This window comes from Marinobacter sp., from assembly GCF_048266785.1.
Lineage (GTDB): Bacteria > Pseudomonadota > Gammaproteobacteria > Pseudomonadales > Oleiphilaceae > Marinobacter.
Map to the genome: position 1 here is coordinate 114,279 of NZ_JBLWYX010000009.1, position 41,917 is coordinate 156,195.

The 41,917-nt window shown below is 53.2% G+C and carries 32 protein-coding genes (1 of these 32 running past the window's edge); 18 read left to right on the top strand and 14 right to left on the bottom strand.

The features are described 5' to 3' along the window. The 9 genes from ACN0V1_RS13730 to ACN0V1_RS13770 form a co-directional block, all read left to right on the top strand. Positions 1 to 96 carry the end of a nuclear transport factor 2 family protein gene (locus tag ACN0V1_RS13730; RefSeq protein WP_417545524.1) on the top strand. It extends 372 nt beyond the left edge of the window, so 96 of the gene's 468 nt are visible here — the last part of the coding sequence; its start codon lies off the left edge, out of view; its stop codon occupies positions 94 to 96. After that, a complete protein-coding gene (locus ACN0V1_RS13735; protein WP_417545525.1) occupies positions 93 to 893 on the top strand; it encodes an SDR family NAD(P)-dependent oxidoreductase in 801 nt (266 codons plus the stop codon). Before ACN0V1_RS13730 ends, ACN0V1_RS13735 begins: the two co-directional genes overlap by 4 nt. Then, positions 890 to 2,155 carry an NAD(P)/FAD-dependent oxidoreductase gene (locus ACN0V1_RS13740; protein ID WP_417545526.1) on the top strand — a complete coding sequence of 422 codons (1,266 nt, stop codon included), beginning with the start codon at positions 890 to 892 and terminating at the stop codon, positions 2,153 to 2,155. The genes ACN0V1_RS13735 and ACN0V1_RS13740 overlap by 4 nt, the downstream gene beginning before the upstream one ends. Before the next feature lie 2 nt (positions 2,156 to 2,157). After that, a complete protein-coding gene (locus ACN0V1_RS13745) occupies positions 2,158 to 3,042 on the top strand; it encodes a DUF1365 domain-containing protein (protein WP_417545527.1) in 885 nt (294 codons plus the stop codon). Beyond that, positions 3,030 to 4,301 carry a class I SAM-dependent methyltransferase gene (locus ACN0V1_RS13750; protein ID WP_417545528.1) on the top strand — a complete coding sequence of 424 codons (1,272 nt, stop codon included), beginning with the start codon at positions 3,030 to 3,032 and terminating at the stop codon, positions 4,299 to 4,301. The genes ACN0V1_RS13745 and ACN0V1_RS13750 overlap by 13 nt, the downstream gene beginning before the upstream one ends. Then, positions 4,298 to 4,819, top strand: a complete 522-nt coding sequence (locus ACN0V1_RS13755) for a DUF2878 domain-containing protein (RefSeq protein WP_417545529.1) — start codon at positions 4,298 to 4,300, stop codon at positions 4,817 to 4,819. Before ACN0V1_RS13750 ends, ACN0V1_RS13755 begins: the two co-directional genes overlap by 4 nt. Beyond that, positions 4,816 to 5,574 (top strand): hypothetical protein, encoded by a 759-nt coding sequence (locus tag ACN0V1_RS13760; RefSeq protein ID WP_417545530.1) that lies wholly within the window; start codon positions 4,816 to 4,818, stop codon positions 5,572 to 5,574. Before ACN0V1_RS13755 ends, ACN0V1_RS13760 begins: the two co-directional genes overlap by 4 nt. 80 nt (positions 5,575 to 5,654) lie before the next feature. Beyond that, complete coding sequence (gene xthA / locus ACN0V1_RS13765) at positions 5,655 to 6,467, top strand: exodeoxyribonuclease III (protein WP_417545531.1); 813 nt, start codon at positions 5,655 to 5,657, stop codon at positions 6,465 to 6,467. 18 nt (positions 6,468 to 6,485) lie between these two features. After that, on the top strand, positions 6,486 to 7,115 hold the full coding sequence (locus ACN0V1_RS13770; RefSeq protein ID WP_417545532.1) for a TetR/AcrR family transcriptional regulator: 630 nt from the start codon (positions 6,486 to 6,488) through the stop codon (positions 7,113 to 7,115). Positions 7,116 to 7,145: 30 nt separating this feature from the next. On the opposite strand, the gene ACN0V1_RS13775 is transcribed toward ACN0V1_RS13770, so the two are convergent. Further along, complete coding sequence (locus ACN0V1_RS13775; RefSeq protein ID WP_417545533.1) at positions 7,146 to 7,562, bottom strand: phasin family protein; 417 nt, start codon at positions 7,560 to 7,562, stop codon at positions 7,146 to 7,148. A 435-nt stretch (positions 7,563 to 7,997) separates the two neighbouring features. Here ACN0V1_RS13775 and ACN0V1_RS13780 point away from each other — a divergent pair, with 435 nt between their 5' ends. Continuing rightward, positions 7,998 to 8,429: a TIGR01244 family sulfur transferase gene (locus ACN0V1_RS13780; RefSeq protein ID WP_417545534.1), complete on the top strand. Its 432-nt coding sequence runs from the start codon at positions 7,998 to 8,000 to the stop codon at positions 8,427 to 8,429. 35 nt (positions 8,430 to 8,464) lie between these two features. Beyond that, on the top strand, positions 8,465 to 9,574 hold the full coding sequence (gene hemH / locus ACN0V1_RS13785) for a ferrochelatase (protein ID WP_417545535.1): 1,110 nt from the start codon (positions 8,465 to 8,467) through the stop codon (positions 9,572 to 9,574). Between the two features lie 282 nt (positions 9,575 to 9,856). Here the strand turns inward: hemH and ACN0V1_RS13790 are convergent, their stop codons facing one another. The 3 genes from ACN0V1_RS13790 to ACN0V1_RS13800 all read right to left on the bottom strand — a co-directional run bounded on the left by ACN0V1_RS13790 (position 9,857) and on the right by ACN0V1_RS13800 (position 14,235). Continuing rightward, positions 9,857 to 10,825 carry a carbohydrate kinase family protein gene (locus tag ACN0V1_RS13790; RefSeq protein WP_417545536.1) on the bottom strand — a complete coding sequence of 323 codons (969 nt, stop codon included), beginning with the start codon at positions 10,823 to 10,825 and terminating at the stop codon, positions 9,857 to 9,859. 249 nt (positions 10,826 to 11,074) lie between these two features. Continuing rightward, entirely contained in the window at positions 11,075 to 12,838 is a 1,764-nt protein-coding gene (locus ACN0V1_RS13795; protein WP_417545537.1) for a purine-cytosine permease family protein, read from the bottom strand. A 77-nt stretch (positions 12,839 to 12,915) separates the two neighbouring features. Then, positions 12,916 to 14,235: an ABC transporter substrate-binding protein gene (locus tag ACN0V1_RS13800; protein WP_417545538.1), complete on the bottom strand. Its 1,320-nt coding sequence runs from the start codon at positions 14,233 to 14,235 to the stop codon at positions 12,916 to 12,918. Positions 14,236 to 14,449: 214 nt separating this feature from the next. Here ACN0V1_RS13800 and ACN0V1_RS13805 point away from each other — a divergent pair, with 214 nt between their 5' ends. Beyond that, entirely contained in the window at positions 14,450 to 15,946 is a 1,497-nt protein-coding gene (locus tag ACN0V1_RS13805; RefSeq protein ID WP_417545539.1) for a mannitol dehydrogenase family protein, read from the top strand. Positions 15,947 to 15,971: 25 nt separating this feature from the next. On the opposite strand, the gene gap is transcribed toward ACN0V1_RS13805, so the two are convergent. The 10 genes from gap to pgi all read right to left on the bottom strand — a co-directional run bounded on the left by gap (position 15,972) and on the right by pgi (position 33,315). Further along, on the bottom strand, positions 15,972 to 16,976 hold the full coding sequence (gene gap / locus ACN0V1_RS13810; RefSeq protein ID WP_417545540.1) for a type I glyceraldehyde-3-phosphate dehydrogenase: 1,005 nt from the start codon (positions 16,974 to 16,976) through the stop codon (positions 15,972 to 15,974). Beyond that, complete coding sequence (locus ACN0V1_RS13815) at positions 16,973 to 17,998, bottom strand: glyceraldehyde 3-phosphate dehydrogenase NAD-binding domain-containing protein (protein WP_417545541.1); 1,026 nt, start codon at positions 17,996 to 17,998, stop codon at positions 16,973 to 16,975. The genes gap and ACN0V1_RS13815 overlap by 4 nt, the downstream gene beginning before the upstream one ends. Positions 17,999 to 18,038: 40 nt before the next feature. After that, the gene (locus ACN0V1_RS13820; protein WP_417545542.1) at positions 18,039 to 19,640 is read right to left on the bottom strand and encodes a glycogen synthase; all 1,602 of its coding nucleotides are present in this window, start codon (positions 19,638 to 19,640) and stop codon (positions 18,039 to 18,041) included. A 15-nt stretch (positions 19,641 to 19,655) separates the two neighbouring features. Beyond that, positions 19,656 to 21,290 carry an alpha-D-glucose phosphate-specific phosphoglucomutase gene (locus ACN0V1_RS13825; protein WP_417545543.1) on the bottom strand — a complete coding sequence of 545 codons (1,635 nt, stop codon included), beginning with the start codon at positions 21,288 to 21,290 and terminating at the stop codon, positions 19,656 to 19,658. A gap of 17 nt (positions 21,291 to 21,307) precedes the next feature. Further along, positions 21,308 to 22,600 (bottom strand): glucose-1-phosphate adenylyltransferase, encoded by a 1,293-nt coding sequence (glgC, locus tag ACN0V1_RS13830; protein WP_417545544.1) that lies wholly within the window; start codon positions 22,598 to 22,600, stop codon positions 21,308 to 21,310. A 48-nt stretch (positions 22,601 to 22,648) separates the two neighbouring features. Further along, a complete protein-coding gene (locus ACN0V1_RS13835) occupies positions 22,649 to 25,114 on the bottom strand; it encodes a glycogen/starch/alpha-glucan phosphorylase (protein ID WP_417545545.1) in 2,466 nt (821 codons plus the stop codon). Next, positions 25,107 to 27,251: a glycogen debranching protein GlgX gene (gene glgX, locus ACN0V1_RS13840; RefSeq protein WP_417545546.1), complete on the bottom strand. Its 2,145-nt coding sequence runs from the start codon at positions 27,249 to 27,251 to the stop codon at positions 25,107 to 25,109. The genes ACN0V1_RS13835 and glgX overlap by 8 nt, the downstream gene beginning before the upstream one ends. A gap of 2 nt (positions 27,252 to 27,253) precedes the next feature. Continuing rightward, complete coding sequence (gene glgB, locus ACN0V1_RS13845) at positions 27,254 to 29,476, bottom strand: 1,4-alpha-glucan branching protein GlgB (RefSeq protein WP_417545547.1); 2,223 nt, start codon at positions 29,474 to 29,476, stop codon at positions 27,254 to 27,256. Further along, positions 29,473 to 31,581: a 4-alpha-glucanotransferase gene (gene malQ / locus ACN0V1_RS13850; protein ID WP_417545548.1), complete on the bottom strand. Its 2,109-nt coding sequence runs from the start codon at positions 31,579 to 31,581 to the stop codon at positions 29,473 to 29,475. The genes glgB and malQ overlap by 4 nt, the downstream gene beginning before the upstream one ends. A 135-nt stretch (positions 31,582 to 31,716) precedes the next feature. After that, a complete protein-coding gene (gene pgi, locus ACN0V1_RS13855; RefSeq protein ID WP_417545549.1) occupies positions 31,717 to 33,315 on the bottom strand; it encodes a glucose-6-phosphate isomerase in 1,599 nt (532 codons plus the stop codon). Between the two features lie 1,476 nt (positions 33,316 to 34,791). On the opposite strand from pgi, the gene ACN0V1_RS13860 reads away from it, so the two are divergent. The 6 genes from ACN0V1_RS13860 to ACN0V1_RS13885 all read left to right on the top strand — a co-directional run bounded on the left by ACN0V1_RS13860 (position 34,792) and on the right by ACN0V1_RS13885 (position 40,981). Continuing rightward, complete coding sequence (locus ACN0V1_RS13860; RefSeq protein WP_417545550.1) at positions 34,792 to 35,895, top strand: hypothetical protein; 1,104 nt, start codon at positions 34,792 to 34,794, stop codon at positions 35,893 to 35,895. After that, on the top strand, positions 35,895 to 37,409 hold the full coding sequence (locus ACN0V1_RS13865; RefSeq protein ID WP_417545551.1) for an AMP-binding protein: 1,515 nt from the start codon (positions 35,895 to 35,897) through the stop codon (positions 37,407 to 37,409). The genes ACN0V1_RS13860 and ACN0V1_RS13865 overlap by 1 nt, the downstream gene beginning before the upstream one ends. A 36-nt stretch (positions 37,410 to 37,445) precedes the next feature. Then, complete coding sequence (locus tag ACN0V1_RS13870) at positions 37,446 to 37,961, top strand: TRAP transporter small permease subunit (protein WP_417545552.1); 516 nt, start codon at positions 37,446 to 37,448, stop codon at positions 37,959 to 37,961. After that, a complete protein-coding gene (locus ACN0V1_RS13875) occupies positions 37,958 to 39,247 on the top strand; it encodes a TRAP transporter large permease (RefSeq protein ID WP_417545553.1) in 1,290 nt (429 codons plus the stop codon). Before ACN0V1_RS13870 ends, ACN0V1_RS13875 begins: the two co-directional genes overlap by 4 nt. 34 nt (positions 39,248 to 39,281) lie before the next feature. After that, positions 39,282 to 40,268, top strand: a complete 987-nt coding sequence (locus ACN0V1_RS13880; RefSeq protein WP_417545554.1) for a TRAP transporter substrate-binding protein — start codon at positions 39,282 to 39,284, stop codon at positions 40,266 to 40,268. Between the two features lie 68 nt (positions 40,269 to 40,336). After that, positions 40,337 to 40,981, top strand: a complete 645-nt coding sequence (locus ACN0V1_RS13885) for a GntR family transcriptional regulator (protein ID WP_417545555.1) — start codon at positions 40,337 to 40,339, stop codon at positions 40,979 to 40,981. Positions 40,982 to 41,917 lie beyond the last annotated feature (936 nt).

Here is a 41,917-nt window from a genome sequence, read left to right on the forward strand (position 1 = left end):
TATCACCGGGATTATTTTGATGCCGGCGAACTGCTGTATGAAAATTTGCCGGTTGTTGGCGGTGTTATTCGCTGGGTTAAGGGTTACGCAGGATGAACGATCGCCTCGATACCGTATCCAATATCTGGATTACCGGTGCCAGTTCCGGCATTGGTGAATCTGTCACCCGCGCGCTGATTCGTGGTGGCCACCGACTGGTGGTTACCGGGCGCCGGCCCGAGCCGCTGGAGAAGCTAAAGGCTCTCGCACCGGAGCGCGTTACGCCCGCCGTCGCGGACACAACGAGCAAGGACAACCTGCAATCAATTGCGGCAACGCTGGAATCCCATGGTGACCTGAATATGGCCATCCTCAACGCCGGCACCTGCGAATACCTCGATATTGCGGATTACAGCAGCGATATGATCGAGAAGAACATACAAACCAATGTAATTGGCACTGCACGTTGCGTTGAAATCGCCTTGCCTGCGTTGCGCCGCACCCGCTCCAAAGGGTTACCCGCCGCGCTGGTGATTGTGGGTTCGTCTGCCTGGTGGTTCCCGTTCGCCCGGGCCGAGGGCTACGGTGCGTCGAAAGCCGCACTGGCCTATTTTGCCCAAAGCTTGCGAGCGGATCTGGCTGTCGAAGGCATTGATGTGGTTCTGGTTTCTCCGGGCTTTGTTAAAACGCCCCTGACCGACCGCAACGATTTTCCGATGCCGTTTCTGGTGACCGCCGAAGATGCCGCCGAGCGGATCGTCAGCGGTCTTGCCAAAGGCCATAACGAAATAGCCTTTCCGAAACGCTTCACCTGGGTTCTGAAATGTCTGGGCGCCCTGCCGCAGCCTCTGATTGATCGAATGGCCGCCTCGATGGCGCGCAAAAGCTCCAGCGAACAGGAAACCAAGGAATGACCAACGAACGTCAACGTGTTGCTGTTATCGGAGCGGGTGTCTCCGGCCTTACGGCAGCATGGCTTCTCGCTGAAAAGCACGATGTACAACTCTTTGAAGCCGGCGATTACGCCGGTGGCCATACCAACACCGAGTACGTGGAATCCGGCGGGCGTATCTGGCCGGTAAACACCGGCTTTATCGTATTCAACGACTGGACATATCCACACTTCATGCGCCTCATGGACCGCCTGGGTGTGCCCTCAGAAGTCAGCGATATGAGCTTCAGCGTGGATAGCAACACCACGGGCCTCCAGTACAACGGAACCAGCCTGAATACGCTGTTCGCCCAACGCAAAAACCTGCTTAACCTGTCGTTCCTCAATATGGTTCGGGAGATTTTGAGGTTCAATAAAGAAACCCGAGCGGACTTGGCGGCCGGCACTATTCGACGCACGGAAACCCTTGGCGAGTACCTGAACCGCAACGGTTATTCCCGGTATTTCCGAAACAACTACATTGTCCCCATGGGCGCGGCTATATGGTCGGCGCCGGAAATTGTACTTGAACAGTTTCCGATACGTTTTTTCCTCCAGTTCTTCAATAACCACGGCATGCTGTCGGTAGACGATCGCCCAACCTGGCGCGTTATTTCCGATGGTTCCGCGCAGTACGTCAAGGCCATGATGGAGCGGCTCGGGGATCGCATCCATTTGAACTCGCCCGTGCAAGCCGTAAGCCGGGGTGAAAGCAGCGTTACAGTGACTGCTGAAGGCCAATCACATGAGTTCGATCAGGTTATATTTGGCTGCCACAGTGACCAGGCCTTAGCGATGCTCACCGATCCCAGCGACCAGGAACGCGACATTCTGGGTGCCATCCCCTATCAGAAAAACGATGTGGTACTGCACACAGACAGCAGCGTGCTGCCAGACAACCGCCGAGCCTGGGCCGCTTGGAACTATTTTATTCCGAAACACAGCACCGAGCCGGTTTCTGTTACCTACAACATGAACATACTGCAGAATTTCCACAACGCACCGGAAATTTTCTGTGTAACCCTGAATCGAAGTCATGACATTGCTCCGGACAAGGTAATCAAGCGATTCAACTACTCTCACCCGGTGTTTACCCTGGAGGCAGTCCAGGCTCAGGAACGTTACATAGAAATTGGAAACAAGAACCGTACCCACTTCTGTGGCGCTTATTGGTTCAACGGCTTCCATGAAGATGGCGTGCGCAGTGCACTGCGCGTCACCCACGATTTTGGAGTGGAGCTCTGATAATGAGCAGCCAATGGTTACAAGGCTCAATCCGGCACCGGCGCCTGTATCCCGTTCGGCATGAGTTTGAATACCACACGGGTATGTTGGCGCTGGACACCGACGAGTGGAATACGGTTACCCGCGTGAGCCCATTTTTTTCGCTGGAACGCTTCAACTGGCTATCCCTGAAGCGAAAAGACTATTTTCGGCCCGAGGCGGGGGAGCTTTCGGAAGCGGTGCGGGCACAGGTTGAAACAGCAACCGGCTGGCGCCCGGACGGCGTAGTAGAGCTGATCACCCATCCTCGCTACGCAGGCTATGTATTCAATCCGGTGAGCTTCTACTTCTGCTACCGCATGGGCGAGAGCGGCGCTGATGGTGACGTTCCTGCTGTGATTGTGGCGCAGATCACCAATACCCCCTGGAATGAGCGCCACACCTACTGCCTGGAAACCACGGGCAGCGAGCCCAATGCTGCAGGCTGGCGCACCGAGCAGTTCGGGTTCTCCAAACGCTTCCATGTTTCTCCCTTCAACACCATGGCGCAGCACTACGAGTGGACGTTCAGCATTCGCGGGCCAGAACTGAGAATTCATATGAACGTGCTGGAAGAAGGAAAAAAACATTTTGACGCCACGCTTGTAGTCCGAAGAGCACCACTTACACGTAAGACTCTTCATAAAAGTCTGCGCCAGTTCCCTGTGGAAGCGCTCAAGGTGGCCACCGGCATTTACTGGCACGCCCTGAAACTGAAGTTTAAGGGCGCGCCGTTTTACACCCACCCGGACAAGCTTGGCGAAAGCGACCCGTCCCACAGCCTGGGTAGCGGCGATCATGGCGTAGATGTAACCAGTGCAGACGACTCAAGCAAGATTCGAGGAAAGGTAAGCTCATGGAGAACATGAACACGTCGGCGAATTCCATTGCCAGCTCGCGAAAGGGCAGTTTGCTGAGCCAGGTTGCTAAAAGTCTGGTAATTCAGCAACTTGGTCAGTTACGTGAAGGCATGCTGACCATCAGGCAGTCCGGCATGGACGATCTGGTTTTCGGAGATGGCAATACAAAGCATTGGCCAGCAGAGCTGATAGTTCATGATCAGAGTACATGGCGGGATTTGCTGACCGGAGGTAGCGTAGGCGCTGCCGAAGCGTATGTGGCCGGTGACTGGTCCTCCCCCGACCTGACTGCACTGCTCCGGTTCTTTACCCGCAATATCGATCGTATGAATGAATTTGAAGATAAATTCAGCTGGGTAACCAAACCAGCACTCAAGGGTTTGCACTGGCTTAACCGCAACACTAAAGACGGCTCCCGAAAGAACATAAGCGCACACTATGATCTGGGCAACGACCTGTTTGAGACGTTCCTCGATCCAACCATGATGTATTCCTCCGCGATTTATCCCAGCGAGGAGTCGACGCTTGAAGAAGCCGCCGTTCACAAGTTGGATACCATTTGCCAGAAGCTGGATTTGCAGCCAAACGACCGGGTTATCGAGATAGGAACTGGCTGGGGCGGTTTTGCCATACACGCGGCCAAACACTATGGCTGCCACGTAACCACCACGACGATTTCAAAAGAACAGCTGGAACTTGCACAGGATCGGGTTTGCAGTGAGGGCCTCGAAGACAGAATCACCCTGCTGTTTGATGACTATCGGGATCTTGCAGGCCAGTTCGACAAGCTGGTTTCCATTGAAATGATCGAAGCGGTGGGGCCACAGTTTCTGGACAGCTATTTCAGCCAGATTAGCGCGCTTCTGAAGCCGGACGGCCTGGCCCTTGTTCAGGCCATTAACATGCCTGAACAACGCTATCTTCGCGCCCTCAAAAATGTGGATTTCATCCAGCGCTTTATTTTCCCCGGAAGTTTTATTCCATCCTTCGGCGCCATTCTGGAATCAGTGCGAAATGAGTCAAACCTAGTGCTGACCCATTCCGAAGACACCGGCTTTCATTACGCTCGTACGCTCCGCGACTGGTGTGAGCGTTTCATGGCCAACCGCGAACAGCTCGAATCCAAGGGGTATGACCAAGCCTTCCGCAGGCTCTGGAACTTCTACTTTGCTTATTGCGAAGCAGGGTTCAGTGAGCGTGCCATCGGCGTATCACAGCTTGTTTTCGCCAAGCCAGGTAACAAGCGGCGGAACATATTGAGTGTATGATCACTTCAGAAACTGTTCGTAATATACTGAATTTCTTGCTGTTTCAGATTGGCTGGTTCGCCTGCGTGGCATACCCCAATCTGCTTGGCCCGGTTCTGGTTCTGTTTTTTTTGGTCATACACTTTGTTTTGGTGAGCCAGAACCGGTTTACAGAGCTTCAGTTTATCGGACTGGGAACGGTTACAGGTGCGGTGCTCGACGGGCTCTGGTTCCGGTTTGGCATATTGGATGACGGCAGCGGAGCGGTGCTGATTACTCCACTCTGGCTTGTCGCCATCTGGGCTATTTTTATGACCACTCTCAGCCACTCGCTCAACTGGATCAGCCGCAAAGTCTGGCTGGCGTTCCTGTTTGCACCTGTTGCAGGGCCGTTCGCCTATTGGTCGGCAAGCAAAATAGGAACCGTTGAACTGCCTGATCTGGTGCCTTCACTCATCGCACTGGCTCTGGGCTGGCTGCTGGTATTCCCGTTATTGCTGTTTGCCCGAAAATCACTCTATCCGGAGCTTTCGTCATGAACCGCAGTGCATGCTCATGCTTCGCCCCTTTTGCGGTTGTTCTCGTTGCACTTTCCGGGCAGGTGTCTGCTGACGTGCTTCAGTTCACCGGATTCGCCCAGAGCCGAGAGGGGGAAACACTGTATGAGGAGCGGCATCAAGTCGATGGCGCCTGTGAAAACGGGGTGTACCGACCAATTGAGCATCGGGTTGCGTATATGCGGCAGGGCGAAGGCAGCAGTGAGACTTTCGCTGAAAAGACACTCGATTACAGCGCGTCGGCTATTCGCCCAACAGTGAATTACCGGCAGCCCGATTTTGACGAGTCGCTGAAGATCACTTACCCGGCTTCAGGTTCTGTAGCGATTGCGTGGCAGCAGCCTGAGGGTGCCACAAAGCGCTCGATCACAGAAATATCCGACAAGTTGGTGGTCGATGCAGGCTTTGACAACCTGATACGACAGCACTGGGACAACATTGTCAGCGGCGAATCCGTGAAATTCCGTTTCCTGGCACCAACCCGGGGTACGGATTACGCCTTTATTCTGGAGCCCGCCGAAAGCGCAGATGTGAAGGCTGATCACGTGGTGCAAATTCGCCCGGACAGTCTCTTGCTCAAATTCCTGGTGGATCCCATCGTTCTCGGCTACAACGAAAAAGGCGCACTTACCGCTTACGCCGGCCTGACCAATGTGCGCGAGAATGCAGATCAGAACTACACCGCCATTATCCGCTATGCCATCAGCAACTACCCGGAATGTAAACTGACACCCTGATGCTGCCCCATAGGGAAGGCAATACACCGGTTTCAATGTGTTAAACTTCTGCGGCAACCAACGCCGGAGAGTTTTTAGCCATGATGTTTGTGTCTTTTAACGTCAACAGTATCCGTACTCGCCTGCATCAGCTTGAAGCGCTGATTGAAAGCCACAATCCCGATTTCATAGGCCTGCAGGAAACCAAGGTAAGAGACGAAGAGTTTCCAGTAGAAGCCATTCGCGAACTTGGCTATCACGTATACTTCCACGGCCAGAAAACGCACTACGGTGTTGCGCTGCTTTCCCGTATCGAGCCCGATCAAGTGGTTAAAGGCTATCCCGGCGATGCTGAAGAGGCCCAGTGCCGTTTGATTACGGGGCAATTCACCGTTAATGGCCAGAAGCTCACCGTAATTAATGGCTACTTTCCGCAGGGCGAGAGCCGCAGTCACCCGATCAAGTTTCCTGCTAAAGAAAAATTCTACGCCGACCTGATGGCCTACCTGGACGAGCTTAACGAACAGGATGGCCATGTGGTCATCATGGGCGATATGAATATCTCACCAACGGATAAAGACATAGGTATAGGCCCGGAAAACGCCAAGCGCTGGCTGCGTACCGGGAAATGTTCGTTCCTCCCGGAAGAACGGGAGTGGCTGGGCCAGGTTGAACGCCGCGGCTATACTGATGTGTTCCGCTACCTTCATCCGGACGATGCGCAAACATTCAGCTGGTTCGATTACCGCAGCAAAGGCTTCGAGCGTGAGCCCAAGCGTGGCCTGCGCATTGATCTGATCATGGCGAGCGACGGCCTGTTACCCAAAGCCCGCGAAGCCGGCGTTTCTTATGATTTCCGTGGGATGGAGCGGCCATCTGATCACTGCCCGGTGTGGGCAACCTTTGAACTCTGAGAATTGGCCGGGCGCACTATGACCAAAGTAAAAACCCGCGACCGCATCCTCAACACCAGCCTGTCGCTGTTCAACAGCCTGGGCGAGCCAAACGTGACGACCCTGCTCATTTCAGATGAACTGGATATCAGCCCGGGTAATCTGTATTACCATTTCAGAAGCAAAGGCGACATTGTCGAAGAGCTGTTTATAGCCTTCGAGGCGGAAATGCAGGACCTGCTGGCGGTTCCTGAGGACGTGGATATCAGCCTGGATCAACAGAGCTTTTTCTTGCATCTGTTGTTTGAAGCGGTGGCCCGCTATCGCTTTCTGTATCAGGACCTGGTGAACGTGCTATCGCGTTACGAGCGTTTACAGGCTCGTTTCAAACGGGTTCTGAAAAAGAAAACCAGGGCTTTCAGAAGCATTTGCGAAAGCCTGCGGCGCCAGAACATGATGCAAATCGAGCAGGACGAGCTGGATTCACTATGTGAACAGCTAACCCTCACCGCATGTTACTGGAGCGCGTTTGATACGCTCTCGCATCTTGACGATCGAGAATCTGTGGATCCCGGCCGAGGTGTCTATCAGATGATGCACCTGATGGTGCCTTATTTCGCAACAGATGTTCAGGAAGACGCGAAACTGATCAGCAGGGACTATCTGTAGAGATCCGTCTTGTCAGCTGCTGGCACCAGCCTACTCTTCTTCATCTCTGTTATTACTGTTACGGAGTGCGGACAATTCGGCCTCCAGAGCTTCTATTCTGTGCTCAAGAGCTTCGAAGTCTTCCCTTCGATGAATGCCCAAGCGACGCAAAGCTCCAGACACCCGTTCGTCAAACAGGTGCTCAAGCCTGTCCCAGGTCCCGGTGGCCCGCTCACGAACCCCCTCCACGCGATCTTCCACTGAACGAATCTGCTTTTCGACCGCACCGCGGGTCTTGTTTTCGAGCTGCTCACCTTCCTGAACCAGACGTTCGAAAAAGCGACCGGTATCTTCTTCTGCCTTGGTGTAGGCCCCCAAGCCTGCAAGCCATATCTGACGGGCTGAACCTTTTATTTTTGCAGCCAGCTGCGGGTCGTTTTCGGGCTTCTTGTCGTTCTCATCAGACATGTAACAACCTCTGGGGTGGGATAATGCATATAAAGCGCTATTGTATTACAGCTTGCAGCCGATTTCAGTCGGCCTGGAAGCCGCATTACCAAAGGCGGCAGTATAAAGGCGGGTTCCATATGAAAAAATGTTTTCAAATGCAGCGGCCCGATCCTTGAAGTGTTCAAATTATAGTCAATACTTATCTATACCGGAGTCTCTGCTGACGACGGTTTGTTTGGAAGTTTTTCATGGATACTACTCGCACGCCTCTGCCCGGCATTCTTGCCGGGCTTTTTTATAATATTGCGTCTGCTTATACGCTTCTTCCATAATAAACCATCTCTCAAACGACACCCGAGGGATGAACACCCAATTACACAGTCCCATTCTGACAGACGTCATCAGCTGTGCGATGATGGCTTCGCTCTTTATTGAATCCGGAGACGAAACCCCATGGACATCCGAAAGATCGACGACACAATTTCCGTTGCGCCCCAGATTACATACGGAGATGTGGCAGAGGCGGCCAGGCTTGGCTTCAGAACATTGGTAGCTAATCGTCCGGATAAGGAAGAATTTGGTCAGCCCGCAATGGCTGATATTGAAGCCGCCGCCCGGGAAAACGGTATGACCTGGATTTACATGCCCGTTGCCTCCGGAAATGTGACCGACGCAGACGTAGACCAGTTTTCAGCAATGATCCGGGATTCCGAAAAGCCCGTATTGGCTTTCTGTCGGACTGGCACCCGATGCACGGTTCTTTGGGCCCTGAGTGCTGCACGCACCACTCCTGCCCGGGAAATATTCACGAAAGCCAGCAATGCCGGCTACGATATCAGCGGTCTTGCCCCGCGCATGGCGCAACAGTCCGACAACCAGAAATAGCCGCTTCGCTTCAAACGCTCAGGATCCACCCTCCCATGCAATACAAAGGTTCAGAGAACTTCCGGCACAACCAACCGGAAAGGATTGGCGTGCTGGTTACCAATCTTGGTACGCCTGATGCCCCGACCCCTTCAGCTTTACGACGTTATCTGGCGGAATTCCTTTCCGACCCAAGAGTTGTGGAGTTACCCCGCCCTCTGTGGTGGCTGATATTGCATGGTATTATCCTCCGCATTCGCCCCAAGCGCAGCGCAGCAGCTTACGCAACCGTGTGGCAGCCTGAGGGCTCACCACTGCTGACCCATACCGCAAAGCAGGCGGAGGGCATTCGGGAAGCTCTGAAAAAAAAGTATGGCCCCGACGTGGTTGTAGGTTTTGCCATGCGTTACGGCAACCCTTCCATTCCCAAGGTGCTTGACGAAATGCAGGAACAGGGCGTCAGAAAGTTGATGGTACTGCCGCTCTATCCACAATATTCCGCCTCCACATCCGCATCGACCTTTGATGCAATAGCCAAAGATTTTTCAACACGCCGCTGGTTGCCCGATCTGCGCTTTATATCCCATTACCCGGACTACTCGCCCTACATTGAGGCGATGGCGCGACACATCAACAACCACTGGTCAAACCACGGCCGCAATCAGAAACTGTTGCTGTCCTATCATGGTGTGCCTCTCAAATACCTGACCAAGGGTGATCCGTACCATTGCGAGTGCCATAAAACCTCGAGGCTGCTTGCTGAACGGCTGGGGCTGGCGAAAGAAGATTATATGACCACTTTCCAGTCCCGCTTCGGCCGGGAAGAATGGCTCAAACCCTACACCGACGAGACGCTTAAAGCGTTTCCCGGGCAGGGAGTGAAGTCCGTTGATGTGTTTTGTCCGGGTTTTTCGTCAGATTGCCTGGAAACCGTCGAAGAGATTGATGAAGAAAATCGAGGGTATTTCATGGAAGCCGGCGGTGAGAAATTCAGCTACATCACAGCGCTGAATGCCACTCCCGGCCACATTGATGCCTTGGTACAGCTGATAGAGGATAACCTGCAGGGCTGGACGTCCCCGGATAACCTGCCCGAAACACTGGCCACTCGCCAGAAGCTCGCTGACGAGCAAAAGAACGCGACCTACCCTGGCCGTGATCTTTGACGTAACAGGCTCAGTGACGGCGTATAAATACAAAACCTCGTCACACAATAGAAGATGGGGCGATGTAGCTGGAGTTTAATCACTTGGATCTTGGCCGGGATGAGGCCCAGTTGTTCGCTGACCTCTTCACCGACCCAGGAAACGGGTGAGCTACATAGGAGTCTGCGCGGCAGAACCCCTTGCTCAGAACACTTCTGCCGCGCAGACTCCTAGCACGGGCAGAGGTGTTCTAAAAACTCAACACGTACAGGGTTTTCGGCAGGCGCAGCCTTTCTTACGTCATCAAACAGTATTTTTCCCATTTTGAAACGGCGGTATTAATCCCGACAATTCATGTGCCCATGGCGGATTTGCACCGGATCTAGAGACGTTTATGGCCGCTACCTGCGCACCAAACTCCAGAACATCTTTCACGACACTTGCCGTGACGTTTTCGATGCCAGCTTTGCTAAGAACACCTGCTACTGACAGCGCTGCGAGCACCCCGGCATTGAACGTATCGCCCGCACCAACGGTATCAACAACATGTGCCTTGCGCGCGGGCACGTCAACGATCTCATCATCCCCAAATATGGCAGTTGCCCCGTCTTTTCCGCGCGTCAGGATGACCATTTCCGGACCTTTCAGACGCAGTTCCTTAGCCTTTTCTAACAGTGAAAGAGGCCCTGGCGCAATCCAGTCCAGATCTTCGTCAGAAACTTTCAGAATGTTGCAAGCTGCAAGCAAGGTGTCTAAACGTGCACGGTAGCGGTCAACATCCCGGATGAAACTTTGGCGGATGTTCGGGTCAACCATAACCACCTTGTCGAGTGATGCGCGTTTTGCGAGGCTGATATAAAAGTCACAGCACGGTTCAACGATAAGACTGATGCCCCCGAAATATATCGCAGAAACGGTTTGTGGAATAGGAGGATGCATATCTTCTGTCAGCATACGGCCCGCGGTATTCTCGTCGTAAAAATGATATTGCGCGTGGCCGTCATTTAGCTCAATAAAGGCCAAAGTGGTTGGCAGGTCACTGTAAACGGACAGGGCATGTTTGACCCCACATTCAGCCAGGCTGTTCTGGATCATTTTCCCAAAGAGGTCCGTGGACAAACCAGAAAGAAACCCCGGTTCCAGACCCAATCGACCTAGCGCAATGGCCGTGTTGAACACCGACCCGCCCGGGTGCGGCACATAGGCGTTGCGGCCATGTACGTCTACCGTCGGAATCATGTCGATTAACGCTTCACCACAGCACAAGATCATGACAAGCACCTGACCACAGCGCGCAGGTCGTTGGCCAAACGCATCGCTGGGTAAGCGATTGCAGAGTGACCCCGAATACTTACGCCAACGGACAAACTACCGTGTGTCTTGAGAGTATGCGCTTGCGTCATTAAAGTTATCCCCTTCTGTGGCATTCGCCCTCCAGCTCTCGTCACTACTTTTCCAACTGCGCGAGCATTTCGTGCACCCCTTTGGAAACCGGAGTGATAAGTTCAGCATACAGTGCGCTTAGACTGCCGCAACTTTCTCAGCGGACGTTTCGCTGGACCGTTGAACAGATTTGGACCGCTGCAAATCCCACCAGGCAAACACGAAGTAGATAAGGGTGCACCAGATCGTCACATCGTAAAACAGCTCCCGGTTCACGTAATATGCGTACAGATCAGGGCTGTTGAACAAGACGCGCCACGCGAGAATGGCTGGTATCACAAGGCCGATAACAATCCAGATCGCGCGGATGGCCTTGGTCAACATCGAGGTGTCCTTGACGTGCTCTTTGCTCTCCGTCCGTGCCAGTTCGGCGTGGTATTCCTCGACCCTCCGGTGGAAGTCGGCCTCGCGCTTCTCGGCCTCGGGGTAGCTCTTGTCGGCACCGGCTCGCTTGGCGAGGAGTGTGTAGCAGACGATGGAAAGGACCCAGGTCGGCAGGAAGAGATAGACGAACGGGATGATGTTGATGAAGTTCAACCCAAAGCCGAACACGAGACAGATACCCCAGGTGATCAGCGCCGGCATATTGTCCTTGACGCCCTTGAGGCGGTGCCAGTTGCTCTTGTAACCCAGCTTGGGAAAGATGTGCTGTTCGGCGAGTACAATGCCGCCGATGGGTACAAGAACAAGTCCTGCGTAGGCAAGAATTGGCAGGATGCTGCGGTAGATGAACGGGAAAGCACTTAACACGACCACCACAGCGCCGACAACAAGCGTTACCTTCTGGCGTGCGACGCTCGGGAACACCGCCTGGGCTGCAAGACCGGCGCGATAGAGGTTGGGGTTGGCCGTTGTCCATCCCGCAATAATTACAATCACGAAGCCTGTGGCGCCAAGCGCGTAGTAGGCAACATCCCCGGGTGAAACAACAGCGACGCTCAACTTCATGATCGACGCCGTCGCCGCCCCCATCAGTGCTGCAGATATCCACGCGATGTAGTGGCCAAACATCATGCCGGTTGCGGTACAAAGGCCATAAATCGATTTTTTTGCGTAACGCAGGAGCGCCATGTCGACGAGACCGAAGTGCGCAAATGTGTTCGCTGCCCAGGCGAAGCCGATCACTTCCAACAATCCGATCCCGGGTTCCCCTTCAGCATTGATGCCGGTAAAAACAGTCGCTCCCGCCAAATTCACGAAGTCCGAGAAACTTGCAAGCGTCGTGTAACCGGTCAGCGTTTCGTTTAGCGCCGGGATCAGCACCATGCCACCCGCCGTGAACATCACCATCAGCCAGGGTGTGCAGATGGTGGCAAACTCGGCCACCACCTTGAAACCGTAATAGGCCACCACCACAGCGATCACGCTTGCCGATGCGGCGATGGCCGCAAAGGCGGCATTGCTGGGATAGGGATAGATCTGAGGCGGAATATCGAAGAGTATCCGAACGGCAGTTGCCGATACGGTGATCATGGCGGCCGAGATGGCCACGAAGATCAGCACATTCGCACCGTTGTAGAGCCGCGGGACCAGCTCGCCCATGTTGCGTTCGAGATAGGTGTAAAGACTAAGCCGCGTTTTGACCGCGATCGGCGCGGTGATGAGCCAGAAGCTCAGCACGGCAAGCGTATTGCCGATGAACAGCCCGAGCAGGATGTCGTGGATCGTCGCGCCCATAGCCACAAATGCAGCGCCAATGACGAATTCGGTCGCAGCAACGTGTTCGGACCCATAGAGGCCGAGAAAGTGCCCTGGACCGTGCGTCCGGTGCTCCGGAATCGGTAGGAGTTCGTCGTCCATCTCCGCGATAGGCTGATTCTCTTCCTTTGCGATATTGGTCATGTTGAACCCTCGTTTGCCTTTATTCGAATGTTTGCCTCGCAAAGACGGAGATACGGGCATCATCCCCCGCTTTTGCCTTAGTCATCCAGAATAAACCGAGCTCGTTCGATAACCTTTTCCGTCACCCATTGCGCATTTTCCAAAGCCTCTGCAGTGGAAATCTCACCCTCCAGAGATTTTGCGAATCGCTCGCCAACAGCCGTCGCCATTGCGGGAAATTCCGGAATCGCGACGTACTGTATTCCTGTATAGGGCACCTTATCGACCGTCGGATCGCCCGGATTTGCGGTCTCGATTGCCGCCAGCACCATCTGGGCGAAAGGCGCGACTTGCAGATATTCGGGATTGTTATATAGCGACACTCGTGTGCCTGGCGGGACGTTGAGCCAACCGTCGCGCTCCGCCACCCGCTGGGCGTATTTTTTGGACGTTGCCCACGCCACGAATGTCTTTGCGGCCTCCTGGTGTTCCGACGCTGCAGATACCCCAAGCGCCCAGGTCCAGAGCCAATTACTCCGCTTGCCGAGGCCCCGGTCAGGCGCCTTGGCGAACCCGACATGATCCGCGACCCTCGATGTCTGCGGATCGGAAACGGCCGATGCCGCAACCGTCGCGTCGATCCAGATTCCGCATTTGCCCGCCTGGAATAGCGCCAGCGCTTCCGTGTAGCCGGTCGATGTGGGGTCCGGCTGACCGAAGTCCTGCAACAGCTTGACGTAGTCATTTATTGCGCCGGACCATGCTGCACTGTCGAACTGGGGGTGCCACTCTTCATCGAACCAACGCGCGCCGTAGGAGTTGGCCATGGCTGTGATCAGGGCGACATTTTCACCCCAGCCAGGCTTGCCACGCAGGCAAATGCCATGGACTTCAGGGTTTTTTTCAGCGATCGCCGCCGCGGCCTTGCGGATAAAATCCCACGTGGGCTCATCAGGCATCGCTAAGCCGACAGCTTCAATCAAGTCCGTGCGGTACATGGTGAACGACGACTCGCCATAAAAAGGCGCGGCATAAAGAACCCCTTTATAAGACAGGCTTTCTTTTATCGAGGGAATCAGATCATCGACATCGTATTCCTTGGGCATATCGCTCAGGGGCAATAACCAACCGCGCATCGCCCAGATCGGTGCTTCGTAGCTTCCGATAGTGACGATATCAAAGCGCCCACTGTTCGTTGCAATATCGGTGGTAACCCGCTGGCGCAGAATACCCTCCTCCAGCGTAACCCATTCCAGCTCGATATCGGGATTTTCAGCGGTAAACTCGACCGCCAACTCTTGCATGCGGATCATGTCGCCATTGCTCACGGTGGCGATGGTAATCGTTTCTGCAGTGGCCACACCTGCCAGTAACAACATTGCCCATGCGGCAACCAAAGTGCGCAACATGTTTTTCATTCGACCTCCGTCGCTCTTTATAGACTAGCGCTACCTCATTACTGGCCAGTTGTGTATTAATAACATTAGTCCACGCTGAGCGACTTCACCAACACGGTTTACCTGCCGATACGGTGTCACATGCGGCCTCAAGGACAGACCAACAGACGGTTTGACACCGTGGCAGAAACCGTTGAGTGAACTAGGCTAAGGAGATAAGTGTGGAGCCTACGTTATGAAAGATGCCATCAGCCTTAATCAGAACAATCTGCATCAGTTACCAGACGACGTTGTATACCCTGAATACAACCGCAGCGAGCTTAAGACAGGCATTGTGCACGTTGGCGTCGGGGGGTTTCACCGTTCCCATGAAGCCTGCTACACGGATGAACTCTTGGGTTTAGGCATGGGTACCGACTGGGGCATTTGCGGGGTCGGCGTAAGGGCGGCAGACAGAAAGCTGAGGGATATCCTGAAGAATCAGGACTTCCTCTACACTCTCATCGTCAAACACACCGATGGAAAAATCGAAAACCGGGTAATCGGCTCCCTCGTGGATTTTTTGATGGGCTGTGACGACCCGGCCTCCGTGATCGACAGGATGGCCAGTCCGGAGACCAAAATTGTGTCGCTGACGATTACAGAGGGCGGTTACAATGTAGATCCCGCCACCGGAGAGTTCAATTTTGACAACCCTGACGCGAAGCATGATCTGAACAATCCGCTGCAACCCAAACTGGTGTTCGGCTATTTGAGTAGTGCGTTGAGAAAGCGACGGGATGCAAAGATTCCGGCGTTCACCGTCCAATCCTGCGACAACATCCAGCACAATGGCGATTTGACTCGAAAAATGCTGTTAGGCTTCGTGCGTGAACAGGACCCGGAACTTGCCGAATGGATTGAACGCGAGGTCTGCTTCCCCAATGCCATGGTTGATCGAATCACCCCCGTAACCACAGCGGCTGATATGGACTATCTGAAGAACCAGGTGGGCATGCGCGATGGTTGGCCGGTGACCTGCGAACCCTTTAGCCAATGGGTTATCGAAGACAAATTCTCCAACGGCCGACCCGGATGGGAAGCGGTCGGCGCCCAGTTTGTGCCCGACGTAACGCCCTATGAAAAGATGAAGCTCAGGTTGCTCAATGCGGGGCACACCGTGCTGGGTATCCTGGGTTCCATCCATGGCTTCGAAACAATCGACGAATGTGTATCGGACGAATTATTTGCCAAGTATTTGCGCGCCTTCATGGACTCGGAAGCGACTCCGGTACTGGATGCGGTCGATGGAGTTGATCTCGACGATTACAAAGATACCCTTCTCGAACGCTTCTCGAATCCGAATATCAAGGACAACCTGGCCCGCATCTGCCTGGAAAGCTCCAGCAAACTTCCGGTGTTTCTGATTCCCACCATCACTGAGAACCTGAAGCAGGGAGGCAGCATTAAATATGCAACTCTGGTGATTGCCGCGTGGTGCTACTATTCCGATAAGGGCGTGAGCAAGGACGGTGAGCAGCTGGAAATCGTCGATGAGATGAAAGACGCCCTGCATCGGGCGGCTGCCGGAACATCAAAGGAAAAACTTGCATTCCTGAAAGTGGAGTCGGTCTTTGGTGACCTGGTCCAGAGAAAGTCCTTCACGGATGAATACAGCAGAATGGTTGGTAAGCTCTACGAAAACCCGGATATCACTCAGCATATGCAAGCGCTGCTCAACGGGCGGGAGTAGCCAGAAACAACACCTCTTAACCACATTAATCACTCCACTGACCAATTCGCGCCAGCAAATCACAAACGCGGCTGGAATAGCCCCATTCGTTGTCATACCAGTTAAGTACACGCAGGTAACGACCACCGATGACAGCCGTGAACTTGGAATCGTAGATGGATGAATGCGAATCGCCTATGATATCCGAAGACACGATAGCCCGGTCGGTGTAAGCCAGAATCCCACTCAGATGTTCACGGGCGGCTGCGGCTTTTACGGTGTCGTTTACATCTGCAACAGAGACGTTCTTCGCCAGCTTTACAAACAGGTCAACCACAGAACCGTCCGGGACGGGCACCCGTGCGGCAATTCCGTGTAATCGCCCTTTCAATTCCGGCAGCACTTCGCCAACGGCCTTGGCAGCCCCGGTAGAGGTTGGAATAATATTCGCAGCGGCAGCCCGACTGCGACGCCAATCGGAATGCGGTACATCCGCCAGGCGCTGATCGTTGGTATAGGCATGCACAGTATTGATCACACCTTCGACAATACCGAACTCCTCATGCAGTACGCGCGCCATTGGTGCCAGACAATTAGTCGTACAGCTTGCGTTGGAAATAATACGGTGCTGCTCATTCAGGCCCTCGTCGTTGACACCTATTACGACGGTGTAATCGATTGGCTCGGACGCAGGCACGGTCAATACCACTCGCTTGGCACCCGCGTCGAGATGCCACTGCAATTGCGCGCGGCTGCGGAAGACACCCGTCGACTCCACCACCGCATCAATGCCCAATGCCGCCCACGGGAGATCGGCAGGATTGCGCTCGCTGAGCAATTTGGTCCGTCCCTTGGGGGTCACAAATTCATCGCCATCAAGGACCAGGCTCTTGCCAAAGGGCCCCATGACCGTGTCGTAATTGAGCAGGTAGCGTAGCGCACCAAAATCGAAAAGATCGTTAATAGCGACGACATCGATCCCGTCCACATTATCCAGGATGCGAAATACCGACCGCCCTATGCGTCCAAAACCATTGATAGCGACTCTCATGACGCGGTCTCCTGTTGACGATCCAACTGTGAATACAAACGCACCACATCCAGTAAACGCGCCGCATGGCCGAGATTCTCATACCAGCCCAAGGTTTTGATAATGGACTCACCGGCCTTGATGGTTCCCTGGAGATCAAACAGCAACGAATGAGAGTTACCGATCACGTCGGAGGACACAATAGGGTCCTCTACGACATCAACGATACCCGGATAGTCTTTTGCACTGACTCGCATGGCATTATTGATATCTTCCGCCGTAACCGTGGCGTCTTCGAACACCAGATTGGTGTCCAGCAGGCAGCCTTCGTAGATGGGCACATTGAGCGCAGAGGTAGTGATCTTCCCGTCAAAGTCCGGAAGTATGTGGCCCAGCCACAAAGCAGCCTCGTGGGTGTTGGGAATAATGTTTATCGCTCCCGAACGACTGCGACGAAAATCCGCTCCGGCATAATCCTGCAACGCCTGATCCGAGGTGTAGGCGTGCACCGTCGTCATGCTTCCGCACTCAATCGCAAACCGCTGGGAAAGAATGTGCAACAGAAGGGCGAGCGCTGTGGTTGTCGCCGAACCCGCAGAGATCATCCGGTCACTCGCGGCAATACTGGCCTGATTAATGCCGGGAATGACAATGCGATCTATTTCCTCACCGGGCAAAGTGCGCAGCAACACCCGTTGCGCGCCATTCCTCAGGTGGTCCTGCATGGCCGCACAGTCTCGGTAGATGCCGGTAGAATCAATCACCGCGTCAACACCAAACACATCCCACGGCATTTCGGCCGGTCGATCAATGCCAATGAGGCGCGTCTTGAAGCGCGGATTCACCAGGAAATTGCCTTCGATAGTATGCCGCTGGGGCTGGGCGACTTCCGAACACAAAAGATAGTGCAGAATTTCCGGCTGGCCAATATCGGCAATGGCAACGACATCGACGTCATCGCTGTGCGAGGCCAAGTCATAGATCTGGCGACCCGTCTGACCAAAGCCCATGATGCCAATTCTGATCGGTGTTCTAGCTGGCATACTTGCTCTCCCTAACTTTTTCGATCCCGGTGGCCCTGCGCTACCTGTGCAAAGAATTCGTATACAGGGAACGCACTACCTCATCGGCTACATCACTCCACAAAAATCGGGCGGCGGCAGCGGACGAAGCTATTCTCTGCCACTGAGCTGGGTCTGCTGACTTCAGTTGGACGGCTGCCTTGAAAGAAACAATCATATTTTCGGCCTGTTGTTGAAGACTGGCCCCGCTGAATGCAAAACCGTCTTCGGCATCTCTGACCGTATCGTTTAAGCCTCCCACACTGTGCACTAGGCAGGGTTGACCGGCCCGCATCGCCAGCATCTGGCTGATACCGCAGGGTTCGAACGAGCTGGGCATCAGAAATAAATCGCCACTGCTGTAGAGACTAAGGGATATCGTCTCGGAGTAACCTTTGAGGAAAATAAAGTTTGTGCGTCGGGAGGAGACCTCGGTCAGAAACTGCTCCAGCCCAACATCACCACTACCGAGTAGAACCAGCATGCCCTCGTCACCAAGTACATTGAGCAAATGGTCCAGAGCCGTTTCGCCATCGGACATCCTCTGGCGCAATAGCAGCATTTTTTGATCGGTAATCCGCCCCACCGACGTTGCAAGAAAAGGCTGCTTCTGTAAGCCCTGGGGGGAGTTTGCTGCACTACTGAGTGCTGAAATATTATGCGCCAGCCGTCTACTGGCAATAAAATGAGCACTTTCGACCCCGGGCTTGCGGCCGACCCATTGCAGCAACTGAGTTTCGCATTGCAAGAATAGTTCGCCGGCTGACAAAGTTTTTGTAGTCGGACCGGGATATTCACAGCCATTGAGAATACCATGCAAGCGATTTTCTTTGGCCGCTCGCTCCAAATCCTCATGCAGCCCCTCACCGCCAAAGAAGCCCTGCACTGGATCACTGGCTTGCTGTATTTCACGGGCGTAGGTAGGTGACACTGCATGAACTTTGTCACTGAGGTTTATTCCCGCGCGCATGGGATTGATACAGTGCGGAGCTCTTGGATCATTCAGCCGTTGGGCGTCGTAATTCAAATAGGGAAACCAGGCACGTAGGGAGGATTCGTCACCCGCCATTGGACGAACGCCCTGTAAGGCAAGATTGTGGATAGTGTATACCGTGTGGATTGATTTCAATGCTTTGTAGGTGGGGTCAAAGGCCCGCAACACACTCACCATTGCAGCGTGCCAGTCGTGTAGATGTAAAACATCAATCGCGGCAAATCTGCCCTCAATAATCGCCTGAGCTACCGCGACACTAAACAGTGCAAATTTGCTGGCGTCGGTTGCAAACGGCCTGTTACCCGGATCATCACAGTAAATTTTCCCGGGGCCGCCCGCGGCAAAGAGCGGGTGCTCCAGCACCCATAGGGTGACGTTTTTCCAGGGTTTTTTTCCGGGAACTCGAAAAATGTCGACGGCTTGTCGCTGGCCCCAGAACATAACCTGGAGTGTTCCTACCCGCTCACTACCGGGTAACGCTGAAAAGGCTCCGTAACCCGGCGTCACCACATCGACCTGATGTCCCTTGCTAGCCAGAGCAATGGGAATGTCGCGAACAACATCGCCGATACCACCGACCTTGCCACCGGGGATAGCGTCATTCTCGGCGGCCACCATCAGCACTTTCATTGCTGTTTCCCCATATCAGGTAATCACGTCCGGCTTCTCGCGTCCGGTATACTCGATAATCCCGGCAACTTGATCTGCAGCGTCCATTAAGGTCGCCAAAGCCTTTTGTGGGTCCTGCCCCAACAGTGTGGGGTCATTTTGATACTGATCAAAGTAAACCCGAAGCGTAGCGCCCTCGGTTCCTGTACCGGAGAGGCGGAATACAACCCGGCCGCCGTTGTCAAAACAAATCCGAACACCCTGATTACAGGTTTCGCTGCCATCAATGGGATCGGTGTAGCTAAAATCGTCGGCAGATTCGATACAAAGGCCGGCGAATTCCCGCCCCGGGAGATCGGGCAATTGCCCACGCAATCGTTCGATCATGTCCGCCGCGCGTTCACTATTCACAGCTTCATAATCGTGACGGGTAAAGTAATCACGGCCATATCGTGTCCAGTGATTCTTGACAATTTCGCCCAGAGGCTGGTTTCTCACTGCGATCAGGTTGAGCCAGAACAGTACCGCCCACATCCCATCCTTCTCCCTGACATGATCCGAGCCGGTACCAAAGCTCTCCTCTCCACAAAGCGTAATCTTCCCCGCATCCAGTAGATTGCCAAAAAACTTCCAGCCCGTTGGCGTTTCATAGCAATGGATGCCCAGTTTTTTCGCCACTCGGTCGGCCGCCCGACTAGTGGGCATGGATCTTGCGATCCCTGCGATACCCTCAGCATAGCCGGGTATATACTGTGCGTTGGCCGCCATGACCGCCAGACTGTCGCAGGGATTGAGGTAAAAACCTTTGCCGAGGACCATATTGCGGTCACCGTCGCCATCCGAGGCGGCGCCGAAGTCCATAGGGTTATCCCCATTCAGTAGTGCCACCAGTTCGTGGGCGTGTACTTGATTGGGGTCCGGATGACCGCCACCAAAATCCTCTAACGGCACGCCATTAATCACTGTGCCCTCTGCTGCGCCCAGACGACGTTCAAATATCTCTTTGGCATAGGGCCCGGTGACCGCGTGCATGGCATCGAAACACATGCGGAACTTACCGTTCGTCAGTAAGGCCTTCATGCGCTCAAAATCGAACAGAGATGCCATAAGATCAGCATAGTCTGCAACGGGGTCGATGATTTCTATCGCGGTGCCCGCCAGCGAGTAAGCTCCCAATTGATCGAGGTTCACATCTTCCGCGTCCTCGATAAGATAGTGATCAATCGACAGTGTCTGTTGATATATGCTGTCAGTTAAGCTTTCTGGCGCTGGGCCACCATTGTCGCCGTTGAACTTGATGCCAAAATCGCCATCCGGCCCACCGGGATTGTGACTGGCAGACAGAATTATCCCGCCGCGGGCCTGGTGTTTTCGAATGATACAGCTAGCCGCTGGCGTAGAGAGAATGCCCCCCTGGCCCACCAGCAACCGTGAAAAACCATTCGCGGCAGCCATGCGAATAATCACTTGAATGGCTTCCCGATTGAAAAACCGGCCATCACCGCCGACGACCAATGTGTGGCCATCGCAGGGGGCTATCGTATTAAAAATGGCCTGAACGAAGTTTTCCAGATAGCCGCTGCGCTGAAACTCCTTCACTTTTTTTCGCAAACCAGAGGTGCCTGGCTTTTGCCCCTCAAAAACCTGCGTAGAAATTGTTTTTATCGCCATAGCTATTCCCCCAATGCCTAAGCAAAGCCTTCCGGCTGACCCAGCATACCCCGTGTCACCAGCACCACACCCTTGGCCGTTACCCGATAACCGTTGGCTTTATCTTGCTCATGATCGACACCAATTTCAGACCCGTCTGGAATGTGACAGCCGCGGTCAAGAATGGCTTTGCGAATTTTACAACGCTGACCCACAGTCACATTGGGCAACAAGATAGATTCCTCTATATCTGTGTAGCTATCGACCCGGACATTCGAGAACAGCAGGGACTTTCGCAATTTGGCCCCAGATACAATACAGCCACTGGATACTGTTGAATCAACCGCAATGCCCCGACGATCGTCGTCATCAAACAGAAACTTGGCCGACGGCAACTGCGATTGATAAGTCCATATAGGCCAACTCGCATCGTACAGATTAAACGCAGGCTGTGGTGAAACCAGTTCCATATTCGCCTCCCAATAAGAATCCAGAGTCCCCACATCCCGCCAGTAAGGTCGCCCTTTGGTTCGCGGATCGCGAAAAGGAGAGGCGTACACCTTGTGACTTTTAATAATGGAGGGAATAATATCCGCACCAAAATCAGAGTTTGAATCCGGATTTCCCGCATCCTTTAGCAACTGCTCGAACAAAAATTCGGTGTTGAATATATAGTTGCCCATGGAGGCCAGCGTCAGCCCACTCTCACCGGGTATCGGTGTTGGATGCTCGGGTTTTTCATCGAAGGCTATCACCCGCCCCTCTTCGTCAACGCTGATCACACCAAAGGCGCCGGCAGCCTCCTCAATAGGAACCTCCAGACAAGAGACCGTCATATCGGCGCCTCTATCCACATGTTGCGCGAGCATGTCACCGTAGTCCATTTGGTAAATATGGTCGCCAGACAATATCATCACGTACTTGGGATTCTCCGCGCGGATTATGTCCATATTTTGGTAGACCGCATCGGCGGTACCCTGATACCAGTCATCCGAATACCGTTGGGATGCTGGTAGAATTTCGATAAATTCTCCCAGCTCTTTCTTGAAGTGGCTCCATCCCTGCATCAGGTGGCGCAGCAGGGAATGCGACTTGTACTGGGTAAGCACGCCCACTCTGCGAATACCGGAATTGATACAGTTCGAAAGGGGAAAATCAATAATGCGGTACTTGCCACCAAAGTACAGGGCGGGCTTCGCCCGCCAATCGGTCAGCTCGTAAAGCCTGGACCCCCTCCCTCCCGCCAATATCAAGGCAAGTGTGTCTTTTGTTAAACGACTTACATAGCGAGGGCTCTCATTCATTTTTTCATTGGACTTTGTATCATCCATGGTGAATTCCTCGTGTTATGCCGGGTTGAAATAGTGGATATTGAGGAATCAGCACAATCCCCATATTTCTTTACTATAGTCTCGAATCGTTCTGTCACTCGAAAAGCGACCGCTGGCCGCCGTGTTGTAAATACTCATACGGGTCCAGGCTTGCGTGTCCTGATAGGCCGTGGACACAGCCTGCTGAGCATTGATGTAGCCACGAAAATCTGCCGCGGTCATCCAGGCATCGTCGCAACTGCGAATGGAGGCGACCACGGAATCAAAGATACCGGGCTCAAACAAATTGAAATGTCCGCTTTCCAATAATTGCATCACCCGTGAAAAATCCGCGTCATCAGCGATAATGGCATCCGGGTTATAGCTTTGCCGTGCGGCCTGGACTTCGTGCGCCTCAAGACCAAAGAGGAAAAAGTTTTCCGGTCCCACCGCCTCACGAATTTCAATATTGGCGCCATCGAGTGTGCCAATGGTGAGGGCGCCATTCATCATAAACTTCATGTTGCCGGTACCTGATGCCTCCTTGCCCGCCGTTGAGATCTGCTCGGACAAATCGGTGCCCGGACAAATCACTTCCATGGAAGTGACTCGATAGTTAGGTAAAAAAGCCACCCGTAACCAGGGCTGCATGCGCCTATCCTTGTTGATCACTGCCGCTACATTGTTAATCAGCTTGATGATAGTCTTTGCCATGACGTAGCCTGGCGCTGCCTTTCCACCGATCAGCACACAGCGGGGTTGCATGCCCTTCACATCACCCCGGACAACCCGGTCATACAAATGAATGATATGCAGTACGTTGAGTAACTGCCGTTTATACTCATGAATACGTTTCACCTGGACGTCAAACAGCATGTCCGGATCAAACCGGACGCCGCAATCTCGTTCAACAAGCCCTGCCAGTCGCGCTTTATTGGCTTGCTTGACAGCCCGCCAGCGCAGTCGAAACGCCTCGTCATCGGCAAATAGCCGCAGCCGTGCGATTTCATCCAGGTCCCGTATCCAATTTTGGCCGATCACCTCTGTTATCAATTCGCTTAAACCGGGATTCGACAGGGCCAGCCAGCGCCTGGGCGTTACACCATTGGTTTTGTTATTGAATTTTTCTGGCCACAGTTGATAGAACTCGTGGAACAAGCCCTCTATTAACAACTGGGTGTGCAGGGCCGCCACGCCGTTGACAGAATGGCTGCCAACAATGGCGAGATAGGCCATTCTGACCTGTGGATGATCACCTTCCTCGATGATTGACAGTCTTTGCTGGCGCGCTCTGTCTCCGGGCCAGCGCTCGGCCAACAGGGTGAGAAATCGAGCGTTGATCTCGTAGATAATGTCGAGCAGCCGGGGCAGTAATTCCTTGAAAAGCCCTACCGACCATCTTTCCAAAGCCTCGGGTAACAAGGTGTGATTGGTATAGGCCATGGTACTGCTGGTAATTTTCCATGCCTGCTCCCAGTTCAGCAGATAATCGTCCATTAGCAAACGCATCAATTCAGCAACTGCGATGGACGGATGCGTATCGTTCAATTGGAAACAATTGTTCTCCCCAAACTCACTGAAATCCTCTCCATGATTTTTTACCCAACGATGCAAAACATCTTGCAGACTGGCAGAGGCAAGAAAATACTGTTGCCGCAAACGCAGCTCCTTACCGTTTTCACTGGCGTCATTGGGGTACAACACCATGGTGATTTGTTCCGCGAGATTCTTCGCGGCGACGGCCTCGGTATAACTGCCCGCATTGAAATCTTCGAGATTAAATTCATCGGTGGCTGCAGATTTCCACAAACGCAGCGTATTTACGGTTTCATTGCGATACCCCGGCACCGGCACATCGTAGGGCACGGCCAACACGTCCTGCGTATCTATCCAGCGCGAATGCTGACGATTAGCCTGGTCCCGGTAATACTCACTGTGACCAAAAAACTTTACCCGCACGGTATTTTCTGGAGATTCGACTTCCCAGTGACTGCCATCTCGCAACCAGTTATCTGGGCATTCCACCTGATGACCGTCAACTATTTTCTGATTAAACATGCCGTATTCGTAGCGAATACCATAACCGGTTACCGGCAACTGCAGGCTAGCGCAACTATCGAGAAAACAGGCGGCGAGTCGGCCCAAACCACCATTGCCCAAGCCCGCGTCCAGCTCCTCCTGCACCACCTCTTCCAGTGTGCAGCCGTAGCTGCTTAAGGCCTGGCGAACCGGTTGTTCAAGGTCCAGATTGTTGACCGCATTGCTCAGCGCGCGACCCATCAGAAATTCCATGGATAGGTAACTCACACGTTTGGGACGCTCGGCCCGATAGCGGTCGCGAGTCGCGCGCCATCGTTCTATGAGGCGATCCTGCACTGTGAGAGCTAAGGCATCAAATAGGTAGCCGTGCGATTCATTGCCCTCGTCGCGACCCAGTGTCAAACTCACGTGCCGGTTAAGATCCTCGGCCACCTTTTGTTCATCCATACCCAAGGGCTCTACCTGAGCGTTGCTGACTTTTATGCGATTAATCATTGCTTGTGCCCTGTGCAAACCTGATGTCTTTATTACAACCTAGAATCGCCACTGAGCGCTCGTCAATATTCAGCTTTTCGCCGGAAGCGGCTGAGGGGCGCTCTGGTATGCCGCGTTCCCGACTGGTATCTGCAAGCCAGCGCCAACAAAGTGCCGACTCCCCTGATTCTGCCTGATAGTCCGGAAGCTGAAATTCCTGCTGCTGAGTACTGTTATTAAATATGACCAGCAAAGTCACACGCGACTGCTCGTCGTGGGGCCCCGTTAGCAGGTAGCCCAGTAAAAAACTGTGGTGCTCTTGCCAATGTTCTTCGCGCATTTCCAGCCCATCGCTGTTGAGCCACTTTATATCGTAGCTCTCCGGTCGATGAGGCGGATGAATATAGCTGGGATGGCTCAAAATCCGGTAGTCTGCGCGCAGTTTGAGTAACAAGGTCACAAATGCGTTGAGATCTTCACTGTGTTTCCCTAACGAGGGCCAATCGATCCAGTTCAGCTCATTGTCCTGACAGTAGGCATTGTTATTGCCTTGCTGGCTGCGCCCCAGCTCATCGCCCGCAAGAATCATTGGCGTTCCCTGGGAGACCAGCAATGTGGCTAGCAGGTTCCGTTGTTGACGACGCCTCGCTGTCGCTATCGCCGCATCATCAGTCGGACCTTCCACACCAAAATTTTCGCTAAGATTTTCTCGATGACCGTCGTTGTTGTTTTCACCATTGGCCGAATTGTGCCGTTGCTGATAGCTCACTAAATCACGTAGGGTAAAGCCATCGTGGCTGGTGATGAAATTAACGCTGGCGTACGGACGGCGACCCGAGCGCTCAAAAATATCGCCCGAGCCGTGCAAGCGTCGTGCGAGTGTCGGTAGCTGTCCAGGCTCCCGCCGCCAGAAGCGACGCACAGTATCGCGGTAGTCATCATTCCACTCGCTCCAGGGCGCGGGGAAGTTGCCTAACTGGTAGCCGCCGGGACCGATATCCCACGGTTCGGCAATCAATTTTATTCGCGACAGCTGGGGATCCTGGGCAATTGCCTGGAAGAAACTGGCCCGTGGGTTAAAACCCTTGGGTTCACGCCCCATCACCGGCGCCAAATCAAATCGGAAACCGTCCACACCCATGTCGCTGGACCAATAGCGCAAACTGTCCATCACCAATTGCAGCACCCTGGGATGACTCACGTTAAGCGTATTTCCGCAGCCGGTATCATTGACGTAGTAGCGGGGGTTCTCCGCCTGCAGTCGATAATAGGAGGCATTATCAATGCCACGGAAACTCATAGTGGGGCCGAGGCGATTACTCTCACTGGTATGGTTGTAAACAACATCCAGCAGAACCTCGAGACCGGCTTGGTGAAAGTTATCAACCATATGCCTGAATTCTGCCGCATCATTTTCATTCAGATACGCCGTGTGCGGTGCAAAAAAACTTGACGTGTTATAACCCCAGTAATTGCGCAGGCCCTTCTCGTAAACGAAATGTTCATCGCTAAACGCCTGCACCGGCAAGAGTTCGACACTGGTGATACCAAGGGCTTTGAGATAGGCAATAATTTTCGGGTGACCTAGCCCGGCAAACTTTCCGCGCGCAAGTTCCGGGACATCGGGATGCTGTAAGGTGAATCCACGCACGTGGGTTTCATAAATTACCGTCTGGCTCCAGGAAACATCCGGCTTCTTGGGTCGGGTATCATCTGCAAAAACTGACGGCGCTGTGACCACACACTTTGGCATAAAGGGCGCATTATCACGGGTATCAAAAGAGAGATCTTCCTCGGGGTCATCGCGGCGATAGCCAAAGTGGGCATCATTCCAGCGGAACTCTCCGATCAACTGGCGGGCATAGGGGTCGAGCAACAATTTGTGATGATTAAAACGATGTCCTGCCTGGGGGTTGTAGGGTCCGTATACGCGATAACCATACACGGCGCCCGGATCGAGTCCGGACAGATAGCCATGCCAAACCTCGTGGTTTTTTTCCGGCAGCGTATATCGGGCTGTTTCCGTTTGTCCTGTGACATCATACAGACACAACTCGACCGCCTCGGCATGGGCTGAAAACAACGCGAAGTTGACGCCCTCCCCGTCCCAGTGCGCACCCAAAGTGTGGTGATGGCCAGATAGCATCCGAGTCGTCATTTTCAAGGAGCCTGCCAACTGAAAATAACCGTCGCCAGCGGCGGAATGCTGGCCGTCAGATGGCAGGGCTGGCCATGACAAGCTTCGTCAACAGCCAACAAGCTACCCCTATTGCCTATGTTGCTGCCGCCATAATGTTGGCTGTCAGTATTGAGTCGCTCCCGATAATGACCAGATAACGGCACGCCTAACTTATAGTCTGAGTAGACCGTCGGTGTCAGATTGACGACCACCAGCACCGGTGCCGCACCCGCCTCGTCCTTGCGCAAATAAACCAGCACTGACTGCTGGGCATTTTCAGATTCAACCCACTCAAACCCACGGCCATCACAGTCCAGCTCATGCAGCGCAGGCAGCTCCCGATACACGTGATTCAAATCCCGAATCAGATTACGCACGCCACTGTGCATGGGGTCGTCGAGCAGATGCCAGTCCAGACTCTGGTCGTGGTTCCACTCCTGACGCTGAGCGAACTCGCCGCCCATAAACAGAAGCTTCTTGCCGGGATGGGTCCACATAAAACCATAAAAGGCGCGCAGATTCGCAAATTTCTGCCAGTCGTCACCAGGCATTTTATGCAGTAGCGAACCCTTGCCGTGAACCACCTCGTCGTGGCTCAGGGGCAGTATAAAATTTTCGCTGAAGCTGTAGGCCAGGCTAAAGGTCATTTCGTGATGATGGTATTGGCGGTGAACCGGGTCCCGTTCCATGTAACGTAAAGAGTCGTTCATCCACCCCATATTCCATTTAAAGCCGAAGCCCAGGCCACCTTGCTCAATGGGCCGTGAGACTCCGGGCCAGGCGGTTGACTCCTCGGCTATCATCATGCCCCCAGGGTGATTGAAGTAAACACGGCTATTCACCTGTTTGAGAAATTCGATCGCCTCCAGATTTTCGCGCCCGCCGTGTACATTGGGGAGCCACTCGCCTTCTTCGCGGCTGTAATCCAGATACAACATAGAGGCGACCGCGTCGACTCGCAATCCGTCGATATGGAACTGTTCCAGCCAATACATTGCGTTGCTCAATAAATAGCTGACCACTTCGCCCCGACCATAGTTGTAGATCAGGGTGTTCCAGTCGGGATGAAACCCCTTGCGGATATCTTCGTGTTCGTACGCGCAGCTGCCGTCCAGGCGGCCAATACCGTGTTCATCCGTAGGGAAATGCCCCGGGACCCAATCTACCAGTACTGCGATTCCCTCGCGGTGGCAACGATCAACAAAAAACCTGAAATCGTCCGGAGTACCAAAACGACTGGTCGGGGCGTATAAACCTATCGGCTGGTATCCCCAGGAACCATCAAAGGGATATTCCGACACTGGCATCAGTTGAATATGGGTAAACCCCAGATCAATAACATAGGGTACGAGCTGTTCAGCCAGTTCCCGATAAGACACATACTCACCGCCTCGTTCGACACTGCGCCGCCAGGACCCAAGATGTACCTCGTAGATCGAAACCGCTTGGCGATAGTGATTACTGGTGGTTTTTCGAGCGTCCATCCAGGAATCATCCTGCCACTTGTAGGGCTGGGTTGCGGGTATTATGGATGCTGTATTCGGTGAGCCCTGCATGGCATACGCCAAAGGGTCCGCTTTTAGCGGTAGAATTTCACCGCTGCGGGTTGCGATCTCAAATTTATAGACCTGACCCTGACTAACACCCGGGAGAAATATTTCCCACAGGCCCGATGCCGGATGTTTGCGCATGACGTGACGACGTCCGTCCCAGCCATTAAAGTCGCCCACGACCGAAACGCGTCCCGCGTCGGGCGCCCATATTACAAATGACGTTCCGTCCACGCCATCAATCTGCCTGGGGTGCGCTCCCATCCATTGGTACAGTCGCTCCTGCGTACCTTCACCGAACAGATACACGTCGTCATCGTTCAACAGCGACGGAAATCGGTACGGGTCTTCCATTACCACAGTGTCGTTTCCAAAATCGACTCTGAGGTGGTAGGCAAAGGGTTTCCGCCTGCGTCCCAGTGGTCCTTCAAAAAGGCCGACCTCATCGACCAACGCGAGAGACGCTACCTTTTTATTATCCTTACTGGCTATGACATCAACACCGGCGGCGCCGGGCAGGAATACTCTGGCAATGAGCCCCTTCCCGGTGGGATGCTCATGCATTCCCAGTCTCGAGAATACATCGTCACAGCGCGCCGTAAGAATCGCATCAATTTCCTCGTTGTTTAACAGGCTAATCGCTCGGCTGTTCATTGCTTTCTTTCCCGATAGGTAGACGCCAACAGCGCCAGGATTTGGGAGTCTTTAAACAGAGCCTTGGTCTCAATCGCCTGCTTTCTGCGCCAGTTGGGATACTCTCGGTGGGTTCCCGGTATATTTACCGGCGCTTCCAGCAGCTGCAGGTCATCCAGCTGGAACAGCATTATCCGCGATCGGCTGCGCGCGCAAGCCCTGAGGATGGCTCCGCACAAGCTGATATCGAAGGGCTGTTCATCTCTGGATTGCGCATTGTCAGTAAGCCAACTCTCAGGCAACAACTCCTGCGCATGCAGCCAAGATAACAGTCTGGTTTTATCTGCTCTTCGCTGTCGTAACAGATCGGGTAGCTCATTGACCGTGTCCACTAAACCCATTGCACCGCGCAGGCTCAAATCTGCCAGGTTCCACCAACCCGCCAGAGTTGCAACGTCATGGTTGGTCACCATTAACATAGCGTCAACCTGGTGATCTTGCGGTGGTTTGAACTGTCGATCGTGGGTTGTCTCAAAATAAAAGACCTTGTTGCCGTAAACAGCGGTCGCCGCCATTCTGGAGCGCAGCTCCTGTGGCACAACACCCAGATCCTCACCAATTACCAGACAATCGTTGCGGTGGCTCTCCAGACATAAAATCGCTAACAAATCTTCAAAAGGATAGTACACATAGGCGCCTCCAGCGAGCCCGGGCAGACACCACCACAAACGCAACAACCCCATGACATGATCGATGCGGATTGCACCGACGCAGGACATATTGGCCGCCAGCAGTTCTATAAAGTGCCGGTAGTTATCTCGCTGTAACGCAATTGGATCCGGGGCGGGCAAATTCCAGTTTTGACCTTGCGGTGCGAAGGGGTCCGGCGGCGCACCAATCGTAGCCGCGTCACAAAACAGCTCGGCGTTGCCCTGAACTTCCGCTCCTTCTTTAACTGCACCCACAGCCAGGTCACCCATCAGACCCACGCTCATGCCACACTCCAGCGCGAGGGTTTGGCACTGCTGCAACTGCTGCCGGGCAAGCCATTGCAGGTATTGGTGAAAACGTGGATCAGTCGAAGTGGCGCGGCTCACACCGAGGGATTGAAGATCGTGCCGGGATTCGTGCTGAGTAAATCTTGTCAGTGGATCATCGCGCTGCTGCACAAAAAGATCGAACGCTTGCGCCCGCTCCGTACGCCGCTCTATCTCCTGCGCAACAAAGTGCTGAAACAGCGCTTCGTAAACCGGGTACTTGAGCTCGGCCACACCCCGGTAGTCGACGTGTGTCAGGCCCCGTAAAGCTGCCAGTTTTTTCTGGCAGGCGGGGCTGCGAAACTGCGAGATTACTGTCTGACATTCCCAAAACTCCGGAATCCGTTCCGGGTCCAAATACAGTGGATTGAGAAAACAGCGGTCGGAGGGGCTGTAAGGACTGGAGAAATCCTCTGCGGACATATCGAGCGCATGCAGCGGATTCAGCGCCACTACATCCATGCCAACGCTGGCACTGCTGGCGATCAACTCCATTAAGTCACTGAAATCGCCAATGCCCCAATTGCGTTCGGAACGCAGTGTATAAAGCTGACAATTGATTCCCCACAAGCGGTCTGAATGACCGTTGCCGATCTCGAAACACTTCGGCGGAACAGCAGCCAGGACAGCCTGCTCCTTTCGAGAGGCGTTCGACAGTACGATCTGATGATAACCAAGCGGCAGACCTGCGAGAGGGTATCGGTGAGCACGGTAACGAATACCGTCAATATAGTATTCGCCAACTTCGGGTAATTCCGCAGGCGTCAGCTCGCCTTCGAGTAGTTCACCCGCTTCTGTGGTGATCTGATAGGAAATTGATGTCGATCTCTCCTCTGGGTGTACTCGAATGTCGACATATTCCGATTCCCCGGAACGCAAAATATTGAACGTTTTAAGCCAGCTCTTCCAGGGCAGTGCGTCCAATTCATACACGGCCTGCGCGACAGCTTCATCATTTGTTACATCGTATCCAACCGCCTCCAGAAGTTTGACTCTAGTCTCGTGAGGAACAACTATTCGCTCCGCGGAGTAGTTGAGATAATCTGCGGATACGCCTCTAAAATAGAACAGTTTTTCCAGGTTATTCATTGCCTGTTCCAGTATTCGCCAGTGTTGAACTGGTGGCGACCCTCTTGTGCCAGCATCCAATTGCACCTTAGGAGCCGTGAATACTGCAGAGACCAAACCTTGAATGTAATCAGATCAGATTCAGATGCGGCAATCTCAAGACTGGAACGCATTGAGTCTGTCCAGCAATCCTCTGGTTGAAGGATCCAGTTCAGCCGTTCCAGATTCTGCGTCTAACATGTTCCGGGCCAGCTCCTTGCCCAGTTCGACACCCCATTGGTCGAACGAATTGATGTTCCACAGACAACCCTGAACAAACACTTTATGTTCGTAAAGCGCCAACAGCGCACCGAACGTGCTGGGTGTCAGCTTATCCATAAGCAGCGTGTTTGAGGGTTTGTTTCCCTCATAGTTCCGATAAGGGCGGCGTTCCGAATCCTGCTTCCCTAGCATCAGGGCAGCAGATTGGGCGAACATGTTCACCAGCAATATCCGGTGATGTTCAGGTGAGCTGAGGTCATCGCCCAGCAACCCGATAAAGTCCACGGGGATGACGTGGGTGCCCTGGTGTAGAAGCTGAAAGAAACTGTGTTGCGCTTCGGTGCCCGGCTGCCCCCAAATAACAGGCCCAGTGGAGTAACTCACCTGCCTGCCATCCAATGTCACGCTCTTACCGTTACTCTCCATATCAAGCTGCTGTATATAGGACGGTAAGTTAAACAGCCGTTCACAGTAGGGAATGACTGCGTGGCTTTCCGCATTTAAAAAATTCCCATACCAGATGCCCAATACCCCCAGAATGATGGGCATATTGTCAGCAGCAGGTGACTCCCGGAAATGAATATCCATCTGTTGGGCGCCGTCGAGCATTTGCGCGAAGTTCTCGTAACCAATGGAGATCGCGATCGACAAGCCGATGGTTGACCAAAGAGAATATCTACCGCCAACCCAATCCCAGAATTCAAGAATATTACTCTCGTTGATTCCCAGCTTTGCCGCTTCTTTCGGTGACGTCGTCACACCGATAAAGTGAGGAGACTGATAAACATTCGTTATCTTAAGTTGGTTCTCAAACCAACTGGCTGCGGCTTTTGCGTTCAGCAACGTTTCCTGAGTAGTAAATGTCTTACTGGAAATAATAACCAGCGTCGTCTGCGCGTCCAGTGATTTCAACGTACTGTTGATCGACTCACCATCGACATTGGAGACGAAATGGCAATGGATCCGCTCGTGTGCAAATTCCTTTAGGGCTTCGCAGGCAAGTTTTGGCCCAAGATCCGACCCACCAATACCGATATTTACAATATCGGTAATGGGCTTTCCCGTCGAACCCAACCAACTGCCGGAACGAATCTGGTCACTAAACTGCCTGATTCGTTTTTTTTGTTCGGTGATTTTTTCGCTAATGTCATCGAGCCCGTCTTTGGACAACTGCGCAGGACTCGCCCTTAGTGCGCAGTGTAAAACCGGGCGCCCCTCCGTGGTGTTGATATTTGCCCCTTGGAACAGATTGTCACGGCGGGCATAAAGCGGGGATTCGTCCACAATTTGCAACAGGTATTTCATCACCTCATCGGTGACAAGGTTCTTGGAATAATCAAGGAAAAGCCCAGCAGCTTCCTGGCTATATCTACCCGTTCTTCCGGGATCCTTGGCAAGCAGATCCGAGATTCTAGTATTGCGGACACTCTTCGCCAACTCGTGCAATCTCGTCCAAGATTCCAGTTCTGCTAAATTGTAATCCAGTGTGGTCATATCTGCGCCTTCCATAATTTGCTAAACAAGCCAGCCACTGTGCTTTTCAGTATAGCAAACACATCAACAACTGCAGGGCGTCGAAAAACAATGTTCCAACTGACTTGGGACTGATACGCCCACCGGATGCTGCCAACTATGCTCTCGATATAGGGATTCAGAATGGCACATACATACCTGATCCGGAATGTATCCGCGGGTACAGTGAAGAAATCCACGGAGGCCAGATCGGCTGCATGGTTTGCCAGGAAGGTTTTCAAGGTTTGTGAGGGAGGCTTTCGATGGCGGCCAAATGGCGGGCGCTTTTGAGCTGCTGAACTCCAACAATCTGGTGTACTCGCGCAAGGTGCGCGAGTACCTTCTGGGCGAACGCTAACCCCTCGGTTTAAGGCTCCGGAACAGCCTTTCTATTGGAGTATCCCAGCAATTTCCTCGACGGCTCATGCTCCGATCCATTTGATGAACAGCCGGTTAACCTCGGCTCTCAAAGCCAATCGCTCAGCATCGATGGTGTTGCGCCGCTGGCGAACAAGGTTTACCGATGGTATATGACCGCGTCGGAAAACCGCTGAGTGACAGCGCGTTTCAGAATCGCTGGCGATCTGCTGTGATGACCCGAGCGCTTGAAAGCACAAATCTGGTGAGCGGTTTACCGAGCACGACTTGAGGGCTAAACACGCAACTGACGTGGATGCCGCGGGCGGCGATGCTACAGCAAACCTTTTGCACGATGACAAGCGCACAACGGATGGTTATTTGAGGGAAAAGAAAACTGTGACTAATTAAGCCGTGGAATCGGAAAAGTCAGAATTATAATATACAACTCTATATTATATAGAATGTACAAGAATTTTAGAGGCATGCTCACAGCTTAGAGAAGATCTCTCAACTGCCTGTACTTAAAGACTGCCTGTACTTAAAGAAAAAATGGCGGTGGGCCAGGGATTCGAACCCCGGGTACGCTACCAACGTACGGCGGTTTTCAAGACCGTCGGATATTATTAAATATTTATCATTAAATTCATGTATTTAGATAATTATCTGTATATTTAGCTTCGCGCTGACAAAGCTTCTAACATATTGTTTTGTATAAAAGTAAACCAGCCATAATATACAATTTTTTCAGAAAAATAGGAAATGGATTACCCAAAAAGAAATGGGCTCGAGAACCGCTGTACCTCCCACCTCCGAACATTACTATTTTTAACGAGACTTACATGTCTCATGCCAACAAGTGGATGTTAACCATCTTAAAAGATGTAGTGATCAACTAATCTCGGACAGTATTTTAAGGCTTTCCTCAACCGCAATAAACGGAAAACTTCAATCAGCGGTGCAACTGCAACAAGGCTTTTTACACCTTCCTCTCCTTACGGCGACCCAACCGCACTCCATGGACCTAGACTAAGGTCTAATATTAACACTTGGGGTACCAATGGTCTCATTTGGTATACCAAATAATAAAAAGGAAATACCATGGATCTCATGCAACAGTTTGTTGGTGAGCATATTGCACGCCTGGATTCGCTGGCACCCCACCTTGAGGGTACCGGGCTTTCCGTGACTACCTGGTCCACGCGCTTCCTTGAGCAGCCTGTAGTCCTTGTGCAGTCTGAAGATACTCCCAATAAAGGCGCGCTCGGCGCAGTCGAGATTGACCTGATCTGCTCCGCTTTCGCCTACGCCGCTGAAAAGCACTGGCCAGTTGTTCTATACCTGAACTCTTCTGGTGCACGGCTCAACGAGGGGGATGGGATTCAGGCCTCATTCCGAAAGCTTTTGAACGCTGCCCTTGCCTTCCGGTCCGAAGGTCACCGCATCGTAGTGTTAATGGGCAAAAACGTATTTGGCGGCGCCAGCCTGCTGGCAATGAGCGGACACACACGCATTTACAGCGAAGCCACCCGCGTTTCCATGACAGGCCCCCGGGTACTGGAGGGGCAGCCTGAAAATCAACCCCACGACATCCGCGCGATCATTGCCGCAAAAAGCCGTGCTCGAAACGACGCTTTCGGTGTGTGGGCGGAGAGCTTGGACGACGTTAAGGAGCACCTGCATCAGGCGCTCTCGAACCGGGATTCCGCGCCTGGGGGAGCAGAGCTGGTGAAAGCGTCGAATCTGCTTTTCGCCTCCTCCCGAGTACAGGTAAGCCAATCCGGCATTAGCTGCATAGACACTCAGCCGCCCCATATCAACGATCTCCTGGCACTTATCTTGGCGGTGGCTAAATGGGATAGCTCGGTAGAGCTGGTAATTACCTGTGAATGGCTCTGTCACAGCCTCGATGCCGCTGACGAAAACGCATACCAAAGTTATTGGCTCTTTACGGTGTCTGAAACCATCTACCGCAAGCAAAAAGAGGGCTGCCAGATCACCTGTCACTTTGCCAAGGATGTTTCGGGGGGGCTCTACATAGCGCTCGCTGCCGCGGTAACAGAGGTCACGGCGGCCTCAGGTGTAGGTGTGCAGGCTTTGCCTTATGGAATTGTCGATCAAATTGTCACATCGGCAACGGCCCGGAAAAAAGAAATTGAGCTCATTGAGCTGAAAATAATTGATCGAATCGAAGGACATCAATAATGAACAAGAACTTCTTTAATAAAATCCTTGAATCCGCCATTCAAGCCGGTGCAAAGCCTTTCCTGGTGAACCAGTCCGGGGAGGAGTACTCCTACAACGACCTACTGGAAATAACCGCAAGGTTTGCCGAAAACCTTCGGCTGCTTGGCGTCCAGCCGGGTGACCGGGTTGCTGCCCAGATCCATAAAAGCCAGCAAGGATTCTTCCTGTACCTGGCCACTTTACGGGCCGGCGCCATCTTTGTGCCTTTGAACACAGCCTATAAAGCCCGGGAAATTGAATATTTCCTGAGCGACAGCAAGCCTGCGGTAATTTTTTGCTCCGAGGCCAGCGCCAACGACAACCAGAAAGCGATTGAGGCCCATGTTAAGTTTGGCTCAGCAATTTTTGACGAGGCCGGCCATTGCGCCCTGCTGTCCACCGAAGTGGCTTGTGAGTCTGAGGCTGCGCCAGTGGAGCGAACGAGCTCTGATGTCGCCATTATTATTTACACCTCAGGAACCACCGGCCAGCCCAAGGGCGCGATGCTCACCCATGACAACCTCGCGTCGAACGGCCAATCACTCACAGACGGCTGGAAGTTTACGTCCTCCGACGTACTTCTCCATGCTCTGCCCATATTCCACGCCCATGGTTTGTTTATCTCGACCCACTGCGTGCTCCTGTCGCAGAGCAAAATGATTTTCCTAGAGAAGTTCGATGCCAATAAGGTGCTGGAAAAGCTGCCGGAAAGCACCGTGATGATGGGCGTACCCACCTTCTATACTCGCCTGTTGTCCACCCCCGGATTTGATAGAGACGTTACCCGCTCGGTGCGCCTGTTCATCTCCGGTTCTGCACCATTGCTTGAGGAATCCAGCCAGCAGTTCCTGGAGCGGACCGGCCACGTGATCCTTGAACGCTACGGCATGACAGAATCCGCAATCATCACCAGTAACCCTTACGACAAAGAACGCAAGATCGGCTCGGTTGGTCTGCCGATCAAAGGCGTTGAAGTCCGGGTGACAGCTGAAGATGGATCCGTGGCCACGATTGGAGAAGTGGGCGGGATCGAGATCAAGGGACCGGCAGTGATGAAGGGCTACTGGAACAAGCCCGAGAAGACCGCCGAAGAGTTCACCGGTGATGGCTGGTTTAAAACCGGTGATCTTGGACGGCTGGACGACGAAGGTTACCTCTATATTGTGGGCCGCGGTAAGGACCTCGTCATCTCCGGTGGCTACAACGTGTATCCCAAAGAAGTGGAATTGGTTATCGACACCGTGCCGGGTGTAAAAGAATCGGCCGTTATCGGCGTGCCCCATCCTGACTTTGGCGAAGCCGTTGTCGCCGTGGTGGTGTTGGACGCTCCTACCGAGCAGATCTCTGAAACAGTCATCAGCTTCTGCAAAGAAGACCTTGCCAGTTACAAAGTGCCGAAAGCCGTAAAAGTGGTTGATGAGTTGCCGCGCAACGCCATGGGCAAAGTTGTTAAGGCCCAGTTAAGGACGGATAACGCTGAACTCTTTAAGTGATGCCTCCGATAACACGCAAACAATAACGAGGTTTTTATGATTATAAAAACAATAGATAAGGCGGTAGGTAAAGTTGGAGACTTAAGTTTCCAGCTCTCCCTGCTGGTGACGGTCTTCCTTGTCATGGCGATTATCTGGGAAGTCGCCAACCGCTTTTTGTTCAGTACCTCCTCTGTCTGGGTGTCCGAGGTTTCCGGCTATCTGGTGGCATCCATCCTGTTCCTTGCCGCTGGCAGGGTGTACCGGGAAGGTGGTCACGTGAGCATGTCGATTTTTCTCGACATGCTCTCCGGCGCGCCCAAGTTTGCGTTGCTGGCACTGATTGATGTGCTGGTTCTGGGTCTCGCGCTCGTGGTCGGCTACGCCACCTACGATATGGCACTACTGTCATACCAGCTCAATTGGCGGTCATCGACCACTCTGGCAATGCCACTCTTTATTCCCCAAATGTTCATGCCGATTGGCGCTGCCGTTCTGGCCCTCGAGGCCATCAGGTTGCTCGTTCGTAACATCTGCGGTGTTTGCCGTGCAAGACAAGGAACACAGGCATGATGGTTCTAATTGTTATCGCATCCCTGCTGATCTTGCTCGCGCTGGGCACGCCAGTAGCATTTTCTTTGGGGATCTCAGCGTTGCTGGGCATAGTTTATATCGGAGGCTTTAGTGCTTCGCTTGCTGTGTCTGACATCATCTGGGGAACCGTCTCCGAGTTCGTTTTGGTCGCGATTCCCTTGTTTGTATTGATGAGCGAGATCATCAACAGTTCGGGCGTCGGCAAGGATCTTTTCCGGAGTGTGGATAAGTGGTTTGGCTGGCTGCCAGGTGGGCTGGCCATCAGCACCATCGTTGCCGGAGCCATCTTTGGCGCGGTCAGCGGAACCGCTGTCGGTGTTGCAGCAGTGATCGGTAGCGTAGCCATTCCCGAGATGATGAAGCGTAACTACAGCAATGAGATGTCTTCGGGGACGGTAGCCGCGTCCAGTGGCTTAGGCATGATCATCCCACCTAGCCTGCCGTTGATCATGTACGGCGTTGTTACCGAAACCTCGATTGCCGACCTGTTCTCGGGTGCTCTGATGCCCGGAATCGTCATCGTATTGATGATGTGCGCGTACGTTGCGTTTGTCTCACTGAAGGAGCGCAAGAAGCCGGGTTTCGTGCGTGTCGATTCGACCGCTGACGAGCGCAAGGACCTGAGCTTTGGCAAATCTCTGGCCCTTGCTGGTCCGGTTATCTTCCTGATTATTGTAGTGATTGGCAGTATCTATAACGGCATTGCTACCCCCACAGAAGCAGCCGCTATCGGCGTGTTCGGTGCCCTCGTGATTTCAGTGATGAAAGGCTCACTGTCCCTTAAAACCCTCTCGGTGGCGCTGGTTAAATCCACTAGGACCAACTGCATGCTGCTGGCTATCCTGGCCTTCGCCATGGTCTTCAGCTATGCCCTAAGCAATGCCCAAGTACCCCAGCACGTTGCGGAAATGGTTATCTCGGCGGAACTCAACAAGTGGACCTTCTTCATCATCGTGATGGTGATGCTTTTCTTCCTGGGCATGCTGCTCGATGCCATCTCCCTGGTGATCATTGCCGTGCCGATTATCTTTCCGGCAATGCTTGCCTACGGCTTTGACCCCATCTGGCTAGGTGTCGTGATCATGGTGAACATGTGCTTTGCAGTGATAACGCCGCCAGTCGGCCTATGCCTTTACGTTGTACGAGATAGTGTTGCCGGGCTAACCTTGTCCCAGGTTATCCGAGGCACCATCCCGTTCATCGTTCTGTACGCTTCAGCGATCGTCGTTCTATCAGTGTTCCCGTCGCTGACAGCGTTTTATTAAGTGATCGATCTACAAAAACAATGAGGATTAACTAATGACTCTAGGTAAACTTTTCTCACTCGTACTGCTGGCTTCGGCCATCTCTGTCTCGGCTAACGCGAAGGAAGTTATTCGGCTAGGCCACTATTTCCCGGCAGAAGATTTCCGCGGAAAAACGGCGCAATACTTTGCAGACTCCCTCGACTCCAAGGCTTTCGATGTGAAGGTATTCCCCTCCGAATCCCTTGTTAAAGGCCGGGACGGATTTATGGCCACGGCCAGGGGAACGGTGGATGTCTATAGCCTGTTTGGCGGCTACGCGGTCGGCAGTGTGGATCTGATGCGGATCTTCACGACCCCCTTCCCGCCCAAGTCGATGACCGATGCCAAGCTGCTGGAATTTGCCAACGACCCGCGCGTCCTCGAAATCCTGGATAAGCAGTTTGAAAGATCACAGGTCAAACTCCTGGGTTTTATAAACTCCTCCGGCGACACCACCGTGTTCATGTCCAACCAGGTTGAGGGCCTCAAGGGCTTCTCCGGCAAGCGGATTCGAGGTGTGGGCGGATACACCGATCCGGCACTGCAAGACCTTGGTGCCTCTGTGGTTTTCATGAGCGCGGCTGAGCAGTTCCTGCAGCTTCAAACCGGCGGCGTTGACGGTGTAATCACCACCAACTCCTCCTACGCCAACTTGGGTTTAGCGGCGGTTGCGCCGGCTCGTTTGGATCGCTCCATCGTCCGTACTCCCTATGCCCTGGTGATGAACCTGCGCAAATGGAATCGTTTGGATGAGTCTGAGCGTCAGGCGATTGAGGAGGGCGTTCAGAAAACCATCGACTGGTCCGCAGACAACTTTGCAGAGGAATCCAAACGCCTTGCTGGCCTGGTGGAAGCACAGTCCAAGTCCGTGATCGAGTTGAATAGCGAAGACGAGCAACGTATTAACGCACTGTCTGCGAAGTACTTGAGCGAGTTTTCCAAATCCTACGGCAAAGATGCAGATCTGTTGGTCGAGATCTTTAACGAATACAATAAGTAGTCACATTTTATGCCCCTTGGGATTTAGCCCAAGGGGCATATTCTCGCTTTGAGGGAATGGAGTTTCCGTTGGACAGAGATCAAATACAGAAAATCTTGGAAGAGCGACTTCTGGACCGCTTCTATGTTTCCGGTGATCGGCTGAACGAGCGAACCCTCGCAGCAGAGTTTGGTGTTTCTCGGACCCCGATCAGGGAGATCCTGGCCCGGCTGCAAAGCGGCGGATTAGTAGAGTACCGTGAGCGACGGGGGGTTTTCGTTAAGGAGGTTAGCCTCAGCTATGTGCTGTCGCTCCTGGAGATCCTGGCCGCATTAGAGTCGTCCTGCGCACGCTTGGCTGCGCGTTCTGGTAGCGTCGAAGACAAGCATAAGCTACTGACCCTGGCGAAGTTCACCATCGAGGGTGCAGCAACGGGTGTTGAAGAGTACTCGGAATCAAACATGCAGTTCCACGAACTGATGTACCAGATGTCGGGCAACGATGAGTTAGTGAGCACGGTCTACAGTGCGCGGAGAAAAGTAGCCCCTTATCGCCGACAGATCCACCGTGTTGCAGGGATGACCACCGAATCTGCGCAAGAGCACGTCGTTATTGCAGAGGCGATCATGCAGCGGAATGAAAAACTGGCGGCGGATTTGATGTTCCATCATCTGGACATGAGCCGTAGTGAATTCACCCCTTTTATTGCCTCATTGGGCAAAGTGTTTTCTTGAGTTTTGGCTTGTGTTTTTGAGTTTGCTTCACCAATGAGTGTTTCCGGCCGGTCTACTCGTCCTGGGGAGCTGTCGGAGATACGACTGGGTTAGGTGAAAGCGATTGCTGTTTCTGCATTTTTGTCCGGAAACCGTTCGATAAGCCTGCTCGACAATCAGTCTGTGCAGAATAATAGTGGCCTCATCAATGTGACTCTGCCAGCCATGTCACGACAACGGTAGTGAGCAGGGGCTTAACGGAATCACAACCACAGATCGATCGAGGATTAATCTAGGTGAGCATCGAAACCGGAGTGTTAAGCGCAATGGCCATCGGCATCATAGGAGGAGCCATACTAACTGGATGGTGCCTGTACTCACGCTATCAAGAAAAACGACATGGCGAATGACCCACGCCGATAACCTTTCTCAGAGTTCAATGTACGCACAGTAGGTTACCGTATGTACGATTTCGTACACCTCGACTGGTTACCCCCGCGCCCTATCGGCGCGAGTCGTTCTTTCTCCTCGTTCGGATACATTGTTCTTTATTTTTGTCACGCATTACGGAACCATTTTTACGTCTGCGTGTTGTCAATCGAACCGCTTGTAACTGAGTAATTTGGTCACTGTGCATTGGGAGCATCTTTGGCATTGGAGCCAGGGAGCCGCCCTATTTACAAATCCAAAACTTCAGGTACCGCAGTAATGGCTATCAAGAAAGAAAAGTTGCATGCCAACTTCACGTTGATCCCAAATTCCATTTTGAGAGATTCGCAATTACCGCTCGACACCATCCCCCTCTGGCAGGATAGTTGGCACTACTTAATTTTTAACCAGTTGGGCGGTTCAGGTGTTGATAGTGCCTCGTTATTCCGATGAACGTAAAGCCGCAGTGCTGGCAAAGTTATCGCCGCCCCACAGCATGACCGTAGCCGCTCTGGCACGAGATGAAGG

Coding starts and splice junctions, on each gene's coding strand:
- ACN0V1_RS13755 (WP_417545529.1), top strand. CDS start 4,298: ATGATCACTTCAGAAACTGTTCGTAATATACTGAATTTCTTGCTGTTT.
- ACN0V1_RS13870 (WP_417545552.1), top strand. CDS start 37,446: ATGATTATAAAAACAATAGATAAGGCGGTAGGTAAAGTTGGAGACTTA.
- ACN0V1_RS13745 (WP_417545527.1), top strand. CDS start 2,158: ATGAGCAGCCAATGGTTACAAGGCTCAATCCGGCACCGGCGCCTGTAT.
- ACN0V1_RS13805 (WP_417545539.1), top strand. CDS start 14,450: ATGAAAGATGCCATCAGCCTTAATCAGAACAATCTGCATCAGTTACCA.
- ACN0V1_RS13760 (WP_417545530.1), top strand. CDS start 4,816: ATGAACCGCAGTGCATGCTCATGCTTCGCCCCTTTTGCGGTTGTTCTC.
- ACN0V1_RS13770 (WP_417545532.1), top strand. CDS start 6,486: ATGACCAAAGTAAAAACCCGCGACCGCATCCTCAACACCAGCCTGTCG.
- ACN0V1_RS13740 (WP_417545526.1), top strand. CDS start 890: ATGACCAACGAACGTCAACGTGTTGCTGTTATCGGAGCGGGTGTCTCC.
- pgi (WP_417545549.1), bottom strand. CDS start 33,315: ATGACCACACTGGATTACAATTTAGCAGAACTGGAATCTTGGACGAGA.
- ACN0V1_RS13865 (WP_417545551.1), top strand. CDS start 35,895: ATGAACAAGAACTTCTTTAATAAAATCCTTGAATCCGCCATTCAAGCC.
- ACN0V1_RS13815 (WP_417545541.1), bottom strand. CDS start 17,998: ATGCCAGCTAGAACACCGATCAGAATTGGCATCATGGGCTTTGGTCAG.
- glgX (WP_417545546.1), bottom strand. CDS start 27,251: ATGACGACTCGGATGCTATCTGGCCATCACCACACTTTGGGTGCGCAC.
- ACN0V1_RS13825 (WP_417545543.1), bottom strand. CDS start 21,290: ATGGCGATAAAAACAATTTCTACGCAGGTTTTTGAGGGGCAAAAGCCA.
- xthA (WP_417545531.1), top strand. CDS start 5,655: ATGATGTTTGTGTCTTTTAACGTCAACAGTATCCGTACTCGCCTGCAT.
- ACN0V1_RS13795 (WP_417545537.1), bottom strand. CDS start 12,838: ATGACCAATATCGCAAAGGAAGAGAATCAGCCTATCGCGGAGATGGAC.
- ACN0V1_RS13835 (WP_417545545.1), bottom strand. CDS start 25,114: ATGATTAATCGCATAAAAGTCAGCAACGCTCAGGTAGAGCCCTTGGGT.
- ACN0V1_RS13775 (WP_417545533.1), bottom strand. CDS start 7,562: ATGTCTGATGAGAACGACAAGAAGCCCGAAAACGACCCGCAGCTGGCT.
- glgB (WP_417545547.1), bottom strand. CDS start 29,476: ATGAACAGCCGAGCGATTAGCCTGTTAAACAACGAGGAAATTGATGCG.
- ACN0V1_RS13790 (WP_417545536.1), bottom strand. CDS start 10,825: ATGATCTTGTGCTGTGGTGAAGCGTTAATCGACATGATTCCGACGGTA.
- ACN0V1_RS13820 (WP_417545542.1), bottom strand. CDS start 19,640: ATGAAAGTGCTGATGGTGGCCGCCGAGAATGACGCTATCCCCGGTGGC.
- ACN0V1_RS13880 (WP_417545554.1), top strand. CDS start 39,282: ATGACTCTAGGTAAACTTTTCTCACTCGTACTGCTGGCTTCGGCCATC.
- ACN0V1_RS13750 (WP_417545528.1), top strand. CDS start 3,030: ATGGAGAACATGAACACGTCGGCGAATTCCATTGCCAGCTCGCGAAAG.
- ACN0V1_RS13875 (WP_417545553.1), top strand. CDS start 37,958: ATGATGGTTCTAATTGTTATCGCATCCCTGCTGATCTTGCTCGCGCTG.
- ACN0V1_RS13780 (WP_417545534.1), top strand. CDS start 7,998: ATGGACATCCGAAAGATCGACGACACAATTTCCGTTGCGCCCCAGATT.
- malQ (WP_417545548.1), bottom strand. CDS start 31,581: ATGAATAACCTGGAAAAACTGTTCTATTTTAGAGGCGTATCCGCAGAT.
- gap (WP_417545540.1), bottom strand. CDS start 16,976: ATGAGAGTCGCTATCAATGGTTTTGGACGCATAGGGCGGTCGGTATTT.
- glgC (WP_417545544.1), bottom strand. CDS start 22,600: ATGGATGATACAAAGTCCAATGAAAAAATGAATGAGAGCCCTCGCTAT.
- ACN0V1_RS13735 (WP_417545525.1), top strand. CDS start 93: ATGAACGATCGCCTCGATACCGTATCCAATATCTGGATTACCGGTGCC.
- hemH (WP_417545535.1), top strand. CDS start 8,465: ATGCAATACAAAGGTTCAGAGAACTTCCGGCACAACCAACCGGAAAGG.
- ACN0V1_RS13860 (WP_417545550.1), top strand. CDS start 34,792: ATGGATCTCATGCAACAGTTTGTTGGTGAGCATATTGCACGCCTGGAT.
- ACN0V1_RS13800 (WP_417545538.1), bottom strand. CDS start 14,235: ATGAAAAACATGTTGCGCACTTTGGTTGCCGCATGGGCAATGTTGTTA.